This window comes from Anabaena sp. CCY 9402-a (assembly GCF_963920945.1).
Classification (GTDB): Bacteria; Cyanobacteriota; Cyanobacteriia; order Cyanobacteriales; family Nostocaceae; genus Trichormus; species Trichormus minutissimus.
Map to the genome: position 1 here is coordinate 1 of NZ_CAWUDL010000055.1, position 44,808 is coordinate 44,808.

The 44,808-nt window shown below is 40.4% G+C and carries 39 protein-coding genes; 13 read left to right on the top strand and 26 right to left on the bottom strand.

From position 1 onward, the window contains the following. Positions 1-55: 55 nt before the first annotated feature. Positions 56-1,948, bottom strand: coding sequence for an ATP-dependent zinc metalloprotease FtsH (gene ftsH / locus ACM0OR_RS19175; protein ID WP_414578064.1), 1,893 nt, complete (start codon positions 1,946-1,948; stop codon positions 56-58). A gap of 278 nt (positions 1,949-2,226) precedes the next feature. Between ftsH and ACM0OR_RS19180 the strand changes: the two genes are divergently transcribed. The 3 genes from ACM0OR_RS19180 to ACM0OR_RS19190 all read left to right on the top strand — a co-directional run bounded on the left by ACM0OR_RS19180 (position 2,227) and on the right by ACM0OR_RS19190 (position 4,801). After that, the gene (locus tag ACM0OR_RS19180) at positions 2,227-2,772 is read left to right on the top strand and encodes an NADPH-dependent FMN reductase (RefSeq protein ID WP_190706839.1); all 546 of its coding nucleotides are present in this window, start codon (positions 2,227-2,229) and stop codon (positions 2,770-2,772) included. A gap of 177 nt (positions 2,773-2,949) precedes the next feature. Then, complete coding sequence (locus tag ACM0OR_RS19185) at positions 2,950-3,417, top strand: MarR family winged helix-turn-helix transcriptional regulator (RefSeq protein ID WP_414578066.1); 468 nt, start codon at positions 2,950-2,952, stop codon at positions 3,415-3,417. A 127-nt stretch (positions 3,418-3,544) separates the two neighbouring features. After that, positions 3,545-4,801: an MFS transporter gene (locus ACM0OR_RS19190; RefSeq protein WP_414578067.1), complete on the top strand. Its 1,257-nt coding sequence runs from the start codon at positions 3,545-3,547 to the stop codon at positions 4,799-4,801. Positions 4,802-4,864: 63 nt separating this feature from the next. Here the strand turns inward: ACM0OR_RS19190 and ACM0OR_RS19195 are convergent, their stop codons facing one another. After that, a complete protein-coding gene (locus tag ACM0OR_RS19195; protein WP_414578069.1) occupies positions 4,865-5,917 on the bottom strand; it encodes a hemolysin family protein in 1,053 nt (350 codons plus the stop codon). A 197-nt stretch (positions 5,918-6,114) separates the two neighbouring features. Between ACM0OR_RS19195 and ACM0OR_RS19200 the strand changes: the two genes are divergently transcribed. Then, positions 6,115-6,831, top strand: coding sequence for a class I SAM-dependent methyltransferase (locus ACM0OR_RS19200; protein ID WP_414578071.1), 717 nt, complete (start codon positions 6,115-6,117; stop codon positions 6,829-6,831). Positions 6,832-6,932: 101 nt separating this feature from the next. After that, positions 6,933-7,766 (top strand): TlyA family RNA methyltransferase, encoded by an 834-nt coding sequence (locus tag ACM0OR_RS19205; protein ID WP_414578072.1) that lies wholly within the window; start codon positions 6,933-6,935, stop codon positions 7,764-7,766. Between the two features lie 25 nt (positions 7,767-7,791). Here the strand turns inward: ACM0OR_RS19205 and ACM0OR_RS19210 are convergent, their stop codons facing one another. From ACM0OR_RS19210 to ACM0OR_RS19265, 12 genes are all read right to left on the bottom strand, one after another. After that, positions 7,792-8,070: a Calvin cycle protein CP12 gene (locus ACM0OR_RS19210; RefSeq protein ID WP_323266329.1), complete on the bottom strand. Its 279-nt coding sequence runs from the start codon at positions 8,068-8,070 to the stop codon at positions 7,792-7,794. Positions 8,071-8,341: 271 nt separating this feature from the next. Continuing rightward, a complete protein-coding gene (locus ACM0OR_RS19215; RefSeq protein ID WP_414578115.1) occupies positions 8,342-9,688 on the bottom strand; it encodes a GTP-binding protein in 1,347 nt (448 codons plus the stop codon). Positions 9,689-9,856: 168 nt separating this feature from the next. Then, positions 9,857-13,015 (bottom strand): RNaseH domain-containing protein, encoded by a 3,159-nt coding sequence (locus ACM0OR_RS19220; RefSeq protein ID WP_414578074.1) that lies wholly within the window; start codon positions 13,013-13,015, stop codon positions 9,857-9,859. 2 nt (positions 13,016-13,017) lie between these two features. Next, positions 13,018-16,440, bottom strand: coding sequence for a hypothetical protein (locus tag ACM0OR_RS19225; RefSeq protein ID WP_414578076.1), 3,423 nt, complete (start codon positions 16,438-16,440; stop codon positions 13,018-13,020). Further along, the gene (locus tag ACM0OR_RS19230; protein WP_414578077.1) at positions 16,424-17,944 is read right to left on the bottom strand and encodes a hypothetical protein; all 1,521 of its coding nucleotides are present in this window, start codon (positions 17,942-17,944) and stop codon (positions 16,424-16,426) included. Before ACM0OR_RS19230 ends, ACM0OR_RS19225 begins: the two co-directional genes overlap by 17 nt. A 160-nt stretch (positions 17,945-18,104) precedes the next feature. Then, on the bottom strand, positions 18,105-18,698 hold the full coding sequence (ureG, locus tag ACM0OR_RS19235; protein ID WP_414578078.1) for an urease accessory protein UreG: 594 nt from the start codon (positions 18,696-18,698) through the stop codon (positions 18,105-18,107). A 24-nt stretch (positions 18,699-18,722) separates the two neighbouring features. After that, complete coding sequence (locus ACM0OR_RS19240; protein ID WP_414578079.1) at positions 18,723-18,932, bottom strand: DUF6887 family protein; 210 nt, start codon at positions 18,930-18,932, stop codon at positions 18,723-18,725. After that, positions 18,932-19,108, bottom strand: coding sequence for a DUF6888 family protein (locus tag ACM0OR_RS19245; protein ID WP_414578117.1), 177 nt, complete (start codon positions 19,106-19,108; stop codon positions 18,932-18,934). The genes ACM0OR_RS19240 and ACM0OR_RS19245 overlap by 1 nt, the downstream gene beginning before the upstream one ends. A 234-nt stretch (positions 19,109-19,342) precedes the next feature. Next, positions 19,343-20,032, bottom strand: a complete 690-nt coding sequence (locus tag ACM0OR_RS19250) for an urease accessory protein UreF (protein ID WP_414578081.1) — start codon at positions 20,030-20,032, stop codon at positions 19,343-19,345. After that, the gene (gene ureE / locus ACM0OR_RS19255; protein ID WP_414578082.1) at positions 20,007-20,453 is read right to left on the bottom strand and encodes an urease accessory protein UreE; all 447 of its coding nucleotides are present in this window, start codon (positions 20,451-20,453) and stop codon (positions 20,007-20,009) included. The genes ACM0OR_RS19250 and ureE overlap by 26 nt, the downstream gene beginning before the upstream one ends. Positions 20,454-20,861: 408 nt before the next feature. Then, the gene (locus ACM0OR_RS19260) at positions 20,862-21,485 is read right to left on the bottom strand and encodes a 4Fe-4S single cluster domain-containing protein (protein WP_414578084.1); all 624 of its coding nucleotides are present in this window, start codon (positions 21,483-21,485) and stop codon (positions 20,862-20,864) included. Between the two features lie 25 nt (positions 21,486-21,510). Beyond that, entirely contained in the window at positions 21,511-22,371 is an 861-nt protein-coding gene (locus ACM0OR_RS19265) for a radical SAM protein (RefSeq protein ID WP_414578085.1), read from the bottom strand. 729 nt (positions 22,372-23,100) lie between these two features. Here ACM0OR_RS19265 and ACM0OR_RS19270 point away from each other — a divergent pair. Both ACM0OR_RS19270 and ACM0OR_RS19275 read left to right on the top strand, forming a co-directional pair. Then, positions 23,101-28,089 (top strand): GAF domain-containing protein, encoded by a 4,989-nt coding sequence (locus ACM0OR_RS19270; RefSeq protein ID WP_414578087.1) that lies wholly within the window; start codon positions 23,101-23,103, stop codon positions 28,087-28,089. A 26-nt stretch (positions 28,090-28,115) separates the two neighbouring features. Continuing rightward, positions 28,116-28,889 carry a glucosamine-6-phosphate deaminase gene (locus ACM0OR_RS19275; protein ID WP_414578089.1) on the top strand — a complete coding sequence of 258 codons (774 nt, stop codon included), beginning with the start codon at positions 28,116-28,118 and terminating at the stop codon, positions 28,887-28,889. Here ACM0OR_RS19275 and ACM0OR_RS19280 read toward each other — a convergent pair. The 3 genes from ACM0OR_RS19280 to ACM0OR_RS19290 all read right to left on the bottom strand — a co-directional run bounded on the left by ACM0OR_RS19280 (position 28,886) and on the right by ACM0OR_RS19290 (position 29,971). Then, a complete protein-coding gene (locus ACM0OR_RS19280) occupies positions 28,886-29,107 on the bottom strand; it encodes a hypothetical protein (RefSeq protein ID WP_414578090.1) in 222 nt (73 codons plus the stop codon). The two genes, ACM0OR_RS19275 and ACM0OR_RS19280, sit on opposite strands and share 4 nt — an antisense overlap. 27 nt (positions 29,108-29,134) lie before the next feature. Beyond that, positions 29,135-29,332, bottom strand: a complete 198-nt coding sequence (locus tag ACM0OR_RS19285; RefSeq protein ID WP_414578092.1) for a hypothetical protein — start codon at positions 29,330-29,332, stop codon at positions 29,135-29,137. Between the two features lie 315 nt (positions 29,333-29,647). Beyond that, on the bottom strand, positions 29,648-29,971 hold the full coding sequence (locus ACM0OR_RS19290; RefSeq protein WP_414578094.1) for a hypothetical protein: 324 nt from the start codon (positions 29,969-29,971) through the stop codon (positions 29,648-29,650). A gap of 840 nt (positions 29,972-30,811) precedes the next feature. Between ACM0OR_RS19290 and thrB the strand changes: the two genes are divergently transcribed. The 3 genes from thrB (at position 30,812) to ACM0OR_RS19305 (ending at position 34,357) form a co-directional block, all read left to right on the top strand. Continuing rightward, positions 30,812-31,720 (top strand): homoserine kinase, encoded by a 909-nt coding sequence (gene thrB, locus ACM0OR_RS19295; RefSeq protein WP_414578096.1) that lies wholly within the window; start codon positions 30,812-30,814, stop codon positions 31,718-31,720. A 23-nt stretch (positions 31,721-31,743) separates the two neighbouring features. Next, positions 31,744-32,283 carry a hypothetical protein gene (locus ACM0OR_RS19300; protein WP_414578098.1) on the top strand — a complete coding sequence of 180 codons (540 nt, stop codon included), beginning with the start codon at positions 31,744-31,746 and terminating at the stop codon, positions 32,281-32,283. Positions 32,284-32,743: 460 nt separating this feature from the next. Further along, complete coding sequence (locus tag ACM0OR_RS19305; protein WP_414578100.1) at positions 32,744-34,357, top strand: NAD(P)H-quinone oxidoreductase subunit 4; 1,614 nt, start codon at positions 32,744-32,746, stop codon at positions 34,355-34,357. 103 nt (positions 34,358-34,460) lie between these two features. Here the strand turns inward: ACM0OR_RS19305 and ACM0OR_RS19310 are convergent, their stop codons facing one another. From ACM0OR_RS19310 to ACM0OR_RS19325, 4 genes are all read right to left on the bottom strand, one after another. Continuing rightward, positions 34,461-34,877 carry a 2TM domain-containing protein gene (locus ACM0OR_RS19310; RefSeq protein WP_190706771.1) on the bottom strand — a complete coding sequence of 139 codons (417 nt, stop codon included), beginning with the start codon at positions 34,875-34,877 and terminating at the stop codon, positions 34,461-34,463. 679 nt (positions 34,878-35,556) lie between these two features. Continuing rightward, positions 35,557-36,117, bottom strand: coding sequence for an antibiotic biosynthesis monooxygenase (locus tag ACM0OR_RS19315; RefSeq protein WP_414578101.1), 561 nt, complete (start codon positions 36,115-36,117; stop codon positions 35,557-35,559). Positions 36,118-36,201: 84 nt separating this feature from the next. Then, a complete protein-coding gene (locus ACM0OR_RS19320) occupies positions 36,202-37,119 on the bottom strand; it encodes an SMP-30/gluconolactonase/LRE family protein (RefSeq protein ID WP_414578102.1) in 918 nt (305 codons plus the stop codon). 6 nt (positions 37,120-37,125) lie between these two features. After that, positions 37,126-37,872 (bottom strand): SDR family oxidoreductase, encoded by a 747-nt coding sequence (locus tag ACM0OR_RS19325; RefSeq protein WP_414578104.1) that lies wholly within the window; start codon positions 37,870-37,872, stop codon positions 37,126-37,128. Positions 37,873-37,957: 85 nt separating this feature from the next. Between ACM0OR_RS19325 and ACM0OR_RS19330 the strand changes: the two genes are divergently transcribed. Then, a complete protein-coding gene (locus ACM0OR_RS19330) occupies positions 37,958-38,875 on the top strand; it encodes a LysR family transcriptional regulator (RefSeq protein ID WP_414578106.1) in 918 nt (305 codons plus the stop codon). A 1-nt stretch (position 38,876) separates the two neighbouring features. Here the strand turns inward: ACM0OR_RS19330 and ACM0OR_RS19335 are convergent, their stop codons facing one another. The 4 genes from ACM0OR_RS19335 to purS form a co-directional block, all read right to left on the bottom strand. After that, positions 38,877-39,590, bottom strand: a complete 714-nt coding sequence (locus tag ACM0OR_RS19335) for an SDR family oxidoreductase (RefSeq protein WP_414578108.1) — start codon at positions 39,588-39,590, stop codon at positions 38,877-38,879. Positions 39,591-39,867: 277 nt separating this feature from the next. Continuing rightward, positions 39,868-41,808 (bottom strand): hypothetical protein, encoded by a 1,941-nt coding sequence (locus tag ACM0OR_RS19340; RefSeq protein WP_414578109.1) that lies wholly within the window; start codon positions 41,806-41,808, stop codon positions 39,868-39,870. A 182-nt stretch (positions 41,809-41,990) separates the two neighbouring features. Then, complete coding sequence (gene purQ, locus ACM0OR_RS19345) at positions 41,991-42,665, bottom strand: phosphoribosylformylglycinamidine synthase subunit PurQ (RefSeq protein WP_414578110.1); 675 nt, start codon at positions 42,663-42,665, stop codon at positions 41,991-41,993. Positions 42,666-42,783: 118 nt separating this feature from the next. After that, the gene (purS, locus tag ACM0OR_RS19350; RefSeq protein WP_190697420.1) at positions 42,784-43,062 is read right to left on the bottom strand and encodes a phosphoribosylformylglycinamidine synthase subunit PurS; all 279 of its coding nucleotides are present in this window, start codon (positions 43,060-43,062) and stop codon (positions 42,784-42,786) included. 143 nt (positions 43,063-43,205) lie between these two features. Here purS and ACM0OR_RS19355 point away from each other — a divergent pair, with 143 nt between their 5' ends. Then, positions 43,206-43,598, top strand: a complete 393-nt coding sequence (locus tag ACM0OR_RS19355; protein WP_190697525.1) for a Fur family transcriptional regulator — start codon at positions 43,206-43,208, stop codon at positions 43,596-43,598. 116 nt (positions 43,599-43,714) lie between these two features. On the opposite strand, the gene ACM0OR_RS19360 is transcribed toward ACM0OR_RS19355, so the two are convergent. Next, entirely contained in the window at positions 43,715-44,302 is a 588-nt protein-coding gene (locus ACM0OR_RS19360; protein WP_414578112.1) for a TetR/AcrR family transcriptional regulator, read from the bottom strand. A gap of 10 nt (positions 44,303-44,312) precedes the next feature. Between ACM0OR_RS19360 and ACM0OR_RS19365 the strand changes: the two genes are divergently transcribed. Beyond that, on the top strand, positions 44,313-44,765 hold the full coding sequence (locus ACM0OR_RS19365) for a cytochrome P450 (protein WP_414578113.1): 453 nt from the start codon (positions 44,313-44,315) through the stop codon (positions 44,763-44,765). Positions 44,766-44,808 lie beyond the last annotated feature (43 nt).

The window sequence follows — 44,808 nt, forward strand, 5'->3', positions numbered from 1 at the left end:
ACCTGTCACCTGTCACCTGTCACCTGTCACCTGTCACCTGTCACCTGTCACCTTCTTAATAAGATACAGCTACCTTTTCATCAATTAATTGTGTATTATTCTCAGCCACAATTTTGCGGAATAAGTCACCATCAATCGTTTCTTCGTCTGCCAACAAATCTACTAGACGTTCCAATAACGCCCGGTTTTCTTGTAAGAGTTCTTTAGCTTTTTGATAACAAGCCTTGACAATTTCGCGGACTTGTAAATCAATCTTGGCGGCAATTTCCTCAGAATATTCTGATTTATTCATCCAGTCACGACCTAAAAATACCTCGCTATTCTGAGTTTCTAGGGATAATGGCCCTAATTCAGACATACCAAAACGTGTGACCATTTGGCGTGCCATTGATGTGACTTGTTGTAAGTCACCGCCTGCACCTGTAGTTACTTCCGGCTGACCAAACACAATTTCCTCGGCGGCTCGTCCCCCTAAAGTTGCTGTAATTCTCGCTTTGAGTTGAGAACGGGAAATTAAACCTTGTTCTTCGCCGGGAGTAAACCAAGTTAATCCTAGTGCTTGTCCCCGTGGCATTATAGTAACTTTCTGCACTGGGTCATGGTCTTTTAATAAAGTCCCGACTAAAGCGTGTCCGACTTCGTGGTAAGCAATCAGGCGTTTGTTCTTGCTGTCTACTAGTGGTGTTCTTTCCATCCCAGCCACAACCCGGTCTACAGCATTATCAATTTCGAGGATGGTGATGGCTTCTTTACGTCTTCTGGCGGTGAGAATGGCTGCTTCGTTGAGTAAGTTGGCTAAATCTGCGCCAGTGAATCCTGGTGTGCGCCGCGCGATCGCATCTAAAGATACACTAGGATCAACTTTCTTATTCTTGGCATGAACTTTCAAAATTTCCGCACGCCCTTTTAGGTCAGGTGCATCAACTATCACCTGGCGGTCAAAGCGTCCCGGTCTGAGTAATGCTGCATCTAATACATCAGGACGATTGGTAGCAGCAATAATAATGATGCCAGTGTTACCTTCAAACCCATCCATCTCAGTTAGTAACTGGTTGAGGGTTTGCTCTCTCTCATCGTTACCGCCGCCGATACCTGTACCCCGTTGTCTACCTACCGCATCGATTTCATCAATAAATATTAGACAGGGGGCATTTTCTTTGGCTTTTTTAAATAAATCGCGGACGCGGGAAGCACCCACACCCACAAACATTTCCACAAACTCAGAACCGGAAATACTAAAGAATGGTACAGCCGCTTCCCCGGCGATCGCTTTTGCTAGTAAAGTTTTACCTGTACCTGGAGGTCCTACCAATAGCACCCCCTTGGGAATGCGTGCGCCAACAGCTGTAAATCTTTCTGGCTGCTTTAAGAAGGTAACAACTTCTTGTAATTCTTCCTTAGCTTCTTCAATACCAGCTACATCATCAAACTTCACCCCAGTTTTGGCTTCCATTTGGAAACGCGCTCTCGATTTACCAAAGTTCATAGCTTGACTAGAAGCATTGGTAGAGCGACGCAGAAACAGCAGCATTAAAGCCACCAGAGGCAAAATCCACATGAGGTTAATCAATAACCCCACCGCAGCCCTACTATTGGCAGAAGATACTTGACCAAAATCAACGTTTTTTTCTTTGAGTCTATTAATTAACTCTGTATTTTGCTCCAAAAGCCTCACCTGTATTGGTGGCGCATCTGGCTTTTGACCTTTTAAATAAACCTTTGCTATTTGTTCGGTTTCATCCAGTTCGACCTTTCTGACTTGATCTTGATTAACTTTTTCGATTAATTTTCCATATGTTAAAGAATCGCGCTCTGTCTTTTGTGCCAAAGCAAGATTACCTCCAAACATACTCGGTAACATAATCAAACTGGCTACTAGCGCACCAGTCCATGCAACGCGCTTTGGTGATTGCTGTTTCATCAATGCCTTCTTAGCAAGATTTTTCATAAAAATTACCCTTTGTCTGCTGCCGTAGGCCGAGCATATTTTTTTGACTACTTTTCTCGCAAAAATTGCAATAACTGGAAATTACTACTTATCTAATCTAGTCTAACTCCCAAAAGAGCCAGGGGTGTAAGAGAGCGGGGGGAGCAGGGGAGGTAGAAGATGCAGGCAGAGAAAATCCCCAATCCCTAATAATTTGACTGTGGCAAAATAAATCGTTAAGATGATCAGCATAGTCGTAATGACTTCGTATTTTATAAATACTTAATGATGGGTGAATTATGGTAAAAATTGTTGGTATCGGCGGTAGTTTAAGACCCAACTCCTACACCCAGTTGGCTTTACAAGTAGCAGCACAACGGCTAGAAGCAATAGGTGCTGAGGTAGAAATTCTCGATTTACGACAGTTGCAATTACCATTCTGCACGGGAGCTAAAGAATATTCAGAATATCCTGATGTTCAAAAGTTGCGTGATACTGTACGCAACAGCGATGGATTAGTTTTAGCAACCCCTGAATATCATGGCGGTGTTAGCGGTGTCATCAAAAATTCTCTGGATTTAATGAGTTTTGAAGAATTGTCTGGAAAAGTCACAGGACTAATTAGTGTCCTGGGTGGTCAATCCAACAGCAACGCCTTAAATGATCTGCGGTTGATTATGCGTTGGGTACACGGTTGGGTAATTCCAGAACAAATTGCGATCGGACAAGCTTATGGTGCTTTCAGTCCCGAAGGTAAAATTTTAGATGAAAAGCTTTCTCAAAGATTTGATCAATTCGCTCAGAGTTTAGTTGACAACACTCGCAAACTTAAGGGAGTGAATTAGAAGCGGAAGATTGCTGAGTGCTGAGTTTTGAGTGAGTGCTGAGTTTTGAGTGAGTGCTGAGTATTAAAAAGTATGGCTTATGGCTCGCTACGCTAACAGCAATTTTAACTCAGCACTCTTAATTGCCAAAAACATTAAATCAATTTAAAATAAATATTACGCACGCTAAATATTTCGATGATTGTTGAACCCGATCATTCTCTAACTACAGAGTCATGGCAGCATAACCTAGCTCCTTATAACTTGGGTTATAGAATCAAACTACTTTCACAGTTACTTACCCGCAAGTTTACTGACAAGCTAGAACCCTTTGGCTTAACACCATTTCATTGGCTGGTTTTATGCTGTTTGTGGCAAGAAGATGGTTTGCCTACTTCCAGTATTGGGGAGAAACTTCAACAAGTGGGAGGTACACTGACTGGTGTACTAGATCGTATGGAAGAACGTGGTTTAGTGCGTCGAGAACGGGATAATCACGATCGCCGTATCTGGCGAATCTGGCTGACTGATGCTGGTAAGGAACTAGAAACTGTATTACCACCGATCGCAGCTGAGGTGCGTGAGGAAGCCATGCAAGGTATTCCTGTTGCTGATCGGGAAATTTTTTCCCAACTTCTCAATCGCGCGATCGCTAACCTCTCTTAAATATTATTCCTGAATCATCCACTTGGATGAAGGAATACCCTAATTTTTTGCAGATAATCCTACTTACATAAAAAAAGATTTGTAAACTCTAGCCGTATATATTACGTACTCTAAATATTTATAATTCATGAATCATCAGAAATGGCGGCTAATACCTGTATTTAGCTCAAGAAACTATCGGTTGTTTTTTGCAGGACAGGGAATTTCTTTAATTGGCACATGGATGACGCAACTAGCGACAGTTTGGCTAGTTTATGATTTAACAAAATCACCTTTAATGCTGGGAATTGTAGGGTTTTCTAGCCAAATTCCTAACTTTTTTCTTGCTCCCTTTGCCGGAGTCTTTGTAGATCGCTTTTCGCGCTATCGTACTTTAATTGGTACACAGATACTATCTATGATCCAGTCGTTAGTGCTTGCCACATTAACATTTACTGGGGTGATCCAAATTTGGCAGATTATTGCCTTAAGCTTGTTGCAAGGATTTATTAATGCTTTAGATGCACCAGCTAGACAAGCATTTGTACCAGAACTAGTAGAACATAGAGACGATTTAGCCAATGCGATCGCTGTCAATTCAACTATGGTTAATGGTGCGCGATTAATTGGCCCGGCTGTAGGTGGTTTATTAATTGCTCAGTTTGGGATAGCCTACTGTTTTTTAATTGATGGGTTAAGCTATATTGCAGTGATCGCTGGGTTATTAGCGATGACTATCAAACCTTGGACAATGTCAGTCAGTCCAGGAAATCCCTTACAAAAAATTCACGAGGGATTTGTATATGCCTTTAGTTTTCCACCCATTCGTTCTATTTTAATACTATCAAGTTTAGTCAGTTTAATGGGACTACAAAATACTATTATTGTACCTATTTTCGCTGAAAAAATATTAGCAGGTAACGCAGAAACATTAGGATTTTTAATGGCAGCTTCAGGACTAGGAGCATTATCTGGAGGCATTTACTTAGCTACACGGAGAACAATTTTAGGGATTGGTAAATTAATTGCCATAGCACCAGCAATTTTAGGTGTTGGTTTGATTGCCTTTGCTAACTCTAGATTTTTACCATTTTCTCTATTTACTATGTTATTTGTCGGCTTAGGTACAATTCTACAAATAGCTGCTAGTAATACATTTCTACAAACAATTGTAGAAGAAGATAAGCGTGGCAGATTAATGAGTTTGTATACAATGTCGTTTTTAGGAATGATACCTGTAGGTAATTTATTAGGTGGTGTCTTAGCAAGTCATATAGGTGCGCCTAACACATTAATGATTGATGGTATTGCTTGTATTATTGGGTCTATGATTTTCTATAGGCAATTACCAGGCTTGAAGAAATTTATCTACCCAATTTACCACCAGAAAGGTATTTTAACGTGAGCTTTTAATGAATTGCATTCCTGAAAAGCTCGCGTTAATTACCAATCACCAATTACCAACAAATTATTTCCAAGAGGAATTACTGTTACTAATAGATTGCAACATTTTTTCTCGCTTTTTACGGGCGATTTCTTGCAAATCAACACTTCTATCAGTCTCATCAACAATCTCACCAGTGATCACTTCCAGTACATCTTCTAAAGTGATTACACCGGCGACACTACCATATTCATCTACTACTACAGCTAGATGTTCACGGGCTTCGATGAAGTTTTTTAGCAGTCTATCTGCTTGAATGACTTCAGGGACGAAGCGAACTTTGCGAGTCAGTGTAGAAATTTGGTTATTTTGATTCCCTTGAACGATCGCAGTGAGTAATTCCTGTTTTAAAGTAAAACCCATGACTTGATCAATCGAGTCATCCGTCACAATAATTCGGGTATGCTGGGAAGCGATAATGTCTGCCGTCGCCTCGGCGATCGTGAGATGTCCGTCAATATGTGTCAGCATAATGCGGGGGGTCATCAGATCAGCAGCTGTGACATCATTGAGTTTAAACACCCTCTGAATCATTTCCGCTTCATTACTTTCAATGATCCCTTCTTGCTGACCAATATTTGCAAGTAGCTTGATTTCTGCCTCATTAGTAGTAGGTCTTTTTTTACCTTTAGAAAAGGGTGCAGTGACGTTTTCTAAAATCCATACTAGGGGTGTAAAGACAATAGAAAGCCCAGTAATGGGTATAGCAGTTAGCATCGCCAGTGGTTCACAATACCTTTCTCCTAGTGTTTTGGGAATAATCTCACCAAAAATGATGATCAAGAAAGTCAAGACAGCTGAAAATACACCTAACCACTGTGATCCTAATGCTTGAGTTGCAACGCCACCTGTGACGATACTGCCAATAATATTAAAGATGTTATTGAGAATCACAATGGTTGCAATTGGGCGATTCATATTTTCCCGAATCGCCAATAGCGCAACGGCTGACGGGTTATTTGATTGTGCTAATTGTCTGACCCTGAGGGTAGAAACAGAAAACAGCGCGGTTTCTATACTAGAACACAACGCTGAACCTAGAATTACAACAAAGATGATAGTGATTAGCTGTAGCATATTGTTTCCCAAGAATGGGAATCGAGAATCTCCTCATGAGTGGCTACCTCTAATTATGAGTTAATATCCACATTGCTAGTCAAAATGAGAGTAGAAATAGCAGAAACTGAGGTCAGACTACTCTGATTTTCAGCTATTGTTTGTGTAAGTGTTCAATGTTTGAGAAAAAATAGGTGGAGTACCTGATTAGAGCAACTATGTCACAGCTATTTCCTGGAGAAGTATTCACCAATACTGCTGATTTTGATAACGGGATTAGGCATTTATTGCCACGATATGATGAAATACTAGATGTTCTTACCCGTTGTCTGCCTTCTACTAGTCGTTACATTTTAGAATTAGGTTGCGGTACAGGTGAGGTTAGTCTCAAGGTACTCAAACGCTGTCCAGAGGCGCAAATTATTGCCTTAGATTACTCACCCCGAATGCTGCAATTTGCCCAAGATAAAATCACCGCAGCCGGATACGAACAAAGATGGACTGGAATACAAGCAGATTTCGGTGAATGGGCTATTAATCCAGAAAAAGTAGATATTGGTAGTGAATTTGATGCTTGTGTTTCATCCTTAGCGATTCACCATCTTCAGGATGAGATGAAGCTAAAATTATTTGAGCGTATTGCTGCCAGTCTCAAACAAGATGGTTGTTTTTGGAATGCAGATCCAATTTTACCCGAATCGCCAGCCCTAGCGGAAATTTATCAAGGGGCGCGAGAGGAATGGGCAAACCAACAAGGGACTAATTTAACAGAGATTCGCGCTAAAGTTGGTAACAGCAGCCAACAGGGATATTCTAGTCAAGACCAACTTGCTACTTTAGACACTCATCTGCAAATGCTGACTCAGGCTGGATTTAAGACTGTAGCAGTACCTTGGAAGTATTACGGGTTAGCCGTTTTTGGAGGATTTAGATAGTGGTGAGTGCTGAGTAATGAGTAATGAGTAATGAGTAATGAGTTTTGAGTAATGAGTTTTGAGTGGTAGTAGTATTTTAAAAATGTTTTTGGCAGGTGAGATTGGTTAAGCAGCGACTTGATACCTTATTAGTAGAGTTAGATTTATGTACTTCTCGCGCTTTAGCACAGAGGCTAATTCAGGCGGGGGAAGTGATGGTTAATCAACAGGTAATTGATAAGCCTGGGACAGAGGTTGATGTTGCGGCTCAAATTAAGATTAAAGAGCGATCGCGGTTTGTCTCTCGTGGTGGTGATAAACTCGCTAAGGCTTTAGATGTATTTGCTATTCCCATTGCAGGGCGTGTTTGCTTGGATGGTGGGATTTCTACAGGCGGCTTTACTGATTGTTTACTACAAGCTGGAGCTAAATTAGTTTACGGCGTTGATGTTGGTTATGGACAAACCGACTGGGGTTTACGAAACAATCCCCAGGTTAAGTTGCGGGAACGTACAAATTTACGACAACTAGAACCAGGGGATTTATATGGTGAAGATGACCCGATTCCTGATTTGGCGGTGGTGGATGTCTCATTTATTTCCTTAACCAAGATTTTGCCTGCTGTCTGGCGACTAACTCAACCCCCTCGTGAAGCAGTGTTGCTGGTCAAGCCTCAGTTTGAAGTCGGGAAATCTCGTGTAGGTAAAAAAGGTGTGGTGCGCGACCCCGTTGACCAAGCTGATGCTATTTTCCAGGTGTTGCGAGTAGCTAACGAACTAGGTTGGAAATACAAAGGCTTAACTTGGTCGCCCATTACCGGCCCGGCGGGAAATATTGAATATCTCTTGTGGTTGGGAACAGAAAGCGAAACACCACCGCCAGATTTAAGTAGTATCAAACAAATGACGCAATCAGCTATTGCTGATTTTCCCCGAAAAAGTGCAATCAACAGTTAACAGTCAACCATCAACCGTTAGCACTTTAAACATCATAGATGAGACACTCTAAAGCTTCTGGGTGTAATTCACAGTATTCATCTAGAGAGGTTTTGTATTTTTGAGCCTGTGCTTGGTGAGATTTTTCGGCTTGTAATTCTTCCACAATATCCCAGGCTACAGCACAATTAGAAGAACTATCACCACTTTGCTCACAGGTGGCGCGGGCTTCGACTATCGCTGTTAAAATAGCTTTCTCTAAATCTGTAATCCCATTGTGGTCAGAGTTAACAGTATTTAAACCTATGCTGAAAGTTCCTGCCATGATCTTTATCGCCTCTGTTGACTGATATCAAAATGTGATTAAAAGCTGATATTCCTAGTTTAGATAGGCTGACTAAAAGATGTAGTGGTGAATACCGTTCTAGTTTTCAACACCTTTTCTTAGTAATTCCTGTCCGGTCATTAGCTAATAATTGTCACTTCTTTTATGTTGCACTCAAAATTGGATTTATGGGCGATTATCAGAGGAATTTGATATTAATTGACCAACTATCAATCACAACAACAATTCAGCCAATATCTTTTATTTAATCTCAATATTTCATGTTTAATTCTTGTTGCAGCCGATACAGAATCGTATTTTTGTCAACTTGAGAGAGAATTTCTTGAATAACGGTATCAGCACCCAATTGTCCCCAAGTGCAGCCTTTTTCTAGATAGACTTGGGCGGCTTTACCTACAGAATATGCACCATAACCAGCAATGCCTGCTTGAGCGATCGCACTACCAGCAAAGGCAGTCATATTAATCGGGTTATCACCACTAGTTAATGCTGCCGTACTCTTACCTAATCCTAATAGAAAACTGCTACCTAATTCTCCTAATAATAAACTCCCTGAACTGAATAAAATCGTTTTTAAAATTCTCCCGGCTTCATAGCTAGTCATCGGTAAACCATACAATCTAGCTAAGGCGCGAATTAAAGCTAAATCAGCCACACTACCACCGAGAATATCGAAGAAAGCTATGGGATTTAAACCGACGGCTAAGGCTTTATATTTGGTAAATTTCCAAATGATATCTTCTGCTTCTTGTTCGCGGATATCGATAGTTTTTTGAGCGATCGCAGCTTCGGCTTCCCGTGCTTGAATCAGTGCATTTAATGCCAATAGCGATCGCCCTTCCCGATTGAGAATATTTAAAATAGTTTCCTTGAGTTCGTCTACCTGTGGCGGGGGTGTTTCCCATTCATAACTCACATTCCCATCAGGCCATTCCACCCGGACTTCCATTGGTGCGGGTTCTGCCGCCACCATCACAATTTCATCAGGTAACAGAGGCTGGGTATGGGGATTTGCTGCACCTAATTGCTGTAAGTTTTCATAAATAGCTGCCCTATCTGTATCTGGGTATAAATCAATTTTATTGAATACTAAAATCAGGGGTTTTTGTGCTTGTCGTAATTCCAAAAGTGCCTGATATTCAGTGCGGGTAATATCTCCAGATACTACAAACAAAATTAAATCAGCTTGACGCGCTACATCTTTGGCCATTTGTGCGCGTGACTCACCTTGAATTTCATCTAATCCAGGGGTATCAATTAACTCTACTATGACCTTTCCCCCTGGTTGCCAGCGTACAGAACGAGGCCATTGAGTTACACCATTGAGGGGGCCAGTTTGCAAAATCTTGCTTCCCAACACAGCATTTAAGATCGCCGACTTACCACGACTCACCAAACCAAAGGCGGCAATTCTAATTACGTTAGCGTCAAGCTTGCTGAGTGTAGCAGTTAAAGCTTCTATTTCGGGTTTGACTAAAGCTGACAATTCTGGATTAGATGATAAATGCCCTGGTTTCCGAAGATATCCATACCAGGACATTGCTTGTCTGAGACTAGCACGGGCGCGGTTGAGGTGAGTTTCTTGCAAATTACGCACGGAGTTGGTTTGGTTCAAGGTTGGAGAAACAACAGGCTATATTTCTATTTTGATCTATAGGAATCAGATTTGATGTTTGAAATATACGTAAGTATGTAGATATGAAAACATCACACTAGACATTCCAAAAGCACAATATACAACTCACCTTTATTCTACTTATCCTGTCTATGAATCTGCCTCATCACCCTCGCTTTCATCATCTTCAATAGTAAAATCGCTGATGTAGTCACGCACAACGCGCTCAAAAAATAAGGGCGCAGGTAAGGCTGTCCAATCACTGTAGTGACCAAAGCCGTAGCGTAGTGACTCTACAAAAGCTGCTAAATCGTCAGGGTTATCTTCTGGTTGCCGCAAGGTAACGACAATCTCAAGGGGATTGGGAGTAGGCCAGCGACCTGCAAACGGAGCTTGTTTAGTGAGCAACCTAGTTTTTTTATCTAGACTGTAGGTTGATCGATAGCAACTTTGACCACGAGTATATTGATGTGGTAGTTCACGAGCCACAGATAGATAAGCTACGCATCCAGTTTGGTTAGTCGCACTGAGTCGAAATAAGCCAGTTGCACTAGATGCTGAAGGAATTTCTAGTGCAGGTGGTAGTTTTTTTAGTTCTTCTTTAGTTCTGGTATCTTCTAGAGAAGTCTCTATTAAATGTCTAGATTTTTTCTCAATAATGCCAGGGGCAATTTCCTGGCGTATGCGAATTATACGTGCGCCTTGCCAATTAACTTGCATATCTTGATACGAACCAAGGTTAATTCTATTAGCATTTATTCTAATATCAGCTAACCAAGACCATAGTTGAACACAGTTGGAAGAATCAATCATAATCAATGGTTGTTTACCTTCTTCTACCGAATCAGAAACAACCTGTTTCACAAAGTCCATGAATCGAATCTTGCGTGATTCATCTTTATCAATTTTATCAACCAGTTTGATGGGAGTAAGTTCAGCAACAAAAGCTCGTGCAGCAGAAAAACTAATCCAAGGACTGATTACTAAATTACCTTTTTTATAAGCACAGCGAAATTCACATTTACCTGTATCTACATTGAGGCGGATTGCTATTGGTAAAAATGTATCTTCAATTTTGCCACGAGCGCGACCCTGTTGTTTACGTTCAATTGTAATTGCAATAATTTCTTTTGGTCTTGCTTCCTGTGGAATATTTTGCAGATACTTATCAACTTTTTCTTTGACATCATCAATGCGACCAGAATGAGCAAAGATTAAATCTTTTAATGCTGACTGCATCCGATGAAAAAAATCTACAAGTTTAAGATGATTTGCTTTCCGAGTCTTTTCGATAGGTAATAGAAACTGCACAGCAGCACCAGCTATTGCTAATGCTTTACGGGTTGATGTTTTATTAACTTTATCATCATGCTTAACACTCTTTTGATTATTAGGATCTGGGTAAAATTCTCTTGCCATTATTAAGCAGAAAATTGGCTGATTTAGCTTTGCAATCTGTTTTGCAGTAGATTCCCATGCTTCAATTCGCTTCTGCGATCGCTCTTTAGCCTTCAACTCTTTTCCTGGTAGAATTTCTTTCGGCCCATGAGTATTTTCAGGTAAGCGATTAATTTTTATGTCAAGTGTGTCGCACCACAAAAGTTGAGTGACTTTCTGCAATAGTTTCGCTTCTGTTTGTAAATGAGCTTCATAAAAGATAAACATTGATGGTCGCTCATAGGGATATAATCTCTGCATTGCTGCTTGGTTTGCCTGAATAATGGCTTGAAGATCATTCGTCTGATTATTTGCGCGTTGGCTGAATTGAAGAGCTTTTCTTCCCCAATGAATACTTTCTAAGCGAATGTCAAAATATTTACTTAGCAAGTCATCAATTTGTTTATCATTGAGTTGATCGAGATATTTCGGAGTAAATTCCAATTTAGTATTTGTTTCGAGAGCTTCCAAAACACCACCAAGCAGTGTAGGAAGATTAATCATGCGAGATGCTGTATCATCTAGGTTGTGCTTAGATGGTATTTTTATGTAACCATCAAATATTTCGATTCCTAATGGTTGCAGAATTTTAGCGATCGCCTCAAACGCATCTAATTTATCAATCTCTGGTACACCTGTTTCAATACCATATTTTTCTGAAGTTTCTTCGTCGTCTTCTGAATTATCTTGAAGTCCATTACGGTAAGTAAGAAGTACCTCACAGCTATTAGTAGAGGCTAAACCTCTAGCGATTTCTTTACCATCACAAGATGACCCCAGATTTAATTCTCTCCGTAGTATTTCAAAATCTTTATCTGTTCTCCAAACCCATTTTATCTTCTCTTCCTTGCTATTTTTACCATTTTTGCTGTTTTTATCTCGTTCGGCTTTGACTTGATAGCTAAAGGCGCGATCAGTATGCTCTTGAGAAAATATGAAGCCGCTAATATTTCTGCGGTCATATTTAGGAGGTTTTAACTGAGTTAACCAGCGACGTTTAGAAATCTCAACTTTTAATAAAGGTTGATGTAAAGATGGATATGTAACAACTTCCAAACTTACTACAAAGCTGAATTTTCCTTTTGTGCCATCTAAGGGAATCGGATCTGTAATCAGTTCTGCAATACCAGAAGTAAATGTACCATTGCTGAAAATAACACGTTTCATCGCCCCTAACTCTGGGAAAATAACTTTTCCAGCAATTTGACGAGCCACATAATCTGCAAGCATTCGATACGCATATTTATCTTTAGGTTGAGTTGTATCTGTCTCTTTATCCCAAGTCCAAGGTAATACTTGAGACTTGAATGGAGAAACTTTTATTAAATCTACTTTTTCTTGCAAATCTTCCAAGCGGTTAATAATTTCTATCGATATATCCTCCTTCTCAGCAAATGGTTTGAGATAGTTTGTCAACCAATCATTAATAATTGGGCGAAGCATTCTATTTATTTTTTCTTCATTGCCACCAGTAAAATAAACAAAAGGTTCTGGCAACTTATCACCTTTAGCATAATTTAAGGCATATTTGCTAAGACCTACTTCTGGTTCAATTCTTGCTGCATCTTTTAAGACTACTTGTAGAAAATTTCGCAATGAGCCATAAGGAACATTTTTGACATTAGCTCCTTTTTGAATCTCGCCAAAACATTGCAACGCTGGTTTTGTCCAAGTCAGAGTATAACCCTCTACTATAATTGGGCGTAGTTTATCTGGTACGGTGAAAGCTAAAGGAAATTTGGCAATTGGTTTGATTGCCCCTGGCTGAATATATAATGTATCTGAAACAAAATCACCTTCAGTTTCTTCGTCTTCTTCTTCTGCCAATAAATCTTCTTCAAATTTAATTTCATTATCAAAATTATTCATCATTTTTACATCTCCAATAGTTGTGAAAATTCATCGAAACCTGCTTCTTCATCCGCCGATTCTTCTACAGAATGTAATTCACCAGGATAAATTACTCCTTGAATGCGTTGTAAAGGTTCTAGAAATGCGTCATACAGTTCTTGATAAATTTCCCGAATTACGGGGTCTTCATGGTTAACACATTCTTCTAAAATTATTCGCATCTGAACCAGCATACTATCTCGTCCAGAATCGGGCTTACCTTCTGTTGATTTTTTAGCCCAAGCTGCATCAACAAAATAAACTGATACTGGGCATCCATTCCGCATTCCTCGACCGATTGTTTGCAGAATAGCTACCATTTGATTAGCCGTAAATGATTTGAATAGTTCAGTCCCTAAACGGCTTGCCATTAAGGGTTCACGTAACAATCTATTGGCAATTAACCACAGGTCTTTTCTTGATTGTCGCCAAGCTGTTGCTATGGCATTCAAATCTTCTGACTCACTAAAAACTCGACTATCAAATTCTTGTGTTGCTCGTCCTGCCAAGCTATACAAAAGCTGCATATCATCTTTAGTAGGGTGAGGACGAGTGAGGAAATAAATTGCGCCAATTGCTGCATCTAGTTTTCTTTCCCCTTTGGTAAAAACGATATTGACACCTCTACCAATTGCCAGCATGGGAAAAATTAAAACGTGACAGTTTTCATCATCTCCTAATGCTTCACATTGCGCAGAAGTAACAAAATCCTTTGGTTGTTCCCCTTCTTTTAGAGACTTAACAACTGCTTTTGTATGCCTACCAATATCAGGATAATAGGTATTGATATATTTTTTGATATGTCGTGCTTGGTCATAACCATTAACAACTAAAGCTGCTTTACGGCAAATACCAGACTTGACATCAAATTTATTCATAGCTTTATAAATTTCAGATTTAGTAGTTCCTCCTTTGACAAGAGCATCTACCATCATCTCAAGATTACGTTTTTGCAGGTCGCCAGCACCGCTATATTTGAGGGGTTCATCACCCCGTTGACTATCTGAAAACCATTTGAAACGATAAACGCTGGGTTCTCGATTATCATCTGATGTAAGCGGTTTTGGTTTTAGTAAATAATGTGGTCTGGCGTTAATATGGTAGGCAGGACTAGCTTGTAAAAATGATGTGGCTGAGGTAATTAAAATAGTTGGACTGGCTTGTCCATTATCTGCCTCTAACAAACGATGAAAGCGGTGCATTAACATCCGAGGCGCACCTACAAATGTAATGTAAGATAATTCCACATTTCTAAGATCAGTGCGCGTTGTTTGTGCTTTGAAAAAACTATATTGCACACCAGAAAACGAACCTAAAATGCTTTCTGGAATAAATTTTCTGAGTTCAAGTGATGCAGGTGACTGCATAATGGATTCGCGAATGAAGCCTTCTGCAACCATTGTTCTTGTTCCTGGCACAATTCGCTGATAACCCAAAATTACGAATGTCACAGCTATAAGTAATTTAATTAAATCCTCGGCTTCTATAGTTAATTGATGCTTGGGAAAACAGAGTTTGAAAAATAATTCAATAATTTCTTGGACAATCGCATCACGTTGTTTAATGAGATTTTCAGCTAAGTAACGACGGAAATGATGAATGAGATTTTTCCATTGCTGTTCTAAGGTTTCTTTGTTTATGCCTATATAATGAGGCCAAAAATCAGCTTTAAAATCTTGAGGGTTATTAACTCCTGTGCGGTCATAAAAGGCGTTATATGCTGCTTTTTCCCAAAGTTCAGCTAACGCTCGACTTCTGGTAACTTCTGTTTTGGCTTCTTGTTCATCAATTTCATCTTGCTTATTAGATTTTTTAAACCTATTCAAGAGTTCACTAACAATCCGTAATACAGTCAGCAATTGATTTTCGTAGCGTTCTTTGACCCGCGACCCTGACATATTATGGATGGTGGTAATCAAAGATGTATTATGATTACCAAATTCCGCTAAGTCACGACTATAAAGTTCTATATCCCGATCAAATAGTCGATAGTTTTCACCACGAGCAAAGCGATTATGAATTTGTTCAAGAATGACTCTATGAATTGATCGCTCTGAGCCAGAAATACTTAAAGTTACTGCCCCATAATCATCTAAGACTTTCTGCACCATGTCGCCTTCGTCGAAAACAACTAAGTCAAAGGTACGGGCAATTAATTCAAAATATCGTATTCGTTCATAAGTTGCATGAGGTGAAATTTCAGTATCAAGCGATCGCACATGACCAACTAAAATATTAGCATCTAATAAATCTCGCTGTGCTTTGTTGCGACCGCACATTGTCCAGAGGGGACACAGGCATTTTTTCATCTTTCCCTGTTTCCCTCCTCCTTGCAATATCTCATTGCAAGGTGCGTAACCAAAGCCCCAAAAAGACATATCCGCAGTAGAAAAGGCTGGTAGAACACAGTTGAGTCCAAAAACTTCCGCCTGTTCTAAGGTGTAAGCAAAACCACCATTATTTCCGGTAGCGGCGATCGCTTCTGCAATATTGTCTGCATGGCGGCGACGAGTTTCATCACCTTGACCAACAAGCATTCCCACCTTAACTTGATGAAATGCCAAATCAGCCATGTACTGTCTAGCAACTTCAATGGAAGGAAAAACAAACATAGCTTTATAGTCATGTAGCCCCAACCAGACAGCTATTAACACCAGCAACGTTGTTTTACCCGACCCTGGTAAACCAATTAAGTGTTTGATATCCTCCAATTCCAGCACATCATTTTCTTTCCGCAGTCCTTTTCCAGCCTCCGACACCATCAGGTCAAAACGTTCAAAGCGATCAGCCCAATTACCTAATCGTCGCTCAGGATGTTGCTGTTCACGCTCGTCCATTTCACGAGCCAAATCACGCAGTTCTTTTAGGGGAATGCAAATCTTTCCTCTTGGTTGGCGGTTGAGGGAATGTGTACGATGTGCAGCAATCGGTGCAGTAATACGAGGAATGTCTAACTTTACGGAGGTTGAGTCTTCACCTAACGCCACAGCCATTGGCTGACGAGGATCAGCAACTGTAAAACCATAGGTTTCGTATGGCAAACAGGTACTGAGAATTTGCCGCGCCTTTGTAATTAAAGAATCTTCTAAAGCATCAGTCCTATGAAAATGAAGTGTTTCAATATCAATTTCATACGTTCCTTGAGTATTGTTGCAGTAATGATAATTGATATAGAGAGCGATCGCGTGTTTCACTGATTGGTGGGTTACATAAGCCAGTGACATCTGCCGCATATTGAAAATAGCTTGACGGGCTTGTGCAAAGGTAGGTGCATTTAAAATGCTGTCCATACCTGACATTACTACTGGTGCATACTCCAGTGAATTAGTGCCGATAAATTCTTCCATAAAGACGCAAAGCCAACAAATTCGCTCTGCACCTTTCCAAAAATCAGGTTTGGTTCGCATAGGGCATCTTCTTTAAAAACTCAATGACGGCGGAAACTGACATAATTTCTAAACTGGCCGCATCACCTTTTTTATCCAGTGTTGATTTGAGGGTGGAAATGTAGCTTGGGTTATCCTCAATTAAGCGATCGCTCACAGCCAAAATCCGACGACGATAATAAATCAGCCCGCCAATACTACGATTGAGCCGTAAAGCCAGAGTCACGGGACTTGTGTAAGATTTAGCATCAATCCCAATTACTTTTCCATTAATCGCTATATCGCATAAATCTGACTCTGGATAAAGTTCAGCATCTAGTCCGTTTTTTCTAGCTGTATCAAATATGGCTAATTCGTCAATTGCTGGGCCTGTCCAGTAGGTGAGAATTTGCGGCTTGGCAATTCTTAAAATATCTTCGTTGGGATCTAGCTTCTCAGATACTTTTGGCAATTCATGGCCAATACACTGGCGAATGGGACACCGCCCTTGTGCAAAAATTCTATTGTTAGGTTGAGGTCGCATAAGTGTGCCACAGTGGGCGCAACGGTGTGCTGAACCATTAATTAGCCAAATATCCGGTACTAGGTCGAAAAATTTCTCAATGATCATTCCCTGTAAAGGAGTTAAGTCATTGTCAACCAAGTAATCAAATAGTTGGCGTTGTCCAATCAGAGAATACCTACCAAACAACTCTCGTAATGCAGTGTAAGCCTTATGTTGACGACGGCTGCCCAACCTTTGAGTTGCATCGCATAACTCAGTATAAAGCCGATGTTCAATGACGTTATGTTCACCAAAACCGCCACTGAGGTTGGCAATCTCTGCACAGTCTGAGGTGGGAACTCGCAAATCTGGATCGATGATGGTTGCATTAGCAAAGCGAAAGTCTGATTGGTTAAAAATCCCTAACTCCCAACGCTCAGAACCAAGCGGGTAGCGTGCGTTATCCAAAACAGTATGTACACAAGCCGCGCGATCGCATTGTCCTTCTTCAATATATAAACGACCTAATTTGCACATTGCTTGATAGAGTTCTGGCGGCAATGTACTATCTTCTTGATGGACAATTTGTTGTCCCGGTAGCACTCGGTCATATTGGCGGATAATTCCTTGTGCTAACAAAACTACGGCATCTTCTGCCAGATCGGTTGCTGGTCTGTGTCCAGTCGCTAACGGCAAAGAAGTTGCGGTGATGGTGGGTAGCCATGTCGGGTCTTGTCCTTGAGCTTCCGCCAGAATTTGCAACTCCAAAGTATCTTCCGAGAAAGAAGGCAATACTTGAGCGATCGCCGCCAGCGTCCAACCCTTCTTTAATAGTAAGGTTGTTGCCAATCCCTCCAAAATTTGACGGAATCCAAATTCCTGCCCTTTTGGTTGTGATAGCAGTTGCTTTGCTCTCCACGACCGCACGGTTCGCAAGGCTGGTGGCTCTACTGACAGTCTTAAGCGTTCAATCTGGCGTTTAAGTTCTTTTGTCAGTGCCTCCGCAGTTCCCTGCCATTGACGCACGCTTTCAAATTTCATATATTTGATTTACATCAATATGTGTTTACATTAAATGATGTAAATTGTAATGTCAAGATTAAAGAAAGTAATTTTTTTCTCACCTAGTACCAAGGTAAATACGGTTTCTTCGGAGAGGGATATTTAGCGAAGTTATTCAAAATATAGTATAATATATTACTTATACATAGGTACAGACAAATTCAATTACATCAGCCAGGCCTTGTTGAGTTTTCAAATTGGTAAAAATAAAAGGTTTATCACCGCGCATTTTTTTTGCATCTCGTTCCATGACACTTAAATCTGCACCAACATAGGGTGCAAGGTCAGTTTTATTAATCACCAATAAATCAGATTTAGTAATACCGGGGCCGCCTTTGCGGGGGATTTTATCACCGGCTGCGACATCAATGACGTAAATAGTTAAATCTACCAATTCAGGACTAAAGGTAGCAGCTAAATTATCACCACCACTTTCTAAAAAGACTAAATCTAGCTGAGTGAAACGCTGTTCTAGTTGTTCAATTGCTGCCAAATTCATCGAAGCGTCTTCTCGGATGGCAGTATGGGGACACCCACCAGTTTCGACACCCAAAATGCGATCGCTAGTTAAGGCTTGAGAGCGTACCAAAAACTGAGCATCTTCTTGAGTATAAATGTCATTAGTCACTACGGCAATCTGATAGCGATCGCGCAATGCTTTACACAAAGCATCCACTAAAGCCGTCTTCCCTGAACCAACAGGGCCTGCTACACCTATACGAAATGTGGTCATAAGTTAATACAAATCAATTCTTAATTATTCGGTCTGCATTTGTTCTACTTTCTGCCGAATTAAGTGATCAATTTCTGCAATCTCTGCTGGTGATTGGAGCATAGTAAATGTTTCTGGAGATGCTACAGATGTGAAACGATCAACAAAGGCATAAAACGCTGCTTTATCTTGCGGATGAGCAACTACATAAGCTCTTAGTTCAGCTTTTGTCATCTTGTTAAAGTCAATCTTCACTAGAGAAATCTCCAACGACCATTACGATATATCTCTATTTGTATATTATCGCCAGACAAAATGAAGACATTGCCTGTGCGTTCATCTAATCGGACTATAAAAATGGGTGTAAATGTATTTGTTAGGGATTGGCATAGTGTGACGCACATGATACCTTGTTCGGCAGTTGGTAAAATAGTTGCACCTCAATCAAGCACTCTTGTAAAAGAGTAGCAGGTTTACACTCGGTTCAAGCATCCCATAACTGGCGTTGCTGAATCCAGATGTGAAAATCAAAGATTCCCTCTCTTAAACTCTTACTCTCTGCGTCTCTGCGCCTCTGCGTGTTAGCGTTAGCGGGGCGTAGCCCGACAAATTCATATTCTCACTCAGCAACGCCCGATAACTAGTGTCAAACGCTAAATAATCCCTCAACTTCTAAACAATCTAGTATATTGTGTTTCATGCTGCATACTTGCTAAAGATAAACCCCAGCTACAACAACTCAGGTCATCATCTTCTAAAGCCATTATTTCTAGTGTGGCAGAAGTAATTAATGGTTGTAAATTTAGTAATATTTCTTGTCCGGCTGTTTGTCCTATGGGGATGAGTTTTACTCCAGCCGTCATTGAATTAGTTGCCCAGCTATGCAGATATGCTAGTAAAGCGGCTTGAGGATTGATTTGCCAATGGGCAGCAGCAATGCCAAAAGCGATCGCATAATTGCAAGGATTACCCACAGCGTTGGCTAAATCTAATACTTGCGGTTGTATTTTAGCAAGTAACTGCATTAGCGATCGCCCCATTTGCCAGCTAGAATTACGTAATTCTTGGGTTTCCCTAGCAGCCGATAACCACACATTCCAATAGCGTAATCTTTCCAAATCACCTGTAGTCACAGCCTCATGTACTCTGACTATTACCGCCGTTTCTAATCGAATTGCCCCATAACGCAATTCTGCCTCTAACCAATGCTTGAGGGTATCTTTGTTGGTAATTGTGCCATGTTCTACTAAGGTTTCTATTCCTTCCGAATAGCTGTATGCTCCCACAGGTAAGGCGGAACTAGCTAGCTGCAAGAGATGCAATAAATGACTATCCGTGAGAGTGATGGTGTCCATAAGCCCCGACCTCCGGCTGAAATGGGATAATTTCTTCTGTGATTTCCAGCCCCATCTGTTCTAACAGGGTGAGTAAAACTGGGTCTGGAGATAAACGTAAATAATTGCAGGTAATTTCTACAGGTACATGACGATTACCCAAATGGTATGCAGCCCGCATTAATAAAATTGGTGTAGGGGCGACAACAGTGAAAACCTGTTCTGGTTTAGCGGTAATTCTAATAAAACTGCCATTGGTTTCATCTTGCAGAATATCCCCATCCCATAGAACTGTTCCCCTAGGTAAACGTAAAAACACCACCTTACCGTCTTCTGTTTCAAAGCGGTGACGGCTGCGGGTACGTTCTTCTGCTGTCAGTGCCAAAGTAAAAGTGACTGTTATATCAGGGTTTGGCGATTGCCTTTGCGTCAAGGTGAGCATAATTCGTAATTTGTAATTCGTAATTAAGATACAAGAAAATAGGGAGTGAAAATTATCAATTTCTACTCCCTAAAGGTATACCATCCAGAAATTTTAATAATACAGACCTAACCCCCAACCCCTTCCCTACAAGGGAAGGGGAGTAAGCCTCAAAGCCTCTCTCCTTGTAGGCTACGGTGTACACACAAGTCTAATAACCTAGTCCTACAAAGTTTTGATCCCCCCTAACCCCCCTTAAAAAAGGGGGTAACTAGAATCAAAGTCCCCCTTAAAAAGGGGGATTTAGGGGGATCAAACCACATTTTGCAACCAGCACAAAGATGTGTGTACACCGTAGCCTTGTAGGAGAGAGGTTAGAGTGTAGAGTGTATTGCATACAAACGAGAAGTGCTATAACTGTTAACTGATTTAAGTCAATTCCAACCAACCTTGATAACCGGTGACAATACGATTTCCATCTTTGAGGATGTGAACTTCTATCTGGTCGCTAGCCCAAGAAATTTTGTCAGCAAAGGCTGGGTTAAATACGCGAACTTTTTGATTTCGCGAGGAAACAGGGGAATCTGGAGAATTAATTGCTAAAGTTTCTACAAACGGCCCATCAATCAAAATATCTAATTGTGCTAATAATTCTTGAGAACCTGGAGGTGCGGATTCTGATTGGAGTTGCTTGAGGGTAAAACCACTAAAAGACATGACATTTAAACCAGCAGCTTTTAGCTTACGGGCTAAATCAGCTAAGGCGGGTGCTTGCCAAAATGGTTCTCCACCAGAGAATGTCACGCCGGTATTTTGGGGTTTGCTTAAAATTTGCTCAACTAGACTATCAACAGTTACTAGTTGGTTAATCTCAAATGTCCAGGAATCGGGATTAAAACAGCCAGGACATTCCCTCGGACATCCTTGCACCCAGATAACAGCACGACAACCGGGGCCATTCACTTCTGATTCATCAATGTAACCCATGATGTTGAGATAACCAGAGGGAATTTCTGGGCGTATTAGTGATAGGTTGGTTTGTTCGGTTTCCATCTGTTGATTCCTTGTAAACGGTGAACTATGACAAAGCTATCGGGGCGCAACGCACAGGAATTTTGGTTGCAAAGTAAATAGCATCAGCTAAAGCATTGAGGACATCAACGCTGATGCAATTGATTTGGCGAAAATCACCACAGTCAGATTCAAAGGCATTATTTCCCCTAGCATCTAACTGACGAACTAAAGCACGGGGTCGAGATGGAACGTTGAGTTGAATTTCATCAGGACTGAGACTCTGTACTAGTTGGATGTAATCTTCTAGCATTTCTGTTGTCCAGGAAGACAAAACCATTGTTTGGATAGCGAGATGTCCTGTATATTCCCCGCGAAATTGGGCAATACCTGCCAAAATATCAGGTAGATTCATTGTCCCTATAGGCTGATTGATGCGCTGCCATTGATGTGACGAAATGGCATCTAATTTAACAGATACAATATCAGCTAGTTGCAAAGCGTCGCGTACCATGCGATCGCCTAAGAGTGAGCTGTTAGTTAAAACTACCGTTGGCAGTTTTGTCAACTGTTTGGCGATCGCTAAAATTTCATCTAAATTTAAGGCTAAAGTCGGTTCACCACTACCACTGAGGGTAACTACATCTATTTTTTCATCTGGTGATAGCGATCGCAAATCCTCAAATATTTGGGCTGTAGGTACAAAAATCCGGCGTTCAGTAGTATGTACTTGAATTTGCCCTAATTGACAGTAGACGCAATTAAACGAGCAAATAGAAACTTCCCCAATTGGATCAATACCCAGCGATGACCCAAATCGCCAAGATTTGACTGGCCCGTAGACTAATGAATGGCGGGAATTTTGTGTAGATTGTATGGCGTTCATACTTATTCTTTCGCTGGCGTGGCGATCGTCGGGAGCATCCACAATTTACAATTAGAAGATGAGGAAGTTGTGAAGCCAAAAGTCCCTACTCATTAGCCTTTTTGATCTAGCTGGTCATTTACATCAAGAGTGGTGAATAAGTGTATACTTACTCACCACTCAGCACCGGCTAAACACCGCGCTACCGCTAACAGCACCGGCTAAACGCCGCGCTACCGCTAACAGCACCACCACTCAGCATAATGAAAATACAGCGTTTTGCAAGTAAATGGGGTGTACCTAATTTACTTACAAAACGCTGTATCTCCTATATTTTCTCGATTTTATGGTTTCTTGATCCGATTTTCCGTCTAAATCTAAATATAAGTAATAATACGATTTCTCTGCCAATAAAAATATAGATAATTATACAAGTATACAAAGATATAGAGACGCAAAAGTTGCGGTATGGAAAGATTTTCAAATCACATCTTCGAGTATTCTCAGCAAAGACTAAAAACCAGGGTTTCAACTAATCATCAACGGTTTTAGCCTCAAATGTACTCCAGCATTGCGGTTTTCGACGCTAGTGCAAGATGTTCAGTTAATGAATAGCCTGGGTAATTTTATTGCTGTGACTGTAGCATATATGAGTTATATTTAACCGTAATACTTCAAGCCATATGAATAATTAATCTACAATTCTCTGCCAACATAGTACGGACAAAAATATTTTGTTTTAATTGCCAGTTAATCAAGGTGTGTTGAAATTTTTTCACAAAAAATCATGCTATGAAGATAGATGATCAGCAAATCAAGATTCTCTTAATTGAGAACGGTCTAGAAAATTGGAATTGTTTATTAAGAATATTTGATGCGATTAATTATAATTTACAAAAATTATCTTCTAAGGAAATAGAAGTTAATTTAGCAATAGACTTTATTCCTGATCTAATTTTACTGGACAGTTCTATAGCTAACCTCAAGGGGTCAAAAATTGCTGAACGATTAAAGAGTAATCAAAACAAAATAGATATACCCATAATTTTACTGATTGATTTAGAGAAACTATCTCAAACATTGAATCATATTAAATTAGATTTCGCCGACTATATTACTAAACCATTAAGAGAAAAAGAAGTTTTAATTCGAGTAAAGAATCAACTTAAGACTCAAGAATTACAGCAACAATTACTTGTAGAGCAGGCAAAATATCAACAACTAGCCGTTGAGTTAGCAAAGCAAACACAGCAGCTAGAGTCGATATGCAATACTGTGCAAGCTGAGAGTAATCTGCAAAATTACCATCAAAATACTAACCCGCCGGCAAGTACCATCAAGCTATGCAACTATAACTCAGTGTTAAGCCAACTAGCGAAACATCAGGCATTATATCAAGGAGAATTGCCAGCCGTTTTGAGGGAAATTACAGAAGCTGGTGCAAAAAATATTGACGTAGAAAGAGCTAGTATTTGGCTGTATAAAGTCACAGGTACTGAAATTGAATGCTGCGATTTATTTGAGCAAAGTCATCATCAGCACAATACAGGATTGACCCTATCAGTAGCAGAGCATTTAGCATATTTTCAACTTTTGCATCAAAATGAAGCGATCGCCGCCGATGATGCCCATAAAGATCCCCGCACACAACCGTTATCTGAGACTTATCTTACCCCCTGCAATATTACTTCCATGCTCAATACACCCATTCGTTTAGGGGGAAAAACAGTAGGAGTTTTGTGCTTAGAAACTGTGGGAATAGTACATAACTGGACACTGGAAGAGCAAAATTTTGCCCGTTCTTTAAGTAATTTAGTCTCTTTGGCACTAGAAGCACGAGAACGTCAAAGGGCTGAAGCAGCTCATCGAGCTTCCGAACAGAAGTTAGCCTCAGCCTTTAGAGCCTCCCCTGACCCTATCGCTCTGTGTACTTTTCCAGAAACACGCTACATTGAAGTTAACGACAGCTTTTGTCGGCTCTTTGGTTATTCTCGATCGCAAGTCATTGGTAGCACTAATACAGAATTGAACATTTGGGTAAATCTCCAGGAATGTCATTTTCTGTCCAAAATCCTGCAACAAACAAAAACTATCCGCAACCATGAAGTTGATTTTCGCACTGTAAGCGGTGAAATCAAAACGGTGTTGCTCAGTGCAGAAATGATCGAATTAGAGAGTCAAAAGTATCTACTCGCAACAGCTAAAGATATCACCGAACGCAAACAAGCAGAAACTGAAAGCCGTTTATTGCTGTTGACTACCCAGGGCATCACCCGCGCCATTGATCTCAAAAGTGCTTTAACATTAGTCTTGCGTTTGATTTGCCAAACTATCGGTTGGGACTTTGGGGAAGCATGGATACCCAATGATGATGGTAGTGTATTGGAACATAGTTTAGTCTGCTACTGTGAAGAAAACCATCTGGAAGAATTTTGCGATCGCAGCCAGACAATGACATTTGCTGTGGGTGTGGGACTACCGGGGCGAGTATGGCAAACGAAAAAACCAGAATGGATAGAAGATATTTCTCAGCTAACCCAGTTAGTATTTTTACGCTCTTCGCAAGCTGCGAAAATCGGCTTTAAAACGGGTTTTGGTGTTCCTATTCTTGCCGGTCGCGAAGTAGTGGCTGTTTTAGTATTTTTTAAGCGCAGTGCTGTCTCAGTAGATAAGCGGTTACTGATGTTGGTGGGTGCTGTAGCCACGCAATTAGGCAGTTTAATTCAACGCCAAATGATAGAAGCAGCCCACAGACAAAGCGAAGAACGATTACAACTAGCCCTAGAAGCCAGCGAGTTGGGTTTGTGGGATTGGAATCTTCGCACAGGGAAAATCTATCGTGACTGGCAATGGCAACATCTACTAGGGTATGCAGAATCTGAAGTTGATCAAAATCAATTACTGAGCCAACAATTAATCCATCCACAAGACTTACCCGCCGTTAAATCAGCTATTCATGCTCATCTACATGGGATGACATCTGTATATGAGATGGAATTTCGGATACGCTGTGCCTCTGGGGAATGGAAATGGCTACAGTCTCGCGGCCAGATTGTGGAACGTGACGAACAGGGTGCGCCTTTACGGATGACTGGCACTAATAAAGATATTACAGAGCGCAAAACCCTAGAAAAACAACTAGAACTGCGGGAAGCTCGTCTAAATGCTTTTTTCAGTGGTGCGCCTGTAGGCATGAATATCTTAGACCACCATCTGCGATTTGTCCAAATTAACGAATTGATGGCAGAGATTTCTGGTCAACCAGCAAAAGACCATATCGGCAAGACACTCGATGAAATAGCACCCCACATTGACCCTTTGTTGACACCATTTTGTCAACACGTACTATTGACCGGTCAAGCAATTCTGAACCGGGAACTAAGTATTGCTGTTTCCGAGTCGCAGGAGCATCTACGTCATTTTTTAGTTTCCTATTTTCCCATTTCTGGAGAAGATCATCGCCCCTCTGGTGTAGGCACTGTGATGCTAGAAATTAGTGAACTCAAACGGGCAGAAGCAGCTTTACGCGAAAGTATAGAACGGGAAAGAGCGATCGCTCAAGTCATTCAAAGGATGCGCCAGACCCTAGATTTAGAAACTATTTTTACCGCCACCACCGCAGAAGTACGGCAAGTTTTGCATTGCGATCGCGTCGTTGTTTATCGCTTTCATCCCGATTGGAGTGGCGAATTTGTCGCCGAATCTGTAGGTACGGAGTGGGTGTCACTCATCGAAATGCACCAACAAAACCTCAATCTCACCAAAGATGCTTTAGAAAATGGTCGCTGCATCCTAAAAATGTTGGATGGTCAAGAAATCGAATTACAAGATAATCAGATACCAGCGAATACAGGCACAAGTTTTTGTTGTGTGTCGAACATCTACCAAGCTGGTCTAGACCCTCATTACATCAATCTTTTGGAGCAGTTTCAAGCCCAAGCCTATATTACTGTCCCCATCTTATGTGGTAATCAAGTTTGGGGGTTATTAGCCACCTATCAAAATTCCCAGCCTCGCCAGTGGAAAACAGGGGAAATCAACATCGTAGTCCAGATTGGTAATCAGTTGGGAGTGGCTTTACAGCAGGCACAATTGTTAGCCCAAACTCAACAGCAATCAGAAGCCTTACAAGCGGCGGTGACAGCAGCTGATGCTGCCAATCGAGCCAAGAGCGAATTTCTAGCCAACATGAGCCACGAATTGCGAACACCCCTAAACGCCATCTTGGGATTTACGCAACTAATGAGCCATGACAACACCCTCTCTCGTGAACATCAACAAAACTTAGGCATCATGAACCGCGCCGGAGAACACCTGCTCAACCTCATCAATGACATTCTGGAAATGTCCAAAATCGAAGCAGGCAAAACCACCTTAAATCTCAGTAGTTTTGATTTAATTCATCTATTGGATAACCTCCAAGAACTATTGCAAGTTCGAGCAAAAGCCAAAGGCTTAAAGCTAATATTTGAATATGATCCTCATTTGCCCCAATACGTACAAAGCGATGAAAGCAAAATACGTCAAGTTTTACTCAACATTGTAGGAAATGCCATTAAATTTACAGCATCTGGCAATGTGATACTTAAAGTAAGGTTAGGAACTGGGGACAAAGGCACAAGGAAACAAGGGGGACAAGAAAGTAATACTGCATCTCCCGTGTCTTCCCCTTCTACCTTGTCTATTTCCCATCCCCAATCTCTCATCTTTGAGATACAAGATACTGGTACAGGAATTGCACCACAAGAACTTGAGTTGTTATTTGAAGCTTTTGGACAAACTCAAAGCGGTAGACAATCGCAACAGGGAACAGGCTTAGGATTAGCAATTAGCCGTAAATACGTGCAAATGATGGGGGGAGAAATTAGCGTTAGTAGCAGTTTAGGGATGGGGAGTCAATTTACCTTTGATATTCAAGTCGCTTTAATCTCTGCGGCTGATATGCCCATGTCATCAGTATCTCGTTGGGTAACTGGTTTAGCACCGCAGCAAGCACAATATCGAATTTTGGTTGTAGATGATATACCCGACAGTCGTCTCTTACTAGTGAAACTCCTTTCATCTATCGGTTTTGTGGTACAAGAAGCCGCAAATGGTCACGAGGCTGTTGCTTTATGGGAACAATGGCATCCTCACCTCATTTTCATGGATATGCGAATGCCTACAATGGATGGTTATCAAGCTACTCGCTTGATTCGTTCCCGTGAATTAGAGCATCGGGAAAAATGCACTATGATGTCGATGACCACATATGTTCATGAAGTGTCTCGGAACGAAAATCGCCCCATGTCTTGTTCCTATCAACACCATACAATTATTATTGCCCTGACTGCTAACGCTTTTGAAGAACAACGGGAAGCAATGATCACAGCTGGTTGTGACGATTTGATTAATAAGCCCTTCCAGAAAGCACAAATTCTCGAAAAACTCAGTCAATATTTAGGTGTCCGCTATCTTTACCAAAAAGATATTCGCCAAACATTCCATATTAGGCAAAAATCTCTAGAAAAAATTCCAAAAATTGATGATTTATTGTCTTTACTATCTCAAATGCCTCAAGAATGGGTGGCAAAAATCTATCAAGCTGCTGCCCAAGGTAGTGATGACTTAATTTTAGAATTAATCCAGCAACTTACCTGGGAAAATACAATTTTACAAGAGTATTTCAGTTGTTTAGCCCATAATTTTCAATTTGAGAAAATCATGGAATTAACTAATGATGTAGTTAATCAGGAACAGAGGAAAGTGAGAGTAGAGGAAGCCTCTACACCAAACTTTTGAGGAAAAGGGAACAGGGAAAAAAGCAAATGACAGCCCCTACAAAATCTTTTCATGTTGATCGCCTCTCGGTACAGATTTACAAATCTGAATCAGACATGGCTCAAGACGTTGCAGGTATCACCCAGAAGTATTTACAATCTATTCTGCAACATCAGCAGACATCTGCTGTTTTATTCGCTACAGGCAATTCTCAACTCAAATTTTTAGAGGCGTTGATTGCTTTGGGTGGTGTAGATTGGTCACGAATTACTTTATTTCATCTAGATGAATATTTGGGAATTAGTGCAGATCATCCTGCTAGTTTTCGGCACTATATGCGAGAACGCGTAGAAAAGCGAGTACGTCCCCAAACGTTTCACTATATTGCAGGTGATACTTTAGAACCATTGACAGAATGCGATCGCTACACCAAACTACTACAAGCACAACCTATTGACCTCTGCTGTCTTGGTATTGGCGAAAATGGACACTTAGCTTTTAACGATCCCTCTGTAGCTAATTTCCAAGATCCTTACAGCGTTAAATTAGTAAAACTAGATACAGCTAATCGCCAACAACAAGTAAGTACAGGACAATTCCCCAATCTTGATAGTGTTCCCCAGTACGCTTTTACTGTAACCTTGCCTTTGATTTGTTCAGCCAAAAAAATCCTTTGTCTAGCACCACAACAACGTAAAGCAAAGATAATACAAAATATGCTACAAAGTTCAGTCACTACAGACTGTCCAGCTTCTATCCTGCGTCAACAACCACAGGCGAATTTGTTCTTAGATGTCAATTCTGCTAGTTTACTGTTTTAGTCATTAATTTTCCCCTTGTCCCTACTCCCCAATTGCCTAAAATTAGACAGACAAGCTTCCAGATAAGCACAGTCTTCACACTGTAGTTCTTGTCCAGGATTGGGACAACCACAAGGGGGATTAACAAAACATTCAGATGGATTTTGAGGCGGTAAATATTTTTTAAATATCAATTGTAAAGCTGCTTCTTGTAGACAAAAAATACAATCTCGTACCATCGTGTTTATCCTTGAAGAATGGTAATATCATGCTACAGACCACCTAATCCATGCTGATACTTTATCTTCCACGACAAACACTCGCTTGTGGGAATTAGCAGTTTCAGCTACAAGCACTTTCAATGTGACTGTGTATACATTATTAATGAGGTAGTTGCCGTAACCAACCACTTTACCTAGATGGCCAGTTTGTTGGTTCAGCACATAATCTCCAATGGATAACATAACAGCACTTCAACATTTAGTAATAAATCAACTACACTTGTTTATTCTCTGTAAGTAGATAAATAAAAACTTCATCCTTCTAGAGAATTTTATTTTTCACTTTAGAAATAACTTGTCAATTATCAATTTCTTCCCTAGGATATAAGATTTTTTTATTTTTTATATTAGTCGAGTAGATTTATCTTGGTTTTCATAGGGTATTATCAATACTTGTATAAATAAAAAACCTGCACTTCTAGAAATGCAGGTATGTCACAAAGATATCAATTGTTTTGAAAAAGAATATATGCACTCGTTTTGATAGTACATAAATTCTTATCTGTTGAGTGCTAATTCTTTTTTCCTTTTCATGATTTCCAAATATTCATTGCGAGTTCCATCTATTCGGTAGTGGTCGCAGATTTGACAAAGTTTGAGCAGATCCAAGCGGCTGAATACCTTTTGGCGTTCTATTCCATTATCATTCCTCCAACGCCAAAAAGTTGTGCGGTCAATACGGCGATCGCTCTCAGGCCATCTTCGACGAGATAGAAAATCTATTATTTCTTCTTCATAAAATGAGTAACCTTTTGGCAACTTGATCAGTTCATCTTTTAAACAGTTAAGCGGTATGAGTGGATCTAACGCAGATAGTCTCATGCCAGCAAGCCCTTATAGTCTTGGTAAATTAAACAGCAGGCTTCATGCAAAACGGTATCATCAAATTTAAGTTACATCAAAATACTGTGTCATTTATAGCTAAGAGAGTAATGAGGTAATCAAGAATATTTATATATAAACTATCCTTGCCTCTGTATCTTTCACCATATATGAGTAACAGTATATTCGACATAATTATATCGAATATAATAAATATATTTATACAGATTTTCAATCCTTATGCAACAAAAATAAACTCATTTTTATTCATATTAATTATTAAAATAAGATGCAAGTTGGCAAAAATATTTTGAATAAAGAAATTTTCCTACTTTAGACAGATCAGTTAGTTAAAAAATTTACATTCAATAGAAATGTTGGAAATGTGGAGGAATCATATTTATTTTTTTACCATCATTATGAATGAAAACTTGTTGTCTAAAAATTCAGTTGTCCGTACACTTAGCTAGATTAAGGTAGGCTTCTTATACTAATAGATATACATCAGATTTAAAGTTATATAAATATGCTCCACCTTACTATTGCCTGACTTTCACTTTTATAAGTCTATACACTTCCATGCTGATGAATATATCAACTTCAAACTCTATCTCGTGTTTAATCGCTTACTAAGCTTCTTCACTAAAGTGACTGCACCCAACTATAGGCGTTGGCGTAGCCTCTCGTAGAGATGGTCTCCGACCGTCGGTCGCTCATCGCGGACTTTTATACTAAGATTTGTAAATGATCATGTTTCCTCGCTGTGAATGTCAGCCAGCAAATTTTCTGGGCGTGCATTTACATGAGATGCTGGTTGATTGGTTAGGTGAGTATTTGTAAATGTCTATTGTTTCTTCAGTCACGGTTAACGTTCCTGGCACAACTGCTAATTTGGGGCCTGGTTTTGACTGCATTGGTGCTGCTTTGACTATATATAACCAGTTCAACTTCACTCGCCTGGAAGCAGGTGGCTTCATTATTCATGTCACAGGAGCGGAAGCGGAACGAGTACAAACTGATGAGAGTAATTTAGTTTATCAGGCGTTTGTCAAGTTGTATCAATATATAGATCAGACACCGCCACCTGTGAAAATTGAGATTAATTTAGGTGTACCCCTCGCTAGAGGTTTGGGGAGTTCCGCCACAGCAATTGTTGGTGGTTTAGTTGCAGGAAATCAATTGGCGGGTGAGCCTTTATCTCAGTTGCAGGTGATGGAATTAGCGATCGCAATGGAAGGACATCCTGATAATGTAGTTCCAGCTTTGTTGGGGGGATGTCGTCTAGCGGCTACTAGTGATGCAGGTTGGGAAATCTGTGATGTTCCTTGGCATAGTGATACCGTCCCAGTAGTAGCGATTCCTGATTTTGAATTGTCAACCTCAGAAGCGCGGCGAGTTTTACCCACAGAATTTAGTCGTGCAGATGCGATTTTCAACACGGCTCATTTAGGTTTATTGTTACGCGGCTTGGAAACTGGTAAGGGACAATGGTTAAAGGCAGCCTTGCAAGATAAGTTACATCAGCCTTATCGTCAAGCTTTAATTCCTGGTTACGATGCTGTAAATGCGGCGGCGGTGGCGGCTGGTGCTTACGGGATGGTGATTAGTGGTGCGGGTCCGACGCTGTTGGCTTTAGCAAATGTGTCTCACGCTCAAGCAGTGGAAGCAGCGATGTCTACAGCCTGGAAAGAAACAGGAATTAATGCTGTAGTGCGATCGCTTTCTCTCGATACCCAAGGCGCAATTTGAAAATTAAAACTTAAAAATTAAACATGAAACAACTTAACCCTGGCTGGCCTTTGGAGCAAATTCAGTCAGAGATTGCCGCACTCAAGTCAGAAATTCAAGTGCTTCAGCAAGAACGTGCTGATCTGACTATTAATCATGATGTCATGGCTAGTGAGTATGATTCACCTTTGGCTATGGTGCAAGCTTACCGTCTGCAAGCCAGAGAAAATCCCCAATTATCGGCGGAACTCAAAGGTATAGATGATGCAATCGCAGCTTTAAAGTCACAGGTACAGCATAAACAAACTGAATTAGCCCAGTTACCTAGAAAAACACAACTAATTAGGCAACAACAACAGTTAGAAGAAGCTAAGGAACTGGCACAAGTCCATGCTGAACGCATTAATGAACTCGCCGGGGAACTAGCAAAAGAAATCCGCAGCTTAAAAGCTTGTGCTGATCATCTGAGTCCCTTGTATTGGCAAATTTACTACAAACCATTCATCACCGGATTTAAAACCATCTCTGTTCCTTATGTACGTTCAGACGGGGAAGTATGGATGATTGTCAATCGCATTATTTAGGAGCGGAGGAGTGATGAGTGCTGAGTAATGAGTGCTGTTAGCGGAAGCGGGGCGTTTAGCCCGTGCTGAGTAGTGAGTGCTGTTAGCGGAAGCGGGGCGTTTAGCCCGTGCTGAGTAGTGAGTAGTGAGTTGTGAGTGGGCATTGTATTTTTCTCCCCCTGCTCCCCCTGCTTCCCTTGCTCCCCCTGCTTTCTTTTCCCCAATCCCATCAACTTTTGTAACGGCAGTTAAAGCTGCCGTTTTTTATTGACGTAGCAAAAGTTTACATTTAGGATAGACTTGCAGCAAAATTTTATAGGTATTTATTCTCTTTTATGCTGATCATCGTAGTTTTGTTAAGTATATATTCCTATGCAAAGCCTGATTTTTCTTTTTATAGGGATAAATAACATTTACAAAAGTACGAATTCCTTAATATAATGTAATCAAAAGCGGACACAAAAAAAGATTGTTAGAAGTGATGAATCCAGTTGAATTTCCCTGGCTAACAGCCATAATTGCCTTACCGTTGGTGGCATCCCTGGCCATCCCTATAATTCCAGATAAAGAAGGTAAAACAGTCCGTTGGTATGGTTTAGGAGTTGCGATCGCTGATTTTGCCTTAATGATTTACGCCTTTTGGCAACATTACGATTTTCAAAACTCAACTTACCAATTTGTAGAAAAATATGCTTGGATACCCCAAATAGGCTTGAATTGGTCTTTAGCCGTTGACGGCTTATCAATGCCTCTAATCTTGCTCACAGGATTAATTAACACACTAGCAATCTTCGCGGCTTGGAAAGTAACCAACAAGCCGCGATTATTTTATGGTTTGATGTTGGCGATGTACAGCGCACAGTTGGGTGTTTTTCTTGCCCAAGACTTGCTGTTATTCTTCCTCATGTGGGAAATCGAGCTAGTTCCCGTTTACTTGCTGATTGCCATCTGGGGCGGGCCAAAACGCCGTTATGCAGCTACCAAGTTTATTCTTTACACTGCTGCTGCCTCTATATTTATTCTCGTATCCGGTTTTGCACTAGCATTCTCTGGAGATACATTTACTTTCGATATCGCATCTTTGGGAATGAAAGAATATCCCAAAGCGATTGAATTATTAGCTTATGCAGGATTCTTAATTGCCTTCGGTGTAAAACTACCAATTTTCCCTCTACATACCTGGCTACCTGATGCTCACGGTGAAGCGTCTGCACCTGGTTCGATGATTTTGGCTGGTGTGTTGTTGAAAATGGGTGGTTATTCTCTCATCCGCTTCAACATGGAAATGTTGCCTGATGCTCATGTTTACTTTGCGCCAGTTCTAGCAATCTTAGGTGTAGTTAACATTGTCTACGGTGCTTGTTGTGCCTTTGCTCAAACCAACCTCAAACGCCGCCTAGCTTACTCTTCAATTGCCCACATGGGTTTTGTACTCATCGGTCTAGCTTCCTACACAGAAATTGGTGTCAGTGGAGCGATGCTACAGATGGTTTCCCACGGTTTAATTGCTGCTAGCTTATTCTTCTTAACCGGTGTGACTTACGAACGTACCCACACCTTGTTGATGGACAAAATAGGCGGTATGGGTAAAGTAATGCCCAAAACCTTCGCACTCTACACCGCCGGCGCAATGGCTTCTCTCGCTTTACCTGGTATGAGTGGCTTTGTCGGTGAGTTGATGGTATTCCTCGGTATCGCTAGCAGTGACGTTTACAGTTCCAGCTTCAAAGTTGTAGTTATCCTGCTGTCAGCCGTGGGTGTAATTCTGACACCGATTTATCTACTATCCATGCTGCGTCAAGTGTTCTACGGTAAGCAAAGTGAAGAATTACATTTAGATGCTGTAGTTCCTGATGTAAACCCCCGTGAGTTGTTCATCACTGCTTGTTTGATTCTTCCCATCATCGGTATCGGTTTGTATCCCAAGTTGGTAACACAGACCTATGATGTGAAAACAGTAGAAGTTGCAGCCCATGCTCGTCAAGTCTTACCAGTTGTGGGTGGACAACAACCAACAAGTCTTTACTCACAGATTTTCACTGCACCAACACTAGCTTCGGCTCAAGTTGAAAGTTTAGTTAATATTTCAAAGTAAATATACGTCCCAATCAGGGAACGAAAAGTAAATTCTAAATATGAGGGGAATATAGGGGTGGTTGCAAAACTACCCCTTAAATTTTTAGTTATGTGTGGGTAATCTATTTCGGTAGTTTTTTAGACCATTCATAAAAATCATTTTCATATGCTTCTCCACTAGTTTTATAAGCCTTCATACCAGAAAAGAACAAACCTAATCCCCAACCCAATAGGGGAAAAATAGCCCAGAAATATGCAGGGCTTGTCCAAAGATTTAATACAATCAAAAATCCATTCACACCAATAAAAGCAATTAGGTGTGATTTAAAATCATCACGTCGTTGGGCATGAAATCTCTGCCGCTTTTTTTCTCCTATTTCTTGGGTCAACCATTCTTGTTCAGCAGCTTGGAGCGATGCCGATGAAACTCCTAGTTCTGAGGCGATTTCTATAATCTGCTGCCGGGAAATTTCTCCCTGTTGCTGACGAGCAAAAGCTTTTTGGAGAATCTGTTGCATTTGTTCGGAATTGTAAGTCATATAAATACCCAAGAATGTGAAACAATAACTGGGAGAACTAATTGAGTTTTGAAACTTTAGCTACAAAATCATTAACAATATATTTATCCGTTATTACGAACTGCTGAGACACACATTTTATCTCTGAAAAAATAAGCGATGCAGTAATCGAAAACACAAATTATGGATATATTGGTTTGTGTTTTGTTGTTTGATATGTTCAATAAAATTTTGTTAATTCTGTATATTTAGCAACACAAAAAAATAGTAAATAATCTAGCTTAAGTGAAATTATAAAGTTAAGAATACCCGGACTTTCCAAGCAAATGAATGTAGTGTTTGCGTAGCTTGTCGTTCACGGTAGCGTTGTCGAGCAAAAGGCATATCTATTCAGTCTAAGGAGTGTCAAATATCTTGCGAATATGTTAAATTTCACTACACTTAGTACCAATGAAAAAAGACTAACTCCTAGCCCCTAGACCCTAATCCTTTTTTGCTGTATCTGGTTTATACTCAGTCCAGATAAAAAAATATCCAAAATGTAGGGTGCGTCAGTATAAATAACTTCTGGATATAGTTAGGTTTTCTCAAACTGACGCACCCTACCAACCCGTCTGCCTGGGATAATTTATTTTCTGGTGTTCCCTTAGCTTTTCATTCCCCCTTTAAAAGACAATTTACTGAGTTCGCTGTTGGTTAACTAAACTTTTCGTGATTTAGGATATAGCCAGAAGCTCAACAAACGGCTTACTCTGGGCATGACAACATAAGTTAACAGCAAAACCATAGTAATTGTAATAATCAACGAAATAATGAAGGGAGGTAAGCCGCGCAGTAGAGGTGTGATAAATGTATTCAACACATTAATCAACACATATACAGAAACCCAAGTTAGCAGTGCTGTTTTATAGCGTGGTGGAGTCTTCAGTGGTTGACCGGGAAGGGAAAACCAAGCTTCTAAGCCATTGATATGCTGAACTTGGGGGTCAGATTCTATCAAAGTTGCGGATTGAGTTAGCCAATATTCGCGATCGCGTGATGTCATCCAAGTCTTAAGATTTTCATAGCCGTCAAACCGAAAGATAATCACATATTCGGGACGCACTCCAGCTTGGGGACGAATGATATTTGTACCCAAATGACCAACGTAAGTTCTAGCAACAGTGGTTATATCTTTCAACCAAGCTTCGTAAGCAGCTTCACATCCTGGTTTCACAACTTGTGAAATGACCACCGTGATAATTTGATCGTCTTGTTCCATTTCTATCGCTACCAATAAGAATAGGACAAATACATGAGTTAAGGGCGCACGACTGTACGCCCCTACAAATGATTCAGGTATTGTTTAAACAAAGATATATCCAGCTTTCCCAACTTCTAGCCGCACAACGTTAGCAGCAACAACTCCCGTGGGAGGGGGTAAAAACATTCCGCCATTGGTGACAATATAGATGGACGTGCGATCGCCCTGACTTTGACCAAAGGCCACAGATGTACTACCAATTACACCTTGCTCGGCTTGAGCAATAATAGTTGTCATGCCATCAGTCCCAATCCGTACTACACTGTTGTAAATGTGCGTTGCTCCGTACAGGTTGCCTTCTACGTCAAATGCAAAGTCATCAATGTTAGTCTTCTCTACAAAGACTTCCGGCTTACTGGGGTGATCTCCCATACCAAGGGGAATCCGCAATAACAACATTTGTTCTGTATTGGAAACGTAGACTGTCCTGCAAAAACGTTTTATCCCATTGGCGGCTGGAATGGAGTTCTCTGCATTGCTACGAGCCAGCAAAGGATGTTCTAACCAAATGGATGCACTGGGTTGAGCAAAATCAATTAGCCAGATTGCACCGCGATAGGAATCTGCTGTCAAATACTTGTTATCTGATAGAGGAGTGATACCGTTGAGGAATATGGCATCTGGCAAGGTTAACAAGGTTTCTACTGTACCATCCTTGGCAACTAGAGAAACCACAGGTACAGAGTCAGCATTCCATCCTGTAGCTATCAAACCGCCATCACTAGTGAAAGCTAGACCGCTTACTTTTCCTTCCACACTGGCGTGAATCTGCTGATTGCCATCTGGGGTGATGCGAACAATTTTACCAACTTCATGGTTAGTTACGAAGATTGTACCATCGGGAGCGATCGCCAGATTTTCAAGAAAAGTATTCACAGGGAATGAGGTAATGATTTTAGCAGGAGCTAAATCAATCGGTGTATCCGCATAAATAGGGGGTAAACCTACTAAATTTTCCATATTGACCTACCACTGTAATTGAACTGGGCCGCCAAACTTCCGCATCTCTGCAAAAAACTGTCCTTGCGCTCCTCCATCGGGTAGTGTTGCCAAATAGACGGCTGTTTCCGCTCCCTCTTCTGCTGTAAACGGAGCTTGATCACCCCCCATATCTGTCTTCATCCAACCCGGAGAATAGGCATTAACAAGAATATTAGTACCTTGGAGTTCCTTAGCCAGAATCGCCGTGATACCATTCACACCCACCTTAGAGAGCCGATAAGATGGTGCTAACGGATAATAATCATGGGAAATTGAAGACAGAGAAGCCATTTCAGTGGAAATATTAACTATGCGTCCGTAGTTTTCCACCTGCATCAACGGAATTAATGCTTGAGAAATTCTCACTACTGCCAAAACATTAGTTTCAAAAGTGACTCGCATCGTTTCCAATTGCACAGTCAGCAAACTAGACTCCTCTGGCTTAGTTGTAGGATTCACACCTGCATTGTTAACTAAAATATCTACTTTGCCATAGGTTTCACTCAACCACTGGGTAAACTGCTGAACACTTGCATCATCAGTAACATCTAGTAAATGATAGTCTACATCCAGCCCTTCACTAAATAGTTGTTGCTTGGTAGCTAAACCATCTGTTTCATTACGACTCGTCAGAATTACACGGATACCCATTTGGGATAACTTACGAGAAATAGCATATCCTAGACCTCGATTACTGCCTGTTACCACCGCAATTCTCGTTTGAGTCGTCATTTTTGTGACCTAAAAAATGCTTTCAAATTTACTCTACTGAGATGTTATAAATTAAGCAAATTGATTACAGCGATACATTTAATTAATGGGATTAATCGATTTATCTGCCATTGACCTCAACCTGCTTGTCGCCTTTGAAGTGCTTTTTGAGGAACGCAGTGTGACAGCCGCCGCTCAACGTTTGTATCTCGGACAACCAGCCATGAGTGCTGCTCTGGGAAGGTTACGCACACTATTTCAGGATGAGTTATTTATCCGCATCGGTAGAGAAATGCAGCCGACAGCAAAAGCTCTAGAAATTGCTCCAGGTATCTCAATTGCTCTCCAGCAAATCCGACAGACCCTAGAATATAGTCAAACCTTTGAGCCAACAACTTCTAAACATACCTTTGCAATTGGTAGTTCGGATTACACCAGCTATGTTGTTGTACCCAAGCTGTTAGAAGTTTGTCGTCAGGTTGCACCAAGCATTAATTTTCGATTAATTGGTTTTGAGAAGGATTCGGTGGGAGACCTCTTAGAGCAACGAGAAATTGATGTTGCTTTGGGTTTCTTTCAAAATCCTCCCCGACAAACAATACAAATGTCATTATTTCAAGAACACTTTGTAGGTATTTGTCGCCGTGGACACCCTGTTATCACCGAAGAGACGATAACACCGGAAACCTTTGCTCGTCTCCCCCAAGCTCTTTTTACTCTCAGACGAGATGACATTGGTGAAATTGACAAGGTGCTTGCTGAACAAAATCTCCAGCGTCGTGTTGCGTTGACTACGCCGCACTTGCTGATATTACCAGCCGTCATTTCATCCAGTGATTTGGTGACTGTGATTCCTTCTCGACTGGTGACACCGTTTGCTTGCAAAGATACATTAGAAATTTTTGAACTTCCTGTACAAACTGAACCTTGGATGATTTCTATGCTGTGGAGCAAACTTACAAATCAGGATCAGGCGAGTATTTGGTTACGGCAAATACTTCAAAGTGTTTGTCAGGGGATTTAAGCTAGATAGCCGCAGAATAGGCTTCATCTACTTTCAAGGTTGTACCTGTGATAAATTTAGCATCATCGGAAATCAAAAAAGCCACTATTTTGGCAAACTCTCTATAGGTAACAGGACGACCCAACATTAAATCCGCCGGTACATTCCAGCCTTCTAACTCTGCCATTGAATCTGCGACAAAGAAAGGCGCGACAGAAACCATGCGAATTTTATCTGCTCTGTAACGTTTGGCATAAAGTTTTGTAAAGCCTTCCATTGCGGTGCGGAGTGTTCCAGTAAAGGGAGTTCCTAAGCTTGGTTCTTGAGAATCACAGGCGGAGATATTGACGATCGCACCACCACCGGAATTTTGCATCGGTGCTGTCACTAGTCTGGCGATGCGAACCACACTCAAAAACAGCATTTCAAAGTTTTCTAGCCACATTTCATCGGAAATAGATAGCAAATCGGGTCGGGGTGGGTCGCCGAAACTATTGACTACTGCATCAATACGACCAAATTTAGTTAAGGTAGTCTCGACTAATTGCTGTAAGTCTTGAGGGTTGGTCATTGAGCCTTGAATGGCAATTCCACCCAATTCTCTGGCTAAATCTAAAACTTCAGGCGATCGCGCCATTAATGCCACATTGTCACCCCTCGCTGCTAATTCTCTGGCGCAACCCGCACCAATTCCTCGACTAGCAGCCGTTACAATCACAACTTTTGCTGAAGTCATATTGCTACTTTCTAAAAATTTTTCTTTATTGCCAAGACCTACGCAAAAAGTCTCTCAAACCCTTATTTCTCTGTGTTCTCTGCGTCTCTGTGGTATGCGCTACGCGCACACTACGCGAACGTTATTCCGTAAATTGTGCGTAAGTCCTAATTGCTAAACTATACCAATTTGTGCTGCGGCTACAGCCTGTACAGGATTATATGAGCAAGAGTTAATGATTTTTCAATTTAAAGAATTAGTTAACATAGTTTCATTCAAACTAAATCAAAAACAGCTATTATAAATTGCTGCGCTGCCGATAAGGATTTACATAGCGCATTTCAAACCGACTCTGTTCCCAGAGTGGTAATAAAGCCTGTTTAGCAGCATTTAATTGAGCTTGAGAGAAACGAGTTTTGCCATGTTCTATAATCCAGATAAAAGTTCTAGTGATTAAATCGGCTTGAAAACTTTTCTCATATTGATAATTATTAATTCTGCCTACTTGAGCATCTAAATAATACAAAGCATCTTTAAAATTCCATTTAGAAAAATTACTATTCATTCTGTCTTTAGTGTTACCTGCTTCCATTAAAGTTAAGTTGCGAATAATATAGTCTATCCCCTCTATGGATGAGTCAGTATTTCGCACTAGATTTGTTAGTGTTTGATAATATGCTTTTAAAAGAACAGCCGGAATATTTTCAACATAATTATTTAACCAAGATTGAATATCTTGGAGATAAGGTACTAGTTCTCTAATATCATCAATGTCTGAAATTGGAGTGTGCTTGCTACCATAATCTGCGATATTTCTCTTTAACTCGGATGCTGATAAATTATTTTTTTGGGCATAGTAATCGATAACTTTAGGAATAAATTTTTCTAATAACCATTGTTTAGTATATGTAGCTGTCCAAGTTCCTTTTGTACCAATATCTTGATGCCATGAATTAATTTCACCATTTTCTAAAGACTGGAGATGAATATGATTAATTTCATAAACTATGTTAATGATGCCATTGGGTAATAAAGAGAAATAATTAACAGGGCAAGGTAAAATAAACGCATGATCACGGATTCCTCGACTTACGCGAATGGAAATTTCTTCTTGCTGAAATAAGTGCCATTCTGATTTACCTTGCACATAGTTAAATTCATTGGCAAAATCGTGCATTAACCGCCATAGTTTGGCATCTACAGAAAAAAGATGCACTCCACGACTACCTAAAAATTCAATAAATTCAAAATCCCAGGTTTCTAAAATATTTTCGCATTCAATAATTGATTGCTTATATGCTTGGCAAATTACATCAATACACAAACATAAATCTGCTGTTTCTAAATCAGATAAAATAACTGTAGTTTGACCTAAAATAACTTCAAAAGCATTATCATCTATTTGTTTAATAAATCTCCGACATCCCCATTCAGGACGAGTATTCAATCCGGTCATTAATTGAGCTAAAATATCTTGGTGATTGAGTTTAATCTTGCAACCTCTTAAAATCACCCCACTAAATTGGATGAGACAATCACCATCTCTGAAAGCCTTGGGTAAGTTACATTCTATGACAACTTTAGGCTTGACGACAATTAAGCGATCTCCTTCTCGCACAATCGCGGGTATAAAATCCGTTTGAGCTACAATTTCTTGTAAATTATGTCGTCTTAACGATTTTTCAATTAAATTATATTGACTATATTTTAAAGTGTTAATTGTATTTTTATCAATATTTTTAATATAGTGAAAATTATAATTATTATAAAATTCTAATGCTGTAGTGTTACTTTTTAAGGAATAAATATTTTTGTCAAGTACACATTCCTCCCTATGATAAAGTAAAAATTTAAAAAATTTAATTTGATAACCATTGGTGACTACAAAGAATAAAGGTTTTAAATAGATACTGTAGAATCTTGCTTGGGCAATAGCTTCTTGAAAATTATTTGATTGCGGAGATAAATAAATAATAATTATTAACGATGTGTCAGCATTTTGTTTGACTACATCATCAGTAGAAAAATAAATTTGCACGTTTTCTAGTTTGTTTGTTAGATTTCCGTTGGTTTCGGAACTCAAACTACATTTTCTAGAACAACATTCCTCTGGATAACAGAGATGATGAAACATTGGTATAACAAACTTAGTTTCTACATCTTCTTGGTGTTGTAAAACACGATAATCAAAAGATTGTATCCATGTGATAAATTTATTTTCCGCATCCGAGGGTGACATTTGATAATCCAAGAAATAATGCTCTAATAAAATTAACTATACAGACTCAATTTATTTATGTCGCCTTTAGTTAACCTTCCTCAGCAAAAAAATAAAAATAATTGTAATTGATACATCTATAAAAAGGCACAGTCTGACTGTGCCTCTATATTGCTGAAATCTCATGGGTGTGAAGGTGAAAATTACGCCAAGGCTACTACCTTTTCTAGCAAACCTTTAAACAATCTCAACCCATCATCACCCCCAATTACGGGATCAGATGCCCTTTCTGGGTGTGGCATCATACCGACAACATTACCCTGACGATTGCAAATCCCCGCAATGTTATTTAGTGAACCGTTAGGGTTTTCGCCTGCATAACGTAAAACTACCTGCCCTTTATCTTCAATCTCAGATAAAGTCGCCTTATCCGCATAAAATCGTCCTTCTCCGTGGGCAATTGGTAAAGTGATAACTTCACCAGTATTATAAGCCTGTGTCCAAGGACTATTATGGCTTTCAACTTTTAAAGGGACACGATCGCAGATAAAATGCAAATCTCGGTTTCTGGTAAGTATTCCCGGCAAAAGTCCGGCTTCAGTTAATACCTGAAAACCATTACAAATCCCCAGGACTAACTTACCCTTTTGGGCGTGGGCAACTACTTGCTGCATCACAGGCGAGAATCGGGCGATCGCACCACAGCGTAAATAATCGCCGTAGCTAAACCCCCCAGGGACGATAATGGCATCCAAATCATCAATATCTGTATCTTGATGCCAAACCATGCGAGTTGGCTGTCCTAGCAAGTCTCTGGTGACATAAGCAACATCGCGATCGCAATTAGAACCTGGAAAAACTACAACACCAAATTTCATAATTAATCAAGAGTCATTAGTCATTGGGCATTAGTCATTGGGTATGGGGGCATTGAGCATGGGAAATTGGGTATGAGTGACTCTCCCCCTTCTCTTCCCTCTCACCTGTCACCTATCTCTAAAACACTCCCGTTTGAGTTTCGACCTCAATTAAATCAAAACGGTAATTTTCAATGACAGGATTTGCTAACATTTGGTTACAGATGCGCTCCATGTCTTGACGTGCTTTGGTTTCATCAGAGGATGTAATCGTCAATTCAATATACTTACCAATCCGTACATTTTCTACGGTATTGTATCCCATCTGCTGGAGACCAGATTGTACAGCCACACCAGCCGGATCTAAGACTGAAGGACGAAGGGTGACAAAAATTTTGGCTAGATACTTGGTTTGCACAGGTTTTTGCTGAATGCTGCGATCGCTATACTATAACTTTCTGTTCCAACTAGGTAAAAATAAGATTATGAAGCCGTTACAGTTGATCTATTAGTTAGCCAGTTTAACAGCTTCTACTACAGTGGCAAATTAAAACCATGTCTATGAGAGCCATACGCACCCGCAGCCAAGAGCGAATTTTAAACCTCCTGCAAACCATGAAACAAGGGATTTCCGCCCAAGATATTTATGTAGAACTACGAAATCGTAATCAAAGTATGGGTTTAGCCACGGTTTATCGCTCCTTGGAAGCCTTAAAACTCGAAGGTCTGGTGCAGGTACGGACTTTATCTAATGGTGAAGCTCTGTATAGTATGGCACTTCAAGACAAACATCACCTCACTTGCTTGCAATGTGGTGCTTCAATTCCCATTCATCAATGCCCTGTGCATGACTTAGAAGACCAACTACAAGTTACCCATAAGTTTAAAATTTTCTACCACACCTTAGAGTTCTTCGGTTTGTGTGGTAAATGTCAAATGAATCATAGTCAATAGTCCAAAGTCAATAGTCATTATATAAATCAAATAAAAAACAAATAACTAACGACTATTAAGGCATTATCTCAAAACTGATTTAGCCCAACATTGACATAGAAAAACGTCTGTCAAAGCTAGAGTACGGCATCTTTTAAGATGAGATTCAAGGCACTGCGAACGTATACTTCCCAGGGGTCAATTGTAGGTCGAAAAACTAGTGCGTACAACATCACTGCACTCATTATGTCGAAAACTAAATCGGGATCGCTCTCAGTTTTAATTTCATTTCTTGCTTTGGCTCGTTCTAAGACAATCGCAAAAGCTTGTCGTCGAGGTTGTAAGTATTTTGTCCAGTATATCTGAGCAAACTGAGAATTACTATATGCACTGCTAATGATCATAGAAACCGTTTGTCGCCCAAGCGGACTAAGTGTAATTCTCGCCGCATTCTCGATTAGCGCATCAATATCACCCCAAAAGTTGCCCGTATTCGGAATTAAAACTTCTTCTCGCACATTCTCGATGGCATCAGCAACCAATTCTTCTTTACAGGTATAACGTCGGTAGATAGTTGTTTTGCCAACTCTAGCACGAGCAGCAATTGCTTCAATACTCATGACATCAAACCCTACCTCTGCCAACAACTCCAGCGTTGCTTGCAATATTGCTTGGTGAGATTGGGTACTGCGGGGTCTCCCAATTTTTTTGTTGACTTCGTTCATAAAGGCTATTATGATTTACGAAACAGTAGCGTATCGAAATAGTCTAGAACTAGAGACCATGACCAATCTTTCAACTCAGCCAACACTGGCACTTCCTCCTGGTTGTTTCGGCCTACCTGGGATTGGGGAATCTATTCAGTATTTACGCAATCCAGAAGATTTTATCGCCCAGCGTCAGCAGAAATATGGCAATGTCTTCAAAACTCACCTTTTTGGTCGTCCAACCATTGCCTTGATTGGAGCAGATGCTGCGCGGTTTCTATTTATTAATGACGGACAGCGACTGGAAATGACCAATACGCCTAGCTTTAAAGTGTTACTTGGTGAAAAATCGATCGGCGTGCAAACTGGAACTGCCCATCAAATCTTGCGTCGTCAACTGTTTCAAGCCTTTCAGCCAAGAGCATTAGAAAATTATGCTGTAACAATGGCAGAAGTGACACAATGTTACTTAAGTAGCTAAACAAAATTAATTACATAGTTTTTACCAAATTCTCGGAGAATTT

What these genes read in the sequence shown, in the direction of transcription:
- ftsH (WP_414578064.1), bottom strand. Translation starts at nt 1,948, where the DNA reads ATGAAAAATCTTGCTAAGAAGGCATTGATGAAACAGCAATCACCAAAG.
- ACM0OR_RS19180 (WP_190706839.1), top strand. Translation starts at nt 2,227, where the DNA reads ATGGTAAAAATTGTTGGTATCGGCGGTAGTTTAAGACCCAACTCCTAC.
- ACM0OR_RS19185 (WP_414578066.1), top strand. Translation starts at nt 2,950, where the DNA reads ATGATTGTTGAACCCGATCATTCTCTAACTACAGAGTCATGGCAGCAT.
- ACM0OR_RS19190 (WP_414578067.1), top strand. Translation starts at nt 3,545, where the DNA reads ATGAATCATCAGAAATGGCGGCTAATACCTGTATTTAGCTCAAGAAAC.
- ACM0OR_RS19195 (WP_414578069.1), bottom strand. Translation starts at nt 5,917, where the DNA reads ATGCTACAGCTAATCACTATCATCTTTGTTGTAATTCTAGGTTCAGCG.
- ACM0OR_RS19200 (WP_414578071.1), top strand. Translation starts at nt 6,115, where the DNA reads ATGTCACAGCTATTTCCTGGAGAAGTATTCACCAATACTGCTGATTTT.
- ACM0OR_RS19210 (WP_323266329.1), bottom strand. Translation starts at nt 8,070, where the DNA reads ATGGCAGGAACTTTCAGCATAGGTTTAAATACTGTTAACTCTGACCAC.
- ACM0OR_RS19220 (WP_414578074.1), bottom strand. Translation starts at nt 13,015, where the DNA reads ATGATGAATAATTTTGATAATGAAATTAAATTTGAAGAAGATTTATTG.
- ACM0OR_RS19225 (WP_414578076.1), bottom strand. Translation starts at nt 16,440, where the DNA reads ATGCGAACCAAACCTGATTTTTGGAAAGGTGCAGAGCGAATTTGTTGG.
- ACM0OR_RS19230 (WP_414578077.1), bottom strand. Translation starts at nt 17,944, where the DNA reads ATGAAATTTGAAAGCGTGCGTCAATGGCAGGGAACTGCGGAGGCACTG.
- ureG (WP_414578078.1), bottom strand. Translation starts at nt 18,698, where the DNA reads ATGACCACATTTCGTATAGGTGTAGCAGGCCCTGTTGGTTCAGGGAAG.
- ACM0OR_RS19250 (WP_414578081.1), bottom strand. Translation starts at nt 20,032, where the DNA reads ATGGACACCATCACTCTCACGGATAGTCATTTATTGCATCTCTTGCAG.
- ureE (WP_414578082.1), bottom strand. Translation starts at nt 20,453, where the DNA reads ATGCTCACCTTGACGCAAAGGCAATCGCCAAACCCTGATATAACAGTC.
- ACM0OR_RS19260 (WP_414578084.1), bottom strand. Translation starts at nt 21,485, where the DNA reads ATGGAAACCGAACAAACCAACCTATCACTAATACGCCCAGAAATTCCC.
- ACM0OR_RS19270 (WP_414578087.1), top strand. Translation starts at nt 23,101, where the DNA reads ATGAAGATAGATGATCAGCAAATCAAGATTCTCTTAATTGAGAACGGT.
- ACM0OR_RS19275 (WP_414578089.1), top strand. Translation starts at nt 28,116, where the DNA reads ATGACAGCCCCTACAAAATCTTTTCATGTTGATCGCCTCTCGGTACAG.
- ACM0OR_RS19280 (WP_414578090.1), bottom strand. Translation starts at nt 29,107, where the DNA reads ATGGTACGAGATTGTATTTTTTGTCTACAAGAAGCAGCTTTACAATTG.
- ACM0OR_RS19285 (WP_414578092.1), bottom strand. Translation starts at nt 29,332, where the DNA reads ATGTTATCCATTGGAGATTATGTGCTGAACCAACAAACTGGCCATCTA.
- ACM0OR_RS19290 (WP_414578094.1), bottom strand. Translation starts at nt 29,971, where the DNA reads ATGAGACTATCTGCGTTAGATCCACTCATACCGCTTAACTGTTTAAAA.
- thrB (WP_414578096.1), top strand. Translation starts at nt 30,812, where the DNA reads ATGTCTATTGTTTCTTCAGTCACGGTTAACGTTCCTGGCACAACTGCT.
- ACM0OR_RS19300 (WP_414578098.1), top strand. Translation starts at nt 31,744, where the DNA reads ATGAAACAACTTAACCCTGGCTGGCCTTTGGAGCAAATTCAGTCAGAG.
- ACM0OR_RS19305 (WP_414578100.1), top strand. Translation starts at nt 32,744, where the DNA reads ATGAATCCAGTTGAATTTCCCTGGCTAACAGCCATAATTGCCTTACCG.
- ACM0OR_RS19310 (WP_190706771.1), bottom strand. Translation starts at nt 34,877, where the DNA reads ATGACTTACAATTCCGAACAAATGCAACAGATTCTCCAAAAAGCTTTT.
- ACM0OR_RS19315 (WP_414578101.1), bottom strand. Translation starts at nt 36,117, where the DNA reads ATGGAACAAGACGATCAAATTATCACGGTGGTCATTTCACAAGTTGTG.
- ACM0OR_RS19320 (WP_414578102.1), bottom strand. Translation starts at nt 37,119, where the DNA reads ATGGAAAATTTAGTAGGTTTACCCCCTATTTATGCGGATACACCGATT.
- ACM0OR_RS19325 (WP_414578104.1), bottom strand. Translation starts at nt 37,872, where the DNA reads ATGACGACTCAAACGAGAATTGCGGTGGTAACAGGCAGTAATCGAGGT.
- ACM0OR_RS19330 (WP_414578106.1), top strand. Translation starts at nt 37,958, where the DNA reads ATGGGATTAATCGATTTATCTGCCATTGACCTCAACCTGCTTGTCGCC.
- ACM0OR_RS19335 (WP_414578108.1), bottom strand. Translation starts at nt 39,590, where the DNA reads ATGACTTCAGCAAAAGTTGTGATTGTAACGGCTGCTAGTCGAGGAATT.
- ACM0OR_RS19340 (WP_414578109.1), bottom strand. Translation starts at nt 41,808, where the DNA reads ATGTCACCCTCGGATGCGGAAAATAAATTTATCACATGGATACAATCT.
- purQ (WP_414578110.1), bottom strand. Translation starts at nt 42,665, where the DNA reads ATGAAATTTGGTGTTGTAGTTTTTCCAGGTTCTAATTGCGATCGCGAT.
- ACM0OR_RS19355 (WP_190697525.1), top strand. Translation starts at nt 43,206, where the DNA reads ATGAGAGCCATACGCACCCGCAGCCAAGAGCGAATTTTAAACCTCCTG.
- ACM0OR_RS19360 (WP_414578112.1), bottom strand. Translation starts at nt 44,302, where the DNA reads ATGAACGAAGTCAACAAAAAAATTGGGAGACCCCGCAGTACCCAATCT.
- ACM0OR_RS19365 (WP_414578113.1), top strand. Translation starts at nt 44,313, where the DNA reads ATGATTTACGAAACAGTAGCGTATCGAAATAGTCTAGAACTAGAGACC.